43 protein-coding genes and 2 pseudogenes (2 of these 45 only partly in view) are annotated in these 57671 nt (G+C 57.3%); 20 read left to right on the top strand and 25 right to left on the bottom strand.

Features of this window, described 5'->3' with window-relative positions; genetic code table 11:
- Positions 1–2575: the 3' portion of an EAL domain-containing protein gene (locus KJF94_RS15005; RefSeq protein ID WP_214384655.1), read on the top strand. The gene continues 323 nt to the left of window position 1, outside the view; 2575 of the gene's 2898 nt are visible here — the last part of the coding sequence; the start codon falls outside the window, past its left edge; it ends in the stop codon at positions 2573–2575.
- 515 nt (positions 2576–3090) lie between these two features.
- On the opposite strand, the gene KJF94_RS15000 is transcribed toward KJF94_RS15005, so the two are convergent.
- The 5 genes from KJF94_RS15000 to KJF94_RS14980 all read right to left on the bottom strand — a co-directional run bounded on the left by KJF94_RS15000 (position 3091) and on the right by KJF94_RS14980 (position 7671).
- Complete coding sequence (locus tag KJF94_RS15000) at positions 3091–3363, bottom strand: hypothetical protein (RefSeq protein ID WP_214384653.1); 273 nt, start codon at positions 3361–3363, stop codon at positions 3091–3093.
- A 523-nt stretch (positions 3364–3886) separates the two neighbouring features.
- Positions 3887–5497 carry an AAA family ATPase gene (locus KJF94_RS14995; RefSeq protein ID WP_214384651.1) on the bottom strand — a complete coding sequence of 537 codons (1611 nt, stop codon included), beginning with the start codon at positions 5495–5497 and terminating at the stop codon, positions 3887–3889.
- Between the two features lie 27 nt (positions 5498–5524).
- The gene (locus KJF94_RS14990; RefSeq protein ID WP_214384650.1) at positions 5525–6046 is read right to left on the bottom strand and encodes a 4Fe-4S single cluster domain-containing protein; all 522 of its coding nucleotides are present in this window, start codon (positions 6044–6046) and stop codon (positions 5525–5527) included.
- Positions 6047–6679, bottom strand: a complete 633-nt coding sequence (locus KJF94_RS14985) for a DUF2997 domain-containing protein (protein WP_214384648.1) — start codon at positions 6677–6679, stop codon at positions 6047–6049. It lies immediately after the preceding gene.
- A gap of 2 nt (positions 6680–6681) precedes the next feature.
- On the bottom strand, positions 6682–7671 hold the full coding sequence (locus KJF94_RS14980) for a hypothetical protein (RefSeq protein ID WP_214384646.1): 990 nt from the start codon (positions 7669–7671) through the stop codon (positions 6682–6684).
- 852 nt (positions 7672–8523) lie between these two features.
- Between KJF94_RS14980 and KJF94_RS30575 the strand changes: the two genes are divergently transcribed.
- The gene (locus KJF94_RS30575; protein ID WP_214384644.1) at positions 8524–8961 is read left to right on the top strand and encodes a hypothetical protein; all 438 of its coding nucleotides are present in this window, start codon (positions 8524–8526) and stop codon (positions 8959–8961) included.
- A gap of 504 nt (positions 8962–9465) precedes the next feature.
- Here the strand turns inward: KJF94_RS30575 and KJF94_RS14970 are convergent.
- From KJF94_RS14970 to KJF94_RS14960, 3 genes are all read right to left on the bottom strand, one after another.
- Positions 9466–10599, bottom strand: coding sequence for an aminotransferase class V-fold PLP-dependent enzyme (locus KJF94_RS14970; RefSeq protein ID WP_214384642.1), 1134 nt, complete (start codon positions 10597–10599; stop codon positions 9466–9468).
- A 396-nt stretch (positions 10600–10995) separates the two neighbouring features.
- Positions 10996–11175 (bottom strand): hypothetical protein, encoded by a 180-nt coding sequence (locus KJF94_RS14965; RefSeq protein WP_214384640.1) that lies wholly within the window; start codon positions 11173–11175, stop codon positions 10996–10998.
- A 102-nt stretch (positions 11176–11277) separates the two neighbouring features.
- Positions 11278–12063 carry a CHAD domain-containing protein gene (locus tag KJF94_RS14960; RefSeq protein ID WP_250548290.1) on the bottom strand — a complete coding sequence of 262 codons (786 nt, stop codon included), beginning with the start codon at positions 12061–12063 and terminating at the stop codon, positions 11278–11280.
- A gap of 155 nt (positions 12064–12218) precedes the next feature.
- Between KJF94_RS14960 and KJF94_RS14955 the strand changes: the two genes are divergently transcribed.
- Both KJF94_RS14955 and KJF94_RS14950 read left to right on the top strand, forming a co-directional pair.
- Positions 12219–12992: a ParA family protein gene (locus KJF94_RS14955; protein WP_214384638.1), complete on the top strand. Its 774-nt coding sequence runs from the start codon at positions 12219–12221 to the stop codon at positions 12990–12992.
- Between the two features lie 176 nt (positions 12993–13168).
- Positions 13169–13582 (top strand): arsenate reductase ArsC, encoded by a 414-nt coding sequence (locus tag KJF94_RS14950; protein WP_214384636.1) that lies wholly within the window; start codon positions 13169–13171, stop codon positions 13580–13582.
- 72 nt (positions 13583–13654) lie between these two features.
- On the opposite strand, the pseudogene KJF94_RS14945 reads toward KJF94_RS14950, so the two are convergent.
- A pseudogene (locus KJF94_RS14945) lies at positions 13655–13774 on the bottom strand (IS30 family transposase); the annotation flags it as partial.
- Positions 13775–14086: 312 nt separating this feature from the next.
- Between KJF94_RS14945 and KJF94_RS14940 the strand changes: the two are divergent.
- On the top strand, positions 14087–14998 hold the full coding sequence (locus KJF94_RS14940) for a LysR family transcriptional regulator (RefSeq protein ID WP_214384634.1): 912 nt from the start codon (positions 14087–14089) through the stop codon (positions 14996–14998).
- A gap of 105 nt (positions 14999–15103) precedes the next feature.
- The gene (locus tag KJF94_RS14935) at positions 15104–16138 is read left to right on the top strand and encodes an LLM class oxidoreductase (RefSeq protein WP_250548289.1); all 1035 of its coding nucleotides are present in this window, start codon (positions 15104–15106) and stop codon (positions 16136–16138) included.
- Between the two features lie 118 nt (positions 16139–16256).
- Here the strand turns inward: KJF94_RS14935 and KJF94_RS14930 are convergent, their stop codons facing one another.
- The 5 genes and pseudogenes from KJF94_RS14930 to KJF94_RS14910 form a co-directional block, all read right to left on the bottom strand.
- Positions 16257–17531, bottom strand: a complete 1275-nt coding sequence (locus KJF94_RS14930; protein ID WP_214384630.1) for a peptidase MATCAP family protein — start codon at positions 17529–17531, stop codon at positions 16257–16259.
- 89 nt (positions 17532–17620) lie between these two features.
- On the bottom strand, positions 17621–18673 hold the full coding sequence (locus KJF94_RS14925; RefSeq protein ID WP_214384875.1) for an alpha/beta hydrolase family protein: 1053 nt from the start codon (positions 18671–18673) through the stop codon (positions 17621–17623).
- A 251-nt stretch (positions 18674–18924) separates the two neighbouring features.
- Entirely contained in the window at positions 18925–19344 is a 420-nt protein-coding gene (locus KJF94_RS14920; protein ID WP_214384628.1) for a hypothetical protein, read from the bottom strand.
- A 157-nt stretch (positions 19345–19501) separates the two neighbouring features.
- Positions 19502–20698 (bottom strand): annotated as a pseudogene (locus KJF94_RS14915) (patatin-like phospholipase family protein).
- A gap of 108 nt (positions 20699–20806) precedes the next feature.
- Positions 20807–20968, bottom strand: a complete 162-nt coding sequence (locus KJF94_RS14910) for a DUF2986 domain-containing protein (protein WP_214384626.1) — start codon at positions 20966–20968, stop codon at positions 20807–20809.
- A gap of 383 nt (positions 20969–21351) precedes the next feature.
- Here KJF94_RS14910 and KJF94_RS14905 point away from each other — a divergent pair, with 383 nt between their 5' ends.
- The 5 genes from KJF94_RS14905 to KJF94_RS14885 all read left to right on the top strand — a co-directional run bounded on the left by KJF94_RS14905 (position 21352) and on the right by KJF94_RS14885 (position 27627).
- On the top strand, positions 21352–22485 hold the full coding sequence (locus KJF94_RS14905; protein ID WP_214384624.1) for a C45 family autoproteolytic acyltransferase/hydrolase: 1134 nt from the start codon (positions 21352–21354) through the stop codon (positions 22483–22485).
- 81 nt (positions 22486–22566) lie between these two features.
- A complete protein-coding gene (locus KJF94_RS14900) occupies positions 22567–23508 on the top strand; it encodes an ABC transporter permease (protein ID WP_214384622.1) in 942 nt (313 codons plus the stop codon).
- A complete protein-coding gene (locus KJF94_RS14895) occupies positions 23505–24377 on the top strand; it encodes an ABC transporter permease (protein ID WP_214384620.1) in 873 nt (290 codons plus the stop codon). Before KJF94_RS14900 ends, KJF94_RS14895 begins: the two co-directional genes overlap by 4 nt.
- On the top strand, positions 24377–26008 hold the full coding sequence (locus tag KJF94_RS14890; RefSeq protein WP_214384618.1) for a dipeptide ABC transporter ATP-binding protein: 1632 nt from the start codon (positions 24377–24379) through the stop codon (positions 26006–26008). Before KJF94_RS14895 ends, KJF94_RS14890 begins: the two co-directional genes overlap by 1 nt.
- 65 nt (positions 26009–26073) lie before the next feature.
- Positions 26074–27627, top strand: a complete 1554-nt coding sequence (locus KJF94_RS14885) for an ABC transporter substrate-binding protein (protein WP_214384616.1) — start codon at positions 26074–26076, stop codon at positions 27625–27627.
- A 2-nt stretch (positions 27628–27629) separates the two neighbouring features.
- Here KJF94_RS14885 and KJF94_RS14880 read toward each other — a convergent pair whose 3' ends face one another.
- Positions 27630–28250, bottom strand: a complete 621-nt coding sequence (locus tag KJF94_RS14880; protein ID WP_250548288.1) for a GntR family transcriptional regulator — start codon at positions 28248–28250, stop codon at positions 27630–27632.
- A 108-nt stretch (positions 28251–28358) separates the two neighbouring features.
- Here KJF94_RS14880 and KJF94_RS14875 point away from each other — a divergent pair, with 108 nt between their 5' ends.
- The 4 genes from KJF94_RS14875 (at position 28359) to KJF94_RS14860 (ending at position 32237) form a co-directional block, all read left to right on the top strand.
- Positions 28359–29198: an alpha/beta fold hydrolase gene (locus KJF94_RS14875; RefSeq protein WP_214384612.1), complete on the top strand. Its 840-nt coding sequence runs from the start codon at positions 28359–28361 to the stop codon at positions 29196–29198.
- A gap of 85 nt (positions 29199–29283) precedes the next feature.
- Complete coding sequence (locus tag KJF94_RS14870; protein WP_214384610.1) at positions 29284–30573, top strand: NAD(P)/FAD-dependent oxidoreductase; 1290 nt, start codon at positions 29284–29286, stop codon at positions 30571–30573.
- 33 nt (positions 30574–30606) lie between these two features.
- Entirely contained in the window at positions 30607–31203 is a 597-nt protein-coding gene (locus KJF94_RS14865) for an eCIS core domain-containing protein (protein ID WP_214384608.1), read from the top strand.
- 107 nt (positions 31204–31310) lie between these two features.
- On the top strand, positions 31311–32237 hold the full coding sequence (locus KJF94_RS14860) for a Gfo/Idh/MocA family protein (protein ID WP_214384606.1): 927 nt from the start codon (positions 31311–31313) through the stop codon (positions 32235–32237).
- 51 nt (positions 32238–32288) lie between these two features.
- Here KJF94_RS14860 and KJF94_RS14855 read toward each other — a convergent pair whose 3' ends face one another.
- Positions 32289–32768: a hypothetical protein gene (locus KJF94_RS14855; RefSeq protein WP_214384604.1), complete on the bottom strand. Its 480-nt coding sequence runs from the start codon at positions 32766–32768 to the stop codon at positions 32289–32291.
- An 83-nt stretch (positions 32769–32851) separates the two neighbouring features.
- Between KJF94_RS14855 and KJF94_RS14850 the strand changes: the two genes are divergently transcribed.
- Positions 32852–33298, top strand: coding sequence for a hypothetical protein (locus KJF94_RS14850; RefSeq protein ID WP_250548287.1), 447 nt, complete (start codon positions 32852–32854; stop codon positions 33296–33298).
- 426 nt (positions 33299–33724) lie between these two features.
- Here the strand turns inward: KJF94_RS14850 and KJF94_RS14845 are convergent, their stop codons facing one another.
- Positions 33725–34642 (bottom strand): LysR family transcriptional regulator, encoded by a 918-nt coding sequence (locus KJF94_RS14845; RefSeq protein WP_214384602.1) that lies wholly within the window; start codon positions 34640–34642, stop codon positions 33725–33727.
- A gap of 59 nt (positions 34643–34701) precedes the next feature.
- Between KJF94_RS14845 and KJF94_RS14840 the strand changes: the two genes are divergently transcribed.
- A complete protein-coding gene (locus KJF94_RS14840; RefSeq protein WP_250548286.1) occupies positions 34702–35211 on the top strand; it encodes a DUF6196 family protein in 510 nt (169 codons plus the stop codon).
- 193 nt (positions 35212–35404) lie between these two features.
- Here the strand turns inward: KJF94_RS14840 and KJF94_RS14835 are convergent, their stop codons facing one another.
- The 4 genes from KJF94_RS14835 to KJF94_RS14820 form a co-directional block, all read right to left on the bottom strand.
- Positions 35405–36925, bottom strand: a complete 1521-nt coding sequence (locus KJF94_RS14835; protein WP_250548285.1) for a hypothetical protein — start codon at positions 36923–36925, stop codon at positions 35405–35407.
- Positions 36926–37179: 254 nt separating this feature from the next.
- Positions 37180–38508 (bottom strand): TolC family outer membrane protein, encoded by a 1329-nt coding sequence (locus KJF94_RS14830; protein ID WP_214384600.1) that lies wholly within the window; start codon positions 38506–38508, stop codon positions 37180–37182.
- 1 nt (position 38509) lies between these two features.
- On the bottom strand, positions 38510–39850 hold the full coding sequence (locus tag KJF94_RS14825) for an HlyD family type I secretion periplasmic adaptor subunit (protein ID WP_214384598.1): 1341 nt from the start codon (positions 39848–39850) through the stop codon (positions 38510–38512).
- A gap of 6 nt (positions 39851–39856) precedes the next feature.
- Positions 39857–41593: a type I secretion system permease/ATPase gene (locus KJF94_RS14820; RefSeq protein WP_214384595.1), complete on the bottom strand. Its 1737-nt coding sequence runs from the start codon at positions 41591–41593 to the stop codon at positions 39857–39859.
- A 676-nt stretch (positions 41594–42269) separates the two neighbouring features.
- Between KJF94_RS14820 and KJF94_RS14815 the strand changes: the two genes are divergently transcribed.
- Entirely contained in the window at positions 42270–53108 is a 10839-nt protein-coding gene (locus KJF94_RS14815; RefSeq protein ID WP_214384593.1) for a peroxidase family protein, read from the top strand.
- A 742-nt stretch (positions 53109–53850) separates the two neighbouring features.
- Here the strand turns inward: KJF94_RS14815 and KJF94_RS14810 are convergent.
- Positions 53851–54339, bottom strand: a complete 489-nt coding sequence (locus tag KJF94_RS14810) for an Lrp/AsnC family transcriptional regulator (protein WP_214384592.1) — start codon at positions 54337–54339, stop codon at positions 53851–53853.
- Between the two features lie 130 nt (positions 54340–54469).
- Here KJF94_RS14810 and KJF94_RS14805 point away from each other — a divergent pair, with 130 nt between their 5' ends.
- On the top strand, positions 54470–55930 hold the full coding sequence (locus tag KJF94_RS14805; RefSeq protein WP_214384590.1) for an L-lactate permease: 1461 nt from the start codon (positions 54470–54472) through the stop codon (positions 55928–55930).
- Between the two features lie 51 nt (positions 55931–55981).
- Here the strand turns inward: KJF94_RS14805 and KJF94_RS14800 are convergent, their stop codons facing one another.
- A complete protein-coding gene (locus tag KJF94_RS14800; protein WP_214384588.1) occupies positions 55982–56437 on the bottom strand; it encodes a VOC family protein in 456 nt (151 codons plus the stop codon).
- Positions 56438–56656: 219 nt separating this feature from the next.
- Between KJF94_RS14800 and KJF94_RS14795 the strand changes: the two genes are divergently transcribed.
- Positions 56657–57022 (top strand): avidin-fold protein, encoded by a 366-nt coding sequence (locus KJF94_RS14795; protein ID WP_214384586.1) that lies wholly within the window; start codon positions 56657–56659, stop codon positions 57020–57022.
- 156 nt (positions 57023–57178) lie between these two features.
- On the opposite strand, the gene KJF94_RS14790 is transcribed toward KJF94_RS14795, so the two are convergent.
- Entirely contained in the window at positions 57179–57361 is a 183-nt protein-coding gene (locus KJF94_RS14790; RefSeq protein WP_008033373.1) for a DUF1289 domain-containing protein, read from the bottom strand.
- Between the two features lie 2 nt (positions 57362–57363).
- On the bottom strand, positions 57364–57671 hold the 3' portion of the coding sequence (locus KJF94_RS14785; protein WP_214384584.1) for a hypothetical protein. 64 nt of this gene lie beyond the right edge of the window; only the last 308 of its 372 coding nucleotides appear in the window; its start codon lies beyond the right edge, outside the window — the gene reads right to left on this strand; it ends in the stop codon at positions 57364–57366.

Raw genomic sequence — 57671 nt, 5'->3', positions numbered from 1 at the left:
GGGTTGGCTACTCGCGCCAGTCGAGGCGGCCGCGGAACCGGCGCTCGCCGAATTTGCCCAGCGCCTGGGCATTCAGGTACAGACCAATACCCTTGCCCGTGCGCAGATTACTCAGCGTGTGCTGTATGAAATTACTTACCTGGCCAGTTCGACCCGCGACCGGTCAGTGTTCCTGGTGGGGGTTCACCAACTGTTGGCGAGCCTGATCGACGCCGAGAACTTCTATCTCGCGTTGTATGACCCGCACAGCGGCAAGATTGACTACCCGTATTACGTCGACATCATCGACGTTGATGCCGTGGAGTCCTCGCACTACGAATACCTTGACCCTTCGCACCTGTCGTTGACCGGCCAGGTATTGACCACTGGCCAGCCGTTGCTGATCGACGCCGCCGGCATTCTCGCGGCTCAGGCCGAGGACCGTTTTTACTGCGTGGGTGATCGTCCCGAGTTCTGGATGGGCGCACCGTTGAAAAATGCCTCGGATGAGGTGTTTGGCATGCTTGCGATGCAGGTCTACGAGGTTTCTCGTACCTACAGCGCTGAGGACCGCGCGCTGTTTCTGGTGGTGGCCCGCCACGTGGCCATGGCGCTGGACCGGATTCTGCACCGAGAGGATCTGGAAGCGACGGTGATGCGTCGCACCCTGGAGCTTTCGGCACTCAACGACGCATTGAGGCAGGAAGTGGCAGAACGAGAGCGCGCCGAACATCTGCAGAGCGCGCTGTTCCAGATCGCTGAACTGTCCAGCCAGCCTGGCGACATGGCTGAGTTGTTTCAAACCTTGCATGGCATCGTCGGTGATCTGCTGTTTGCGCGGAACTTCTACATTGCGCTGTTCGACGACGCGACCAGTGAAGTGACCTTTCCGTATTACGTTGATGAGCGGCAGACAACCTGCCCGGTGGCACGGCGTGGGAGCCGGGGCTTGACCGAGTACGTGATCCGTCAGCGCCGACCTTGCCTGATTGATGCCGACGAAGCTGAGCGATTGACTGCGCACGGTGAAATCGAAGTTGCCGATGCGTATTTCCAATCCTATTCCTGGCTGGGCATTCCCTTGTTCGATGGCGATGTGGTGCGTGGCGTGCTGGCGGTGCAAAGCTATACCTCGCAGGTGCGCTATACCCTGCGTGACCAGGAACTGCTGACATTCGTGTCGCGGCACATCGACACAGCGTTGTCGCGACGCACGGCCGCCGAAGCGATCCATGCCGCCAACCTCAAGCTGGAAGCCCGGGTACAGAACCGCACCCGCGAGCTCGATCACGCCAATGCCAAGTTGCAACACGAGAACTCCCACGATGCGCTGACCGGGCTGCCAAATCGTACCTACCTGCAGCAGCGCCTCAATCTGGCCTGGTCGCAGTTCGGCAGCGAAGGCGGGCACCTGGCGGTGATGTTCATCGACCTCGACCGTTTCAAACTGGTCAACGACAGCCTCGGCCACCATTTTGGCGATCTGTTGTTGATGCAGGCCGCCCACCGTTTGCGCGGTTGTCTGCGCGACTCCGACATGCTGGCGCGCCTGGGGGGCGATGAGTTTTCCGTGCTCGCTCCCGAGGCGCCGCTGGACGTGGTGATCGACATCGCCGAACGGATTCTGGTGGCGTTTGACCTACCGTTTTTAATCAATGGCTATGAAGTTTTTTCGTCCTGCAGTATCGGTATTGTCAGCGCCGACAGTCAGTTCCATCAGGAGCCAGCCGACTTGTTGCGCGATGCCGATGCGGCGATGTACCGGGTCAAAAGTGCCGGGCGCGACAGCTACGCGGTGTTCAATCAGGAAGTGCGTCGTGAAGTCTCGGACCAGGTCGAGCGGGAAGGGGCCTTGCGTAACGCGCTCAAGCGTAACGACGAATTGCTGCCGTATTTCCAGCCGATTGTCAGCGTCGAAAGCGGCGAACTGTTGGCCCTTGAAGCGCTGATTCGCTGGCATCAGCCAGGCGGCCGGGTGATCGCGCCGGGCGAGTTCTTGCCGGATGTCGAGGGCCTGCGCCTGATTGGTCGACTGGACCTGTACATGCTCAACAGCATTGCACTGATCCTCGCACAGCCTGAGCACGCCAACTGGCCTCCGGTGCACGTCAATTGCTCCAGCTACAGCATGACGCGTCCGGACTTCGCCAGTGATGTGCTTGCGCTGTTGGCGCGGTACCGGGTCGAGCCGTCGCGGATCTGCCTGGAGTTGACCGAAGGTGCGCTGGTCGCCGAGCCGGCGATTGCCCGACTGACCATGCAGCAACTGGCCGACAACGGCATGTCGGTGGTGCTCGATGACTTCGGTGCCGGGTTTTCATCCCTGAGCTATGTGCATCAATACCGTTTCAGCGGCTTGAAGATCGACAAGTCGTTCATCCTCGAACTGACCACCAGTCCTCGCAGTCGCGCGATCGTCCGGGCGATTGTGCGGATGGCCGAATCGCTGGACCTGAGTGTGGTGGCCGAAGGCGTCGAGGATCAAGCGACGCTGGACTTGCTGCGCGAAATGGGCGCGGGGCAGGCCCAGGGTTATTACTTTGCCAAGCCGATGGGATTGGAGGCTTTGTTGGCGAGTTCGTTGATGGGGCGTTAGGGGTTGTTGAGGTATCCAGGCAATGCCGGTTTAGCGAGTGACCACGCCCTCCGTAGGACGGAAGGTCGTGGAAGATTCGTCTCTGTTTCTCCAAAGCTCTTAGTATCAAGTCTTAAATGGAGTGGTGTATGGCCGAACAAGAAGCGTTATTGAAACAAAAAGGGAAGTGCCCGTTCTGCGGAGAAACCGTGGCTGCTACCGTGATAGAAGACAATACTGTTAGGCGAGATAAGTGTCAGTGCCCGAATTGCAACGAATTTATATTCTTATGCAGGTCCCCAGGGTGCCACGACTATGCGAAAGGGACTCAGGTATACGATCATGAGCTTTGCCCTTCGTGCACCGATACCGTTAGTGAGGGTTTTAAAGTGGTTGGTAAGTCAGTCCTTACACTAGCGACCACAGTGATCGGCGGACTGATACTGGCGGCAGCCAAGAAAAAGTAAGACTGAGCTAGTCGAGCCACCAAAATTTAACTCGAACAAAATACGGGCGCCTTCAGCGCCCGTTTTAATTTACGCCTTCGCCTGCGCCCGCAAACGTCGGCCAATCACATCCATCAAGTCACAGCCGTCGCGCAACGGGATGGCCAGCAGCTGAGAAAAATCCTTCAGCACCACGGTGCCGCAACCAAGCTCGGCGCGGAAGGCGATGTTTTCCAGTACCTGCGTAACCGTGCGAATTCGGTAGTCCGCTGCGGCCTGCAGTACGTCGAGCGGTGCTTCGGTGTCGATGAGCAGGGAAGCCGGAATCAGGTCGATTCCGGTGAGGGGCATATATCTAGTCATTTGAAGATCTCAGTTTGATTGGCTCAATGGCCGTCACTCAGTCTTCTCTGTGGTCAGGTCGCCAAACCCGAATCGCCATTTTGGGCGACGGGGCGGACTATAAGCTGCATCGCAACGGTGGGCAAGGTTAGGGATTCCGAGGTTTGTGTAGGACGTTTTAGGGTGGTCCTAGGATCGTTACGCCCCTTCTGCGGGCGACTGCTATCGGCCAGGAGCAACCGTTCGCCTACGCACGCTTTGAGCCGATAGCTACCCCGCTCACCAATATCCAAATCTAGCGGTTTGGAATTCTGTTTCGAGGGAATGAAATGTTGGCCACGGAGGTCATCCTTTCTTCCTTGGGCCCACTCGGTTCTGCTGATCCGAATGGGCGTGTCGCTAGGGTTTAAGCGGTTAGGCCGCCATCTAAGTTATTCGTTTCGTACTTGGCAGGTGCAGGCTTGCTCATGCAGTCATTTTACCGGCCTGACCATCAGCCGCGATTTGTGCAACTTAGCCTTACCCACTAAAAAACCACCGTAGATTAAAAATCAATTTGCCTGCCGCCGATTTGAGTTTCCGTATCATTCTGACCGGTAACCATAGCCGAAGCGCTAATTGCATTTTGATTCGCCCAATCACGAAGTTTTGTAAACTCGTCTTTACGCATTTTGCTCATTGGTACTAAACGCGAAATAGTCGTTTCAAAATCAGCCATAGTCAGGTCGCTTACATCACCAGAGCCATTCATCCGCCGTGAGAACGCTTCAATCAGCGAGTCCCCAACCCAAGCTTCGATTTCAGCACCAGAAAGCACAATGTCTTTACCAAAATTCGACTCGCCTCCTAGAGCAGCCAATCGATTCAAATCAAATTTTTCTGGGTCACGCTTCAATTTCTTCAGATGTATTTCAAGAATCTTCTTTCTTTCTAATGTCGACGGGAAGTCAACGAAAAATATTTCGTCGAATCGCCCCTTTCTCAACAACTCCGGAGGTAAGCTGTTGATGTTGTTAGCGGTAGCAAACACAAAAACAGGCGCCGTTTTTTCTTGCATCCAAGTCAACAGTGTGCCAAATACGCGTGTAGCCGTGCCACCATCAGATGCTCCTCCGGAGGAGCCGGAAAGTCCTTTTTCGATTTCATCGATCCATAGGATGCAGGGCGAAATAGCTTCGGCAGTACGTAGTGCGGAACGAATATTGGATTCTGAAGAGCCAACCACCCCCTGAAAGATTTTTCCCATGTCCAAACGCAATAAGGGCATGTTCCATGACGACGATACGCATTTCGCGGTTAGAGACTTACCGCAACCAGGAACTCCAGTTAAGAGCAAACCCTTCGGGGTTCCGACACCGAACTCCCGAGCAATCTGGCCAAAACACTGACTACGCAAATGAAGCCACTTCTTAAGAGTTGCCAGCCCTCCGACATCCTCAAGATTTACCTTTGAGTCGATATATTCCAAGATACCTGTTTTCCGTATAATTTGTTTTTTTTCGGAAAGCAGATCCTTTACGGTACTTTCATTTACACTCAGGCTGGATACCAATGAACGAGACAAGCTATTGTCAATTTCCAATCCCGTGAGGCCCAAAGCGGCATCAATGAGTTTATCTTCGGTTTCGCTAGAAAGATCAATCTCAACGCTGCTGTTGCCTTGCCAGGAATTAACAAAGTTATTTATCTGAGCCTTAACTTCATCTCTTGACGGCAAAGGAAAATCAATCAGCGTGATTTCCTTTTGAAGATCATTGGCAATTTCAAAGCTGGGTGCCACGATGATGCAATTGCTTCGATATCCACGTGAGCGGATATTTATGGCTAAATCTCGAAGTCGACGACGATAGACAGGATTTGAACTTGAGGTAAGGTAGTTATGAGCATCACAAAAAACAAAAATATTTTTGCTACCCTCGTCCTTCGCCTTTTCTTCGCAAAAGTCCAAGGCCAGTTTCAAATCAAAGGTTTTATCCCCAGCCACGACGCCATTTATCTGGACTCCTAGCGTCGAGTTCCAAACGAACAAACGATGGCTAAGCGCCTTGGCGATTTCAGAAATCTCATTGAGTGCACGCTCTTCCTCGAAAGTTTCAATGACCAAAATCGCATAACGCGCTTTGAGGTAATCTGTAATCTGCTTGGTACGGCTCATGCCTATTATCCTTGCGCTTGAACTAAGTTATACATGCATCGGAAGACCGGTTTTGGTAACGCCAGAATTTGAAACAACAAACTCGACAACTCTCTTAGCACGGAAAAATTCAATATCGACTCTGTCGCTGGTTTTGATAATCTGCTTGTGCTGATAGGGATGTTTTGCGTTATGCCGATACCGTCCAGCCAGCGTCAAGTCTACGGCTTTAACAACTCGAATCATGGCTTCATTCTGGAATATCTCTTTTGGCGTATAGCCTGTATAAAGTATCCAGTTTTTCTCGCCATTGACGGCATGTATTAATTGCTCCAAGGCTGGCGCCTGGTCGAGCGGCTCCCCCCCAGAGAGGGTAACCCCGGCGATGTCCAGTGCATTTATCTTCTGTGCCAATTCATAAATAGGCATCAGAGTACTCGCTTCGCGAGTATGGGTCGCCTGATTGAAGCACCCCTTACAATTCAGCGCACAACCTTGCACCCATAATGTCAAGCGCAACCCGGGGCCGTTAACGCTGCTCAACTCCATATGGTGTACATTGATTTTCATTTAGAAATTCGCGCTGAGAATTTGAAGGGTTTGCTCTTCATGGACTACGGTATATTCCGGCTTCCACTCAGTCACAAGCTCCGCAGTAGGGCTAGAAAGTAGAGATTCAATCTCTTCAGTAAGTTTTGTGCAAATGTCGCCTTTCACGCCATGCACTTCCTCCGTAATTTCATCGCCCGTAAAAGTGACATGAATGCTGTATTCGTAGTGAGGTCCAAATTCAAGCTCGAACCCTTTAAGAGCTTCTTTCACTCTTGCTGGAACACCTGATGCGTCTATGCGCTTGATGGTTTCATCGATGGCTACGCTGATGTACGCTTTCTGAAAGCTTAAAGCCAAATCAGCCATTATCGCTTCATCGTCGGCCGAAATAGTTCCCCGTTCGATCAGGAGCTTGTAGGAACCCTCCTCAATCTGGCAAACAAATAGATTGAATTTATCAACCGTTTGGCCACAAATAGCTCTAAATTGCTGCTTGCCCATATAGCCTATTTTACTCAACACCTTTTTACTGAAGTCGCTTGCAAATACGGAAACCAGACCAGTCGTTGGGCTAAGGCCCATCTTGCCGAAAGCTTTGGCAATGGCTTCTTCATTAACATAAGAAAATTCAAACTTTGTACAATGAGACATTGTTAAAGCTCCAGCCTGCGACCGGGAACAACTTCTTTGGCGTTCTGGATAGCAATTAATACGTCAGAGGCAACTTCAATGTTGCGCGTAGGCGCCATGGATGCAAGCGCAGTCTCAGGCGCAACAGTTTTTGAAATCGAGGTTGGAGTTTCAGAGTTGACAACCACCCGACGTCTTTGTGCTGTCTGTGATGCACCACCACAAAGAAGACTTGCATCAATCGTTTCCAACAGCCTTCTTATTACCAGAACGGGATTTGATGTGAGCTTTTCATATAGTCCAATGCGCAACAAAGCATCGGCTCCATCATTGAATTGCAATTTAACGAAGTAATTTTGATTTTCATCGCCAGCGATGCCAATGTGAGAGACCTGATTCAGATCCCGTGACAGCTTTCTCCAAAGATACCCATCAAACGACGCTACAATTAATTTTGTCGCTGTCGCGGCAAAAGCATTGCTACCAACTTCAACCTCGTCAGCATCAAAATTCTGGTAGCTGACCAGAATTTTCTCCCCTACAGGAAATCCCAGAGCGTTTGCCAAATATTCATTTGTCGAAAAATCGATGTCTGCGTGAAATTTTAAGCTTTTTGACAGAACAAAAAGGCTAAAGATGCCTACTAATCCATAGCCTATTGCTTTTAGCGCGTCTTCCGGTGCAATAACCGCAAAAACTGCGAAAATAAAAACAATGATCCCGTAACCGTAATTTATGGCCGTCTGTGTACTGAGTTTTTTATTTCTATAACCCTGAAATGTTTTGCCGGGAATATATTTTTTTGAAAGTGCAAATAGCAGGGTGCATGCACCAAAAAAAACCAGACAAATAAGCCCCATTGCAGCCTGACGCTTTTGCCCACTTTGCAACCCATCAAGAAACGCCCACGCACCGGTAACGATAAAAACAGGTAAGGATGCCAGTACTGCAAGTCCCGTTTTCGTACCTTTGGTGGCCATCATCATTTTCCACATCGGGATAGTCTTTATCATTCACAAACCTTCTAGAGTTGGTGCAGAAGCGCGTATTGAGGGGATGACTGTAGAACTATGGTCTATGCTACGTGACGATCTTTGGTTTATCACGCGCCAGGGATGGTCTGAAGTAGCCATACGTTTCGGGCTAACTTCGACCACTGCCGATTTTAAAGTGGCGAGTCGATCCAAAACGCTCAGATCACTCACTGATTTCTGGCTTTTCAGCCTTTGCGAGCACCTCGCAGCAACCATCCACAGATTTCCGATTTTGTAGTGGCCTGGGCTGTTGCAATTACACATTCAGCAAGCACGAACGATAAGTCCTAAGACTTCAAGGTAATTCCCTTACGTTCAATACCTAACGCTTTGGCATCATCAACAGAGAGCGTCATCGGTAGTTGTCTCCGCTACAGATCGTAGCTGCTGTGTACATTACACTCGAGCGGTAGCTCCGGCAAGGCACCAAGCACTCGTTTGCGAACGCCAAGATCGGACTTCAAAAACTCATCCAGTTATTGAAACTGAACGAGGAACACTATCGGCGTAGTTGTTGCGCACAAATCAGTCAACCCTGAAAAAGCCTATCAGTGCTAAAGCGCCGTGCGGGAATGATGATTCGGCAAAAGCCCCCATTTCAATTATTTTTTCAGGTCTTACCTCAGCCCGAAGTTACACTTCAGTTTAGCGATACGGGCCCACGATGCTGGTGGGCCTCCAGAGTGGTTGGCCGGCAACAAACGACCCAAGGCGTACAGGTGGTGAGGTGCATCTGAACTTCGGTATCGATTGGGCAGAGGTGGCCATGAGGATAAGAAATCGTCTGGCGCTTTAACAACTGACGAGTTCAAGTGCGCGGGTCCAGCGTCGATGAAGAGCGGCTGGTCCCGCGTGATTCGGAGATCAACGCTTTATGGCATCACACTCGTTACGCAAGTTGCTGTCTTTAATGTTGCCGCAGCTTTGACCGTTGACTTTGGCCTCGCAATAAGCGCGTTGATCGCTGTCACTGATGTTGCCGCAGCTTTGACCGTTCATTTGCGCCGAGCAACTGGCCCGAAGGTCGCTGTCCCGGATATTGCCGCAGCTTTGACCGTTGACTTTGGCATTGCAATAAGCGCGTTGATCGCTATCACTGATGTTACCGCAGCTTTGACCGTTCATTTCCGCCGAGCAACTGGCCCGAAGGTCGCTGTCCCGGATATTGCCGCAGCTTTGGCCATTGGTTTTGGCTTCGCAATAGGCGCGTTGATCGCTGTCACTGATGTTGCCGCAACCAGCATGGGCGTAGGTACTCAACATCAATAACATCGCAATGATAGCTCTCATCACGCTCTCCATAAGGTGTCAGGAAATAGCCTGACGCTGAATGATCCAAGATGATCTTGTTGCTGTAACGAGCTATCAAATTGACATCATTTTTTGGGAAAGTTCCATGGGGATGTGACTATCGGGCATACAGTTTTTATGTTTCGGCGGCACCTGAATCGCCCCTGACTTCGTAGGCATGCGGAGTGACCGCTCCTGGCCGTTAACTGCCCCTCGCGAGCGGCAGCTTTGGGTCGATCCAAGTCATACAACCGACAATCATCCGCCCCGTGAAAGGCTTCATTGGAAACCTTTTCTGATAGCGCTGAAGGGCGCACGTGTCAGTAAGACGCGTGCACGTGCTTTCCCTTATGGTTCTAACATGACGTCCGGGCGACCCGCGTCATATTCGTCGGAGATCAGCGCCATGGGCCGGCAGGGCCCAGGGCAGGATGCCTTCCTGGAATTCACAGGTTCGATATGTGCTGCCGGCAAGACGAGGGCTTAGTTAACCATCACCTCGTCCAGTGCCTGCTCGAGGGTGCTGACCGTGCGCTCGATATTGTGCAGCTTTTCGAGTCCGAACAGACCGATGCGAAAGGTCTGGAAGTCGGCCGGCTCGTCGCATTGCAACGGCACTCCGGCGGCGATCTGTAGACCGTGGGCGGCAAATTTCTTGCCGCTCTTGATGTCGGCATCATCGGTGTAGCTCACCACTACGCCAGGGGCCTGAAAGCCGACTGCGGCCACGCTTTTGATGCCTTTGGCAGTCAACATTGCGCGCACCCGATCGCCCAGAGCCTGTTGTTCGCCGCGGACCTTGTCGAAACCGTAGGCTTGCGTCTCTTTCATCACTTCGTTAAATCGCGCGAGGGAATCGCTGGGCATGGTCGCATGGTAGGCATGTCCGCCCTGTTCGTAGGCCTGCATGATCTGAAGCCATTTTTTCAGGTCGCAGGCGAAGCTGCTGCTCTGCGTCTGTTCGATGCGCTCGAGGGCCAAGGAACTGAGCATCACCAGGGCGCAGCAAGGGGAGGCGCTCCAGCCTTTCTGCGGTGCGCTGATCAGCAGGTCGACTGCGCATTTCTGCATATCGACCCAAAGCGTGCCCGAGGCGATGCAGTCCAGCACGAACAGGCCACCCACCGCATGCACGGCGTCACCGACGGCCCGCAGGTACTCGTCGGGCAGGATAATCCCTGATGAGGTTTCAACGTGGGGGGCGAAGACAATCTGCGGCTTCTGCGCCTGAATGGCTGCCAGCACTTCGTCCAGAGGGGGTGGGGCGTAGGCAGCCTGGCGACCCGTGTCGACCGGTCGGGCTTTCAGCACCGTGGTGGCCGCCGGGATGTTGCCCATCTCAAGGATCTGGCTCCAGCGATAACTGAACCAGCCGTTGCGTATCACCAGGCATTGCTGGTCGGTGGCAAACTGTCGCGCCACCGCTTCCATGCCGAATGTGCCGCTGCCCGGGACCACCGCAACAGCCTGGGCGTTGTAGACCTGTTTCAGGGTCCTGGAAATGTTCTTCATCACGCCTTGAAATGACTGCGACATGTGGTTGAGCGAGCGGTCGGTGTAGACCACCGAGTACTCAACCAGTCCTTCGGGATCGATACTGGGATATAGCTTTGACATGGGGCGACTCCTTGGCAGAGATCTCAGTGGTATCGACCCTGCCCTAAGCCTTGGCAAATGACAAGATTGCTCGGGATTGAATTGCGACTTCTGTCGAGCGGCTGGCATCATCAGGTCGATTACTGGACGTAACAATGCTCGCAGGTGGCTGCTGAGTTGTGGGAGCGTGGACCTAAAGGTTCCTACCTTGCGTTCGGTCGATAACGACCAGTTACGAAGGGCAGCGGCCGACCCAAAGCGGACGATGAAAAAAGAACTTGTCTCGATTCGTTCTCCTTCAGTGTCATCCGGACTTGAGCTGAGCCACATCTAATGCTTGTTAGGTTAATGCTCAGCCTCGTCGAGCAATCAGGTCGCGTATGCACACTGGTCTCATAGGCGACGCTGACAAGATGCTTACCTAACCTCCGGGTTTTCAGCATCCTGGGCAAAAGCATGAGAGGCCGCCTCTATCCGCTCTTCGAGTTGGGTAATGTAGGTTTTAGCGTCCTCTAGGCTGGGGAATGAAACTGCCGTCTCGCCAAGCCAGACGTTGCAACCGCTTCCTTGCTCATTTGTTTCAATAGTAATTTTCATCTGCAAACCCTTTGCTGTTGAGATAGCGGAGGGTAGCGCACTTTTTAGTTGATTCAAAATGTATCAGAGGCTCTATATCGGGGCTTTTGAGGCGATTTGATGTCAGTCTTTAGACTTCGCCAGGTCTTTCTCTAGGTGATCAAGCAGCGACGCCAATTTCAGCTCGGCATCAGCCAGCGCCTGTTCTGACGCGACTTCCCAGTAGGGGGCGATTTCGAGCAAATCAGGTTCCGCCTCGGCCCGCAGGCACCATTGATGATGATCGTGCCATGAGCCGAGCGACGCTTGTACCGACTTCAATTGAGCCCTGGATTTTGCCTTGAGCGGTGAAAGTGTTGGAAACGCCTCTGAGAGGTATCTCGCGTTTTTCACGATGATCCTCAGCTCGTGCCGATCAAAATGTTTGTCCCGAAGTCCGGCGATCAGTTGAGTGATTCTTTTCTTCAGGGCTTTCTCAATCTGTCTTTTTACATCAACCAGCTCGCCGGCTCGCTCGGCTGTCCTGAACATCTCTGGCCATCGATCCAGTTCGGCATATAGTTTGTCGAGCGCTGAGCTTGCAACGATCTTCCGATATTGCTCTGTCAGGGCGGCGCTTCGACTCATCGCCTGGTGCGAATACCCCATTTTTCGAAGTTCATCAACGATGACCTCCAGATCCCTCGTGGGAGTCGTCGCTCTGCCGACCTCAGCGGCAGCTTGATTCAATTCGATAACCTCCGACATGTTGCGCAGCGGTCGCAAAAGGCTGCGTATTTTCCGCACTGCAATCCTCAGATCATGCAGGGCTTCGCTGTCACTGTTGGCTTGCAGCCGAGCGCGCGAGTGATAGAGGGAGACTTCCAGGGAAATGATCTGAGCCACAAAATCATCGACAAAAGACATCATCGTCCTCGCTTGTGAGTGGGTTCGCAGAGCGTAGCAGAGCTACTGTTCGTTGCAGCCATTGCGCACGGGCACTGCAATATAAAATTCATCAAGTTGCCGCTGTGGATTCGCAGAAAGTCGATAGACTGGAATCTTTTGCCGCAGGAATGGTGTTGATGCGTCGTGTTGTTTTCAATCAAAAAGGTGGGGTAGGCAAGTCGAGTATTGTGTGCAACCTGGCTGCTGCAAGCGCGATGGAAGGCTACCGGACGCTCGTTGTCGACCTGGACGCCCAGGCCAACTCCACGTATTACCTCACCGGCCTGACCGGGGATGACATCCCGGTGGGTATTGCGGACTTTTTCAAGCAAACACTGTCTTCGGGGCCGGCAGCCAAAAAAAGCCGCGCTCAGATTGTTGAGACACCCTACGACAATCTTCACCTCATCACTGCCAGCGGCGAGCTTGCGGATTTGCAGCCCAAGCTGGAAGCGAAGTTCAAGATAAACAAGCTGCGCCGGCTGTTGGACGATATTTCCCAGGATTACGACCGGATTTACATCGATACGCCGCCGGCGATGAACTTCTTTGCATTTAGCGCACTAATTGCCGCCGACGCGGTTTTGATTCCTTTTGATTGCGATACCTTCGCTCGCCATGCGTTGTACCAGGTGCTGGCACAGGTCGCAGAACTTCAGGCTGACCATAATGAATCGCTGGTCGTTGAAGGAATTGTCATCAATCACTACGTCAGCACCACTGGCTTTCACCGCAATCTGGTCGAGGAACTCATCGCAGAGGGGCTGCCGATTCTCCCGGTGTATCTCGGCAGCTCGGTCAAGATGCGTGAGTCTCATGAGCGGTGCCTACCCTTGATTCACCTCGACCGGCATCACAAGCTGACAGGCCAGTTTGTTGATCTTTTGCACGTTCTGGAGGATGCAGACTGAATCAGCACTGCTCGATCTGACCTGACCTGACTACCATAGTGCCCATGAGTGATGCGGGCACTGAAAGATTTGGAAACAGTACAATCCATCGACGTGAAATCAGTCGATCAATTAACTCTGCTTAACTGAACAATGTCGTTTTCTCAGATCACTTTTAGAATAGAAGGGAGAAAGGAATGGCTGACAAAATGCGGGTCCTGTTTGTCTGCGCCAAAAACGATGTCCGCTCCTTGCTGGCCGAAGCGCTGCTTCGCCACACTGACTCATCAAACTTCGAAGCTTTCAGTGCTGGCCTTGAACCCGGCGAAGTTGATCCTCGAACCCTGGAGTCTCTCGAACACATCGGCATAGAGACCAACGGCCTGCGTAGCAAATCGATCAATGAATTTGAAGGGCAGGAGTTTCATTACGTGATCACACTGTGTGATAAGTCTTCCGAAGAAGCTTCACAGATGCCGTCCTCCGGTGAGGTGATCGTGTGGAGTTTTGAAGACCCGACAACCAGTGAGAAACATGAGCCTTTCCGCCATGCCCTCCAAGAAATTCACGACCGCATCAAAATGTTCATCACAGTGAAGACAAGGCAGTGAGCTTGGATTCCGTGATAACGACTACAAGCTGTTCTTAGACTTGCATTCCAATGACCGCTATTGGCTGTGGATTCAACCGGTCGACGCAACAGATTGGCTAAATCGTTCAGCGGGTGTTTCGTAGTCTAGTGTTTTCCTAGGGCGGCTATTTAGCTGCCTTGCGACTTCATTGAGCGTGGCTTGCGAGTGATCCGCAAGGCCGGTTCCGGTGGGGAGTTAAGGGGGGCCATGCGCACGGTGCCGGTGAAGAATTGTTCAGGGCCTTTTATCGATGGCTGCGAGCCTACGCGCTTGAGGATCATGGTCAGTCCTATTGATAAATGAACAGGGGCGCAAGGTAATGCAAGGCAACACACTCAAGAGCAACTTCCAGGCGCTTGCGTTTTTGTGACATGGCCTGCTGGACAGGCGATAATTTTCGCCCCCCCGCGTTAACGGCAAAGTCTAGACTCTGGGGCTCATGCCCCGCATACAACCTGTGCAGGTCCTGGAGTAAAGCTACCCATGGAAGCCAACCGATTTGGTGACATCGCTGCATTTGTCTGCGCCGTGAAGGCTGGAAGCTTTACCGCAGCGGCGGCCACACTCGGTCTGACCCGATCGGCAGTGGGAAAAAGTATAGTTCGCCTGGAAAGCCGAATGGGCGCACGTCTTCTCAATCGCACGACACGCAAACTGAGTCTGACTGACGAGGGGCAGGTTGCCTATGAGCGCTGGCGCCAGATCCTCGAAGATCTGGACGAAGTGGAAGCGACCATGGCCTTGCGCCGTGGGCGACCAACCGGCACTTTTAAACTCACTGCACCACTGTCCTTTGGTCAGCGCCACATTCTGCCGATTCTGGATGCTTATCTGAAACAATGGCCTGAATTACGGGCGGATGTCTGGTTTACCGATCGCTTTGTTGATCTGGTCGAAGAGGGCGTCGACATCGCCATACGAATCGGTACGCCAAAAGATGACTCACAATTATTGACCCGTACCGTGGGTTGGCAGCAGTTCGCAACGTGTGCATCGCCTACTTATCTGGCCCGTAGCGGTGTACCGCAAACGCCGGCTGAACTTGTCGGACATGACACCATCGCTTTATTCAGTGGCGAGCGGCCTATCGCATGGCGTTACCAGACACCTGCCGGCCTTCATTTATTCGAACAGCCCGGGCGGCTGAACATCGACAGTTCAGAAGCCATGCGTGAAGCGGCGCTGGCAGGCATCGGCCTGATTCACCTGCCGACCTACATTACGGGTAACGACCTGCGCGAAGGCAAGTTAGTGGAAGTACTGAAACCCTACCGCGCACCTCCCGACCCCATCAGAGTCGTCTACACAAGCAAGCGTCACCTGTCCCCCCGCGTTCGAAGGTTTATTGATCTGTTGATTGAGCGTTGGGAAACGGGAGTGCCTTGGGAAACATAACGACATTGGGGACTCAATGGACCGTGTAATGGGCGCGAGCAGCTGTTTATCCAGCCCGAGGATTCAATAAACATGTCAGTCATCGTCACTCACGGGACTGCCATCATGACTATCGCCACACACCTCACGCCGCAGGCGCAACCTGTCACCTTACCGACCGCCCATCCTTCGCTTGAACGTCACCCCGGGTTTCAACGCTTGTTTCAGCCAGAGGCGCTCACGATTGGCCTGATCTTGCCACTCGAAACCCACGCGGGCCGACCGGCCCCGACCATGCGTGGCCACCTGGAGATGGCGCAGCGCGCCGAAGCACTTGGTTTTGGTGCCTTATGGATGCGCGACATCCCGTTCTACGACCCGGATTATGGTGATGTGGCGCAGATCTTTGAACCACTGGTCTACATTGGGTACCTGGCCGCTGCCACCCGCAGCATCGTCCTGGGTACCACGGGTATTGTGTTGCCTACCCGGGACCCCATGTATCTGGCCAAGCAAGCGACGTCCCTCGATCAACTCAGTGAAGGTCGCCTGGTGTTGGGACTTTCCTCGGGCGATCGATTCAGCGATTACCCGATGTTGGGTATCGATTATGAATCCCGTGGCGATCGCTACCGAGATGCCTTTTCGGTGTTTCGAACCCTGATCGAGCAGAGCTTTCCTCGTTTCCGCTCCGAGCGATTCGGTGGGTCACCCGGAAGCCTGGATCTGGTGCCAAAAGCGCCGTATGGCCGCGTCCCCTCAATTGCTGTCGGCCAGGCGCAACAGAGCATTGAATGGTTGGCTCAGCACCTTGATGGCTATCTTGCCGGTGTTCAAAGTCCAGAGCGGCTGGCATCGTTGGGCGAGAGCTGGCACGCCACCGTGCGTGAGGCAGAGAATCGCGACGCCTTCAAACCGTTGGGGCTGGGGGGCTATTTCGATCTCAGCGACAACCCGGACCAGCCATTCCAGCGCATCCAGGGTGGCTTCCGGGCGGGGCGCAACGGCCTGCGCATTTACCTTGAGCAAGCGCAATCTGCCGGTGTCTCGCATATCGCGCTCAATCCCAAGGTCAGCCGTCAACCCTATGGCGAAATTCTCGACGAACTCGGCGAGTACGTTCTGCCGCACTTCCCGTCACATCCAAAACGCACTCTGTAAGGTCCCCAGCCGACGTCAATAGTCTCAGGGGACCGTTTTCCTGTTGTTTGCGTATGTCCGCTCCTTACCGGACAGCGACGGCTGCGCGGTGAAGTCGGTACCCCGCTCCAGATTCAGGCTAGGCGCTGGCATCGGCTTCATGCTCGTCGGCGAACGCCATGAGCACCTCCAGATCGAGTACGTCCAGCTTGATCCTGGCGATAAAAGCGGAGAAGGCCAGGTTGGCGGCGAGCAGACGCAGATCGGAGGCCCAGGCCGGGAGGTGGACCGGCCCTTGGAGCCAGCCGGACTCAAAGAGCGGCGCCAGGCGTACGGTATCACCCAGGCTGAGGCGCCCTGCGAACAGATGGCCCACCAGTTCTGGTCGGTTGTCGCGGATCGCGATGCGCAGCAGGGTATGAACGCCGAGCAAACCGGTCAGGTAGGCGGCATCCTTGGTGAACGCCGAACCGCCGCGCAGGTCGGCGCCGCGGAAAACCCGCTGGGTCGAGCGGAATGACTCCTCTTGCGATTGACCGGCGGCGAGAAAACCTTCGAACACCTGGATGAAATCGGCGCCATCCAGCGCCTGCTGGACCGCGAGCACGCGCAGGGCAAGGCGGCGCAAACGGTTGATGTCCATGCTGCCAGTGAACAGCTCGGCCAAGGTGGCGATGCCTTCCTGAGTCTGGGTCGTGCGTGGCGCCCCCAGGCCCAGGCTTTTCAGGTTGGGTTGGAGTGCGCCGTTTTGTGCCGTGGCGACATGCACGAAGGCCTCGTGCTGCAATAGCTGATTCTTGTCCAGTTCCGAGAACAAGGCGCTGGCACGCAGGCGGATGCGGCTCGCCCCGGCAATGGCCTTAGAGGCCAGGGTCGGGTCGAGTACCACCGTGATCCGGCCCGGTCCGAAGAAACGGTCCAGTTCCGGCTGCATCCAGGCGGCGAACGCCTCGGCCGGTATCTCTGCCGGGCTCGGTGGAATCCGGGCACCGCCCAGCAGGGCGTCGGTGGTCTTGAGGAAAAATTGTGCCGCATCCAGCATGCTCAGCTTTTGGCTCGGGTAGTAGAAGTCCGGGCGCCGGTACAGCGCGGACGAATACTGAGTAAAGGCGGGGGTGCCAATGGCTCCAAGCATACGTCCGGCCGTGGCATAGCTGCGTGCAGTCATGGCGAGGTAGTTCCCGGCCGGATGCCCCTCATCGCAACGGCCAATAAAGGCTTCCAGAGCGGCGACGTCAGCGCTGTGGTCGCGCGGGCGCAGCTCGACTCTGGGCAACTCTGCTTTCCCGCCACGCCAATGTGCCAGGAAGACTTCCTCGACGCCATCAGGCCAAGCCAGGGCATCCAGTACGCGGATCTTGCGAGCCAAACCGGGAAGAGCGGCATCGAGTTCAGACAGGGGCGCGGCGCTCATGGAGATCACCTTGAAAGTCGAGGTTCATTCAAAAAAGCTTAGCCGTTGCCGATGTATTGCGTTTCTGCCGCAGTTCTCGTACCACGAGTTTACAAACTGCCTACTTTGTAGATAGATGACTGAAGAAACTCTTCTATCAGCGATGTGATCTGCCGTTGAATCACCTCACGCGGGCGGCCGTTGTCGCCATCCCGGCAAATGATGCCATCGCCTGGTACGTCTTCTTCGAGCAGTACCTCCGCGCCAGGTTTGCACACCGACAAGAAGCTGAAATGACTCGCGTCGCTGATTTCGACGTAACGGCTTGACGCCGGAGGCAGGCGTTTGGCCAGGTTGGCAGACTCCAACTCAGCCGGAAGGTCGTGCGACGGTACGCCGGCAGCGATCACCAGCGTGGGTACCGGCAGCGCGGCCAGGCTTTCATCGGTCAGGCCCCGTGAAAGGCCCAAGTCCAGTGTCACCACAGCAGTGACGCGTTTATCGCGCCAATCGGCGGCCAACGCAGCCTTTGAGTCTGAGGTGCTTGCAGGGTCTATCTTTCCATAGACGGTGCAACTGGCTAACTGCGGGTGGGCTTTGCATTCCTGGGCGAAACGGTCTGCATCGGAACGAGCACCGGCGATCTCCAGGGCGGTCCAGCCGCCGAGTGAATGGCCCGCTACTGCAATTCGATCATTGGCGACCACGCCGAATTTTTCAGGTTGAGTCGTGACGCTATCAATGGCTCGGCGCACATCAACGGGCCGCTGCCATAACTGCGCCGCTGCTTGAGGGCTACGGTCATGAGTGGTGGTGCCAGGGTGATTGATTGCGGCGACGATGTAACCCCTATGAGCCAGCGCACTGGCAAGCCAGATCTGGTTGCTCCAGTTACCTCGGTACCCGTGGGAGAGCACCAACAATGGATGCTTGCCAGCAGCGGGCGGCGCGTCACGAACGGCAGAAGCCCCGACGAACACCACATCATCGCCGATCAATTGCGTGGCGGCGGTAGTTGCGCTGGGGTACCAGACGACCATCTCCAGTGAGCGGTCATTGTGCGAGTCCACCAGTGTGGAAGAGTGGAAGCCGACAGGGTTCTCGTCAGCGAGTGCGATAGTAGTCAGCCCAGTCAACAACAGGGCGCAGAAAGCTATTTTCAATGTCGTTCTTCCTTGATTAGACAAGTACATGGCAACCTGAACCCGCCGTTAGGCGCATCCATCTTCGTAGGGAGTCGAAGCTAATGTGGCTGCATGTAAGCATGAACATTAAAGCCCACGTTCGAACCGCCGCGCAGAACTTTCATCGTTAACTCTTTTCGCGGTTAGTGAGAAAACTGAACATCCGCTTCTCACCGGCCGATCGATAAATGTCTTATGGGCAATCGACAGGCTTGCTTCGCACAATTTGCCTACACCGATACATCAACGCTCCCACGAGCCAGCAGCCACTCCTGATAGACCGCAGCGCTGGTAATCGATAAGGCGCCATTGTCAGCGTTGATGGTTTTCTCGTCAGGGCTTCCGATCTCGATCAGCGGCTGGAGGTCTTCCGGAACAGGCGAAGCGGGGCTTTTGCTGAGGGACTGCACATCGGGCAGTTCGACAGAGTTGCCTTTCGCGTCGTACGTTGCCGAGTCTGGATCAGATTTAAAGCGGGCTTTCAGCTGTTCCAGATCGCGTTCTGTCTCGCGAAAACCTTTATCGATCTGTGCCTGGACTTCCGCTGTCGCATTGGCGACCTCGATCCTGCCGGCGGTCACCTTGCCACTCTCCAAAGATTTTCTGAGTCCCTCTACGTAGGGCAGCGGAGGTAAGTTGCTTCCGATCATTTTGACGCTCCTTGGTTGGTAACCGAGTAGCAGAGCAAAAGTCAGGCCATTCGTTGAATACCTTGTTTTTCAGGGCGTTGGCGAGTCGCTGAGGTGAGTCGGTGGCACACGCTTGCCGAGAGCGGCAACGCATTGCCTCGATCTTTCAGCGGTTGTTTCATCGTTTGGTGTTTTCCGGGTACGGCGATTTATGCCACGGATAGCCCTTCGCGCTGAGTTGGAAGGCGTAATCGAATAAACGCTTCATGTACTCGCTATCGAATTTGCGATTGTGCGCAAAGTTAAAGTCGGAGCCAATGTACGCAAGATTGAAATCCGCTCCATCCTGTTGCGCCATCCGGTAAATACGCTCCAGGTCGCTGATCCCCTGAGTTTGAATCAAGGCACTGATGGCTCGACCGCCGATGCTCAATGTACGCCGCTTGGTCCCGGACCACTGCGGCTCCAGTGTCCCATTACGAATAACGTAGAAATGACGGTCGAGTCGCAAAGGAGCTCCGGTGGATTTGCTCAACGCCATCACGGTGCTGGGTGGGTAAAGAAACACTTGAGTGATGACCCCTCCGTCCACGTGCATTTCCTGAAACTGTTTGCCGTCCACGTCCACATCGATCATGACGGGGGAGACTGCACCGGGAATACTCATGGACGCGAGCATGATGTTGCGAAAGAGGTCGAGCGCTCCTGGTGCCTGGCTGGAGGCAATGGCGCCCATGTTCCAGGTGACGGGTCGCCCCGAATCAAGGTCAGTGGTGCCGATCAGCAGAATTCGTCCTTTGGCGTATTCTGAGGCGATCGCCGCAAGAATCTCCGTGGTGACGTACTTTGTAATGAGCCGCGACAGTGGCTTGCTGTCCGCTATACCGTCGCTGGCAAAACGGGTTAACACGTTTCGCGAATGAAAAATGTCTTTTGGACCGATTGCGTTGGAAACGTAACGAATCACGCCGTCGTACTCAGACCCCAAGTAAGCGAACGGGGCGACCAGGGCTCCGGCGCTAATGCCTGTGACGACCTTGAACTGGGGGCGGGTCCCATGTGTCGTCCACCCCGCAATCAGCCCCGCTGCGAATGCGCCCGCATCGCCGCCGCCGGAAACCGCCAGCATATTGGCCAGCGGAAGGATATTGTTCGGCTTCCCGGCCTTGGCGAGCATCTCGCTCTCACGTTTGTTGGACTGAACCGCATCCTCAATGAAAGGCGTCAGGTCGTGGTCCAGCCTTTAGCGAGCATCGGGAATGCCTGGGATGACCGCTTTTTCCGTCAAGGTTTGCGGAACAGCGTCACGGCGTGGCAGACACGCTTGAAGAAACATGTCCAGTGAGGCGCCAGGTCTGAGCGGGAATGGTTTCAAAACGCCTCCTCCAGCCCCTGCCGCAGGGCGCGATTGGCCGACATCCTTCGTGAGAGGCCGTTTGCGACCCGAAGCTGACCTTCAGCAACGGGTGCTTAAAACAATAGATTAGCTCTCAGGGGAAATGATTGGGTCTGGATTGGCTTCAGCGGCCAGTTTCAATCGGTCGGCTTTACTCACGTATTTAGCCTTGTTTTGCGGTGCCAATTTGGCACTGGCCTTTTTGGCGTGAGCCTTTAACAACTGCTTTATTTTTTTCTGACGATTCATGTTTTTCTACTCGGCACGGGTGTACATCAGCTTCCATTTCTTTTCCGGCTTGAATTTCAGCGGACCAACCGCTTTGTCATTGCCGCGTTACGGGCCCCGCGGTAATGCGAGTTGGAAGCATGGTAAGCGTGAATCGCCACTCATCCAAACGCTTCCATTGGCCACCACGCGAATGCCCGTTACTGATCCCGGTCCTCAGCCCAATCACGAATGCCACTTTTTGACACGTTTGTGAATTTACTACCCGCCGTAGCGAGCGAAAACCGTGCGTTTTTAAGCTGTTGGGTTATTGGAAACACAATTGGCGCCAATATTGATTGGGTTTTTGTGAAATTGGTCTGATCCTTGCTCTAGGTCTTGCTCAAACTATTTGAGGGCAGGGCATGAGTGATTTATTTCCGTGTATCGAACTGAGTGGAGGGCCATTTGCCCGAGGCGTGCAGTACGGCAAAGCCTGCCCACAGATCATTGCTCGCAGCATTGAAATCTACGGTCAGCAACTGCTGGACATGGGTTATGACTGGGCCGGTATCAAGCGATTGGTCAATCAATTCATTCCCAATATCGAAGCGTTCGAGCCGCAGTACCTGGAAGAGATGCGGGGCATCGCGCAAGGCTCCGGTCACGACTTCGAGGCCATTGTGATGATCAATGCCCGTACCGAGATCATTCATCTGGGGCGGCGTTCGATGCAGGACAAACCGGAACTGGATGGCTGCACCGGCGCCATCATCCTTCCAGGCGCCACCGCGAACAATGAAGTGCTGCACGGCCAGAACTGGGACTGGCGCATGGAGTGCGCGGAGACTGGCGTGGTCCTGCATATTCGTCGTGACGACGGCCCGGATGTGCTGACATTCACCGAAGCAGGTGGGTTGGCCCGCGCAGGCATGAACTCCATCGGCACGGCGATCACGGGCAACAACCTGGAATCGGATCGTGACTATCAAGTGCTAGGCGTGCCATTGCCGCTTATCCGCCGCAAGGCACTGGAAGCCAATCATTTCGCCCTGTCGATGAAAGCTGTGGCGGTGACGCCAAAGTCGGGTTCGAACAACATGATGCTCAGTCATGCCGCCGGCTTTGGCATCAATTACGAATGTGCACCTGATGAAGTGTTCCCGCTGTACGAGGTCGACGATCTATTGGTGCACGCCAACCATTGGCGCAGCGCGGTGGCGCAGATCAAACTGAAGAACACCGGCATCGGTGGTGCACCCGAAAGCTTTTATCGCGATATTCGTGTCGAGAAACTGCTCAAGCAATTTCATGGCAGCCTGACGCTGGAACACCTGAAAAGCGCGTTTTTCGATGATTTCGGCAAGCCATTTGCCGTCTGCCGACCACCACGTCCGAGCTCGAGCGGCGAGGACAATCTGTCCGCTACGGTGGCAATGATTTTGATGCGCCCGGCCAGTGGGTTCATGGAAATTGCCTCCTTGCCGGCCATTAACCGCACCTTTGGGCAGTACCGTCTCGAGATGGAATCCGATTACGCGCGGTATGCCACCTGGTAAGCATTGACCTGTTGCCAGCCTGAGCCCTGTCCGATTGAGCCCTGCCCGATTGAGGGCTGTAATCAACATCGAGGAACCCACATGTTTCGTTTGATCATTCAGCGTCTGGCCATGGCGGTCCCGACGTTATTGCTGATCTCTATTGCGGTCTTCGCAATGATCCGGTTGATACCCGGTGACCCGGCGCTCTTGATGCTGGGCGACATGGCCGATCCGGCCAGTCTGGTCAAGATGCGGCAGTCCCTTGGGCTGGATCAACCGGTGGTCGCGCAGTACCTGATCTGGCTAAAGGCCGTGTTCCATGGGGATCTGGGCTTTTCGATCACCAGCCATGAGGCCGTTTTGCCGCTGGTGCTTGAAAGGTTCAGCGTCAGCGTGACCATCGTTCTGACGTCGGTCGCGCTGGCGGCGATGATTGCGGTTCCTCTGGGCATGCTGGCGGCGTGGAAACAGGACACGCTGGTTGATTTGGGATTGGTGACGACGGCGACGTTGTTGCTGTCGATCCCCGGTTTCTGGATGGGCCTGTTGCTGCTGTATGTGTTTGGCCTGGAACTGGGCTGGTTGCCGGTGGTGGGGTATGTGCCGTTTTCGGCTGATTTTGGCAAAGCGCTGGCCTACATCATCTTGCCCGTGACAACGCTGGTGCTGCATGAAAGCGGTGTGATTATCCGGATGCAGCGGGCCAGCTCGATCGAAGTCTTGCGCCTGGACTACATCGCTCATGCACGAGCCAAAGGGTTGTCGGAGCGCGCGGTGCTTTGGCGCCATACGTTGCGCAACGCCTTTGCACCCACCTGGACACTGATCGGCCTGATCCTCGGCAACCTGCTGGGCGGGATCGCTGTCATCGAAACGGTGTTCACCATTCCCGGCATCGGGCGCCTGATGGTCGACTCCATTTATGCGCGTGATTACCCCGTACTGCAGGGCTGCCTGTTGCTCATTACGTTCGTCTACGTGCTGGTCAACCTGCTCGTAGATTTGATGTATCCGCTGTTCGATCCTCGGGTGAAAGCATGAAGATTTTAAGCGAAATTGCCGCGCCGCCGACCGCTGTGCCGAAGACCTCGGGGCACAAGCGTCCGCTCCCGTTCAACGCGCTGATCGGTGGCAGCCTGCTGGTGGTGCTGGTGCTGCTCGCGGTGGCCGGTATCGTCTGGACACCGTATGACCCGCTGCGGCTGGATCTGGCCAACCGATTCATGGCGCCGTCCTGGCCACACATTCTGGGGACGGATGAGTTCGGCCGCGATGTCTTCAGCCGCATCATCATCGGTGCCCGCACCAGCCTGTGGATCAGCCTGCTGACGGTGATCCTGGCCATCAGCATCGGCACGCTGTTCGGCTTGCTCGCCGGTTACCTGCGTGGCTGGACGGACCGCCTGTTGATGATGGTCAACGATGCGTTGCTGGCATTCCCCGGCATGTTGCTGGCGCTGGGGCTGCTCGCCATTGTGGGCGCGAGTCAGTACGGCATCGTGCTGGCGCTGGGCCTGGCCTATATCCCCACCGTGGTTCGGGTGGTGCGCAGCACGGTGTTGTCGTTGCGTGAGCGCGAGTTCATCGAAGCCTCCAGGGTCATTGGCAATGGCGAGCTGTACACGATGTGGCGGCATATCGCGCCGAACTGCGTGGCACCGTTGATTGTCCTCGCCACCAGCATGTTTGGCTGGGCGATTCTCTCGGAGAGCGCCTTGAGCTTTCTCGGGTTGGGCGTTCCACCGCCTGCGGCCACGTGGGGAAACATGCTGGCCTCCAGCCGGCCGCATCTGGTCACGGCACCGTGGCTGGGTTTCTTCCCTGGCCTGATGATTTCCATTGCCCTGATCGGCATCAATCTTTTCGGTGACGCCCTGCGTGATCGCCTTGACCCCCGGATGAGTCGCTAATGGATACCGTAAAGCCTTTGCTTCGCGTCAGTAATCTTTGCATTCAGGTGGGAACCGAGGGTTCGCTGGCGGTTGACCACCTCAGTTTCGACATGGCACCCGGCGAGATCGTCGCGCTGGTGGGTGAGTCCGGCAGCGGAAAGACCATGGCGGCGCGTGCTGTCATCGGACTGTTGCCGCCGCCGATGCGCGTCGCGTCCGGTCGAATCGAGTTTGCCGATACCGACCTGTGCACCTTGCCTTACGATCAGTTGCGTGATGTTCGCGGCTCGAAGATCGGGATGGTGTTTCAGGAGCCGATGGTCTCGCTCAACCCGACCATGACGATCGGCCAGCAGATGGCGGAAGGGTTGCGCCTGCACACCGACCTGGATGAAAAAACCATTCTCGCCCGGTCGCTGGAGATGCTGCGCCGGATCGGCATGGATGATCCGCAACGCTGTTTGAATGCCTTTCCCCATGAGTTCTCCGGTGGCATGCGACAACGCATCATGCTGGCTTCGGTCATGTTGTTGCGCCCGGCGCTGTTGATCGCCGACGAGCCGACCACGGCCCTCGACACCCTGGCCCAGGCTGACGTCATCGAACTGATGCTCGAACTGACACGGGAGGAGGGCACGGCGATCCTGTTCATCAGTCATGACTTGTCGCTGGTGGTGCGCCATGCCCACAAAGTCGTGGTGATGCGCAACGGCAAAGCGATCGAAAGCGGCCCGACCGAACAGATCCTGCTGGGCCCCAAGGCCGATTACACCCGGCAATTGCTCGAAGCGCTGCCCACCCGAGGCAACCTTGACAGCGCATCACTGGCCGCGCCGTTGGTCGACATGCGTAACGTCACCATCGAGCACCCGGGGCGCCAGGGTTTCCTGTGGCGTGGCAAGGCAAAACGCGCGGTGGATGGGGTCAGTCTGCAAATCGCTGCGGGTGAAACGCTGGCGCTGGTCGGCGGCAGCGGTTCGGGTAAAACCACCCTTGGCCGTTCGGTCGTCGGGCTGGTCAGTCCGATTGCTGGCGAGATCTTTTTCGATGGCGTCGACATCCTCAAAAGCGCCAATCTTGAGCATCGATTGCAATGCCAGATGATTTTTCAGGACCCGGTATCGTCCCTCGATCCGCGCGCCAGAATTTCTGACATTCTCGCTGAACCGTTGCGCCATGTGCCGGGCCTCAGTCGCGAGCAACGTGCCGAGCGCGTGCGCACCATTCTGCAGGATGTCGGCCTGGACCCGCTCTTCGCCGACCGCTTCCCCCACCAGCTTTCAGGTGGTCAACGGCAACGCGTGGCGATTGGTCGGGCGCTGATTCGTCACCCCAAACTGGTCATCGCCGACGAACCGATTTCCGCGCTCGACATGACCATTCAAAAGCAAATCCTGGCGTTGTTCGAGCGGCTGCAAAAGCAGTACGGCTTCGCTTGTCTGTTCATCTCCCATGACCTTGCGGCGGTGGAACGCATTGCCCATCGCGTGGCCGTCATGCAGCAAGGTCGACTGGTTGAAATTGGCACCACCGCACAAGTGTTCGACAACCCGCAACACGCCTTCACTCATCGACTGCTGGCTGCCGCCAATCCGTTGGTGCGGCTGGCCGACGGGAGTTATCAATTGCGCAGCAGTGCTGCTGTGTGAAGGACTTCAAGGCCGTCATACCTGTGGCGGCGCGAACCTGTTTGATCTTTATCAAGGACTCGCTTATGAATCGCTTTTTAGTAAACGCTCTGACGCTGAGCATGATGACCATGATCGGTTGCGGTATCGCCCAGGCGCAAACCTTGCGTCTGGCGATGAACTCCGACATTCGCAGCCTGGACCCGGGGGTCAATCGTGACGACCGCTCCGATGCGGTCGTGCTGCACATGACCGAAGGGTTGGTGGCCTATGGGGAAAAGGGCGAAGTCAAACCGTTGCTGGCACAGAAGATCGATGTCTCTGCTGATGGTCTGACCTACACCTTCGCCTTGCGCCAGGGTGTGAAGTTCCATAACGGCGAATCGTTGACCGCCGCCGACGTGCTATGGAGCTGGAACCGGGACATGGACCCCAAGACTCAGTGGCGCTGCTTTCCGGAGTTCGATGGCAGCGGCTCGACCAAGGTCACCAAGGTCACCGCACCGGATGACCATACCGTGGTGATGGAGCTGGAAAAACCCAGCGGTATGTTCCTCGCCACGCTGGCGCGTACCGACTGCGGCGGCACCGCGGTACTGAACAAAGCCTCGGTCAACGCTCAAGGTGAGTTCGTCGCGCCGATAGGCACTGGCCCTTATCAGTTAAGCGAGTGGAAGCGCGGGCAGTACGTCACGCTGACAAAATTCGCCGGCTATCAGTCCTTGCCCGGCCCGCGCGACGGTTATACCGGAGGCAAGAACGCGCTGACCCCTGAAGTACGGTTTGTGATTATTCCCGATCAGGCGACGGTCAAGGCGGCGCTCTTTTCGGGCGACCTGGACTTGGCTGAAGTCACCGAAACCGACCTGCCCGAAATCAAGACCCACCCAACGCTCAAGGTCTCGACTGACCCCAGCGCGACCATGAATGTGCTGATGTTCCAAACCCGGGATCCGTTGCTAAAGGACAAGCGGATCCGTCAAGCCATTGCCGCCGCCATCGATGTCAAGCAACTGGTCGCGACCACGAGCAATGGCTTCGGCGTGCCCAATAATTCAATCGTCAGCGTGGCCTCCAACTACTACGGCCCAAGCGAGCAACGCGGCTTCACCTACGATCCACAGAAGGCTGCGCAACTACTCCAGGAGGCAGGCTATCGCGGCCAACCATTGACGATCGTCGCCAACAAACGCTCGATGGTTCCCAGTTACGACCTGGCCATTATTGCCCAGGCGATGCTTCAAGCGGTCGGCATCAACGCGCAGGTTGAAGTCATGGAATGGGGCACTCAGCTTGAGCGTTACCAGGCAGGGCGTTATCAGGCGATGTCCTTCACCTATTCGGCACGCTTCGATCCGGCGCTGAGTTTCGAGCAGGTGACGGGTAACAAGGACAAAGAGTCGCGCAAGGTCTGGGAGGATCCTGAGGCGATCGAGTTGCTGAGCCAGGCACTGAAGGAAGGTGATGTCGCCAAGCGTCAGTCAATCTTCGATCAACTGCATGAGCGCTTCATCGATCAAGTGCCGATGATCGTCATGTACAACGGCCTGGACATCGTTGCGCTGAATCAGAACGTAGAGGGCTACGACGCCTGGATCGGGCAGAAGCCGCGCCTGTGGGGCGTCAGCATCAAGCCTTGAACTCATGGCTCCAGTGGGGTTTGACGGATGTGCGCCGCGATCAGTCGCTTGAGTTGTTCGCGGTCACCGTTACGCAGGAGGTCAAGGATCTGGAAGTGTTCGCGGCTCGACTGCTCGGCGCGCAGATGCGTACGCCAGGTGCCACCTGGAGACGATGGGGGACGGCTGCGAATTTCTTCGATGAACTCGATCATTACCCGGTTGGTGCACATGTCATAGATCCCGCGATGAAACTCGAGATTCGCGATGTAGCACTCTTGCATCGTGCCTTCGTTGACCAGGCGGCTGAAGCGTTGCGCGATGACGTCCAGCGCTTGCAAACGTTCTTCGGTAACGACCATTTGATCGACCGCTGCACATTCGAGTGCGATGCGAACTTCGCGGGTATCCGACACCTGGGTCAGGTCGGGCGTGTGCACGTAATAACCGCGATTGGGAATGTGTTCGACGAGGTTTTTGAGGACCAGTTGGTCCAGTGCGCGACGGATGTCCAGCCGTGTACAGCCGTAACGGTGTTCGAGATCGATCTGCTTGAGCCAACTGCCGGTCGGAAGAACACCGACATTGATGTCGTTTGTAATCAGCAGCACCAGTTGGCTGCGATCAGTCGTTTTTTTGTTCAAAGGTGACTTCCACAAAACTTGGAAAGTGGGTGTGTGAGTCGTCCACCGTGCATGACCCTGACCCGCTGTAGTTTTCAATAATGGCACAATTATCAACGAGGTTTCACAATGTTGAGCAACCCTCAAGACACCCCTGAAGCGCGGCATCGTCAGATGTACTACCGAGGTAGCACGACCATTTTTTCGTGCCGTAAGGATCCGCGTTTTGTTTATTGTCTTTATGTTCCGCAAACCTTCGATCAAGCACCTGAGGGCCATCGTCTGCTGGTTGCGGTCCATGGTACCGGGCGCACGATGGTAGAGTATCGGGACGCGTTTGCCGAGTTCGGCCGCTTCAATCGCTACATCATTCTTGCGCCGCTGTTTCCGGTAGGTCCACTGGGCGATGGCAACCCGCATGGTTTCAAATACCTCAAGGAAGGGGACATTCGTTATGACGAAGTCCTGCTGGCAATGGTGGATGAAGTCTGCGAGGCGCTCAGCACTTCGTTCGAGAAGTTTTCATTGTTTGGTTATTCGGGCGGCGGGCATTTTGCCAACCGTTTTTACTACCTGCACCCCGAGCGTCTACGCTCTGTTTCTATCGGTGCACCGGGGTCGGTGACCTTGATCGATGAGGGGCGCGATTGGTGGGTGGGTACCGGAGGCATTGAGGCGATTTTCGGCAAACGCCTGAATCTCGATGCGCTGCGTGAAGTCGATGTTCAATTGTTAGTGGGTGCCGCAGACCTGGAAACCTGGGAGATTCACTATGCGCCCGGTTCAGTGCAATACATGGACGGTATCAACGACGCCGGGCGCACGAGGGTGGAGCGCAATGCAACGCTGGCTCGCAACCTTGAGGCCCATGACATTCGTGTTCAACAAGACATTGTTCCCAACACCGCTCACGCCGGAATATCGGTTGTGCCCTATGTTCAGGACTTTCTATTGCAATTAGGCGATTGAATCAAAACGCCGTCGAGGCCACCTCGGCGGCGTTTTGTCCGGATTGACGAGGCAAGCGACTATTGGTTTCGCCCAGGATGAACTCATGAGCACGGATTTCCAGCAAACCTTTTATGAAACCACGGCCGACATCACCACCTATCCCGCCCAATCGGGTCGTGTAGAGACTAAAGTGTGCATTCTCGGTGGTGGCCTGGCAGGCCTGTCGACCGCACTCGGGTTGGCGGAGCGTGGTGTCACTGACGTCGTTGTTCTGGAATCCCATCGCCTCGGTCATGGTGCTTCGGGTCGTAATGGTGGCTTCGTCTTCGGCGGCTACAGCCTGGGAAACGCTGATCTTCTCGCCTCCCTTGGCGTTCAAGAGGCGCAACGCCTTTACCGGCTAACGCTTGATGCCGTTGAGTTGATTCGTCATCGTGTCAAACAATACGGTATCGATTGTGACTTGGTTGACAAGGGTGTGATTCTCGCCAATTGGTTCAACGACCCGTCACGACTTGAAACACCGCGAAAACTTATGCGTGATGTTTATGGGGTTGAGTGGGAATACCTGCCGCCAGGCCAGTTGAAAGAGATACTCAAGACTGAGCGCTATTTCGGCGGCCTGCTGGAGCGTAATGCCTTCCACTTTCACCCTCTCAAGTACGTGTACGGCATTGCTCGCACCGTGGCTGAATTCGGTGTGCGCATCCATGAGCAATCATCCGCCCTGATCATCGAGAAGCGTGGAAAGAAATTTGTGGTGAAAACCGAAGGCGGCGAAGTGCATGCCGAGCATGTCATCTTTTCCTGTGGCGGATATGCGCGCGGCGTCTATCGCCCGGTTGAACGTGCGGTGCTACCCATTGCCACCTATGTCGTTGCAACCGAACCGCTCGGGGCCCGTTTGAAGGACGCTATTGACTGTGAATCAGCCGTCTACGACACGCGGTTCGCTTTCGATTACTACCGGCCGCTTCGCGACAGCAGGATGCTGTGGGGTGGGCGGATTTCGGTGCTCAATCGGAACCCGGAAGCGATCGCCAGTCTGCTCAAAACAGATCTTTTATCCGTATATCCCCAGCTGGAAGGTGTAGAAGTCCAATATGCCTGGGGCGGGTTGATGAGTTATGGCCGGCATCAAATGGCCCAGATCGGCCAGGATGAAGCAGGCGTCTGGCATGCCGTTGGTTTCGGTGGTCATGGCATGGCACCGACGACGGTGGCGGGCGAGGTTCTGGCTGACGCTATCGCCCGGTCCATTCCGATTCCCGATGGATTCCGCAAGTTCGGGTTGACCCGTACGTTTGGTCTGGCCGGTCTGGTCGCCGCGCAGATGACCTATAGCGCCTGCCAGGCGCGAGATGCTTTCGACGCCCTGCGCCTTAACAGGTAACGGCAACGACAGTAACGCTAGCTGGAGCGCCCAATGCCGCCCATCACCACGCGCCTGGTGGCGCTGTTTGTTCTTTGCCTGACGCTTGAAGTGCCAGCCCAGGACAGCGCCTGCCCACCTGGCGAGAAACAAGTGTGCCTGGACGGCTGCATCTGCCTGCCAGACCTGGGGCAGGTGCTTGGTCCCGTGCCTGATGGCCTCTATCAGATCGCGGCACCTGCCCTGGCGTTGTGGTTGACTCAAGCCCGCGCTGAAGCAGCCAACGCCGGCCTTCAACCCATTCCACCGCACATCCGGGAGCAACTGCTGCGCTGGTACGACCCCGGCGTCCTTGATACCGCCCACTACAAAGTCAGCGACAACGGCCAGTTCAGCGCCGCCACGGCCATGCTGCAAAACCCCGATGTCGGTGCCGTGACGCTGATCGACATCATCCTTTTTCGGGACGCTCAAACCGCCGAACAGAACGTCGCGCTCTGGGCTCACGAACTCAAGCATGTGCAGCAGTTTCAGGAATGGGGGGTAGAAGGATTTGCCCAGCGCTATACACAGGATTTCAATGCGGTGGAGGCGCCGGCGTATGCCATACAGGCTGAGGTCAGACGGTTTGTGCGCGAAGGGACTGACTGAAGGGTAGAGCCCGCGAAACGTCCGCACGTCATCAATGACTTCCCCGCCAGACAAACGTAGTCTTGTTGATTCGCTTCTCAAGACAAGAACAAAACCAGGAGTCATTGATGCAACCGATCCGTCTCGGTCTGGTGGGCTACGGCAAGATTGCCCAGGATCAGCACGTCCCCGCTATCAACGCCAACCCCGCCTTCCAGTTGGTCGCTGTCGCCACGCAAGGGCAGCCCTGTGCCGGGGTAGAGAACTTTCAGTCCCTGAGCGAGCTTCTCGAAAACGGCCCGCCGGTGGATGCGATTGCGTTTTGCACACCGCCGCAAGGGCGATTCGCTCTGGTGCAACAAGCGCTGGCCGCAGGTAAACACGTGCTGGTTGAAAAACCGCCGTGCGCCACGTTGGGCGAAGCGATGGCGTTGGTGAGTCAGGTCGGTGAGCAAGGCGTCAGCGGTCTGTTCGCCTGGCATTCACGCTACGCGCCCGGCATCGAAGCCGCCCGTGACTGGCTGGCCACCCGCACCCTGCAAAGCGTACAGATCGACTGGAAGGAAGACGTGCGCAAGTGGCACCCCGGCCAGGCATGGATCTGGCAACCCGGAGGCCTTGGCGTCTTCGATCCCGGCATCAATGCCTTGTCGATTGCAACCCATCTGCTGGCGCTGCCGCTGTTTGTCGAGTCTGCCGACCTGCGAGTCCCGAGCAACTGCCAGTCGCCTATCGCCGCCTCCATCAAAATGTCTGACGCGCGCCACCTCGATGTCCGTGCGGAGTTCGATTTCGACCACGGTCATGACGAACTCTGGAGCATCGAGATTCACTGCACCGAAGGCATCCTGCGACTGGACAACGGCGGCGCACTGTTGAGTATCGACGGTGTGCGCCAGGTCGTATCGGAGGAGGGCGAGTACGCCGCGGTCTATCGACATTTTCAGCAGCTGATCGGCGACAAGGCCAGTGACCTGGATCTCCAGCCGCTGCGATTGGTTGCAGATAGCTTTTTTGTCGGCAGTCGGGCGTTGGTTGAGCCGTTCTACGATTAGTGGCGGCTCGGGTGAGTGCTTCGGGAGCTCAACTCGACTGTCCACTCTGGGTCACGCTCTACCCATTTTTTCGTACGAAGCATCGATGACCGTGACGCGCTCATCCCAAGCAGCTTCAGCGACATCCCGGATAATTTCCGCGAGCGTCTCAACATTCACACCCTGTGCCCTGATGCAGGCCAGGCGTCCGAGTGACCAATCGATAACGGTGCATTGTGGGTACTTCGCTAGCAGTGCGGACAGGGCTTCCTGAGGCGGCTCTTTGTGGGTGTACATGAAGTCAAAGTATGGGGCGCTGTCGTTCTGAAGTGAGTACACCAGAGCCCAAGCATTCGATGGGCCGGGAAAGCACATGGCGACGTTACGATGCGCCCATTCTGGCCCACCATGTTTGATGTGGCGAAGTACTTCGATGATCGAATGACAATCGGGTATTCGGATCATGCGATCAGGGTCAAACGTCCAGCCAGGCACGGGCTGGGCGGCTGCTTTACTGGCCAGAAGTGCAGTCATTCTTGCTTTTCGCTTCATCGCATTACCTTGGGGTCGACTGTCCGCTTTTGGCTGTGGATTCAACCGGTCACGCTCAAGAACGCGCCAGAGTTGCCGACGTAATGATTCAACTATCACCGTTCTTTGTGATGGGAAATCTTCAAGGAGGCTCTGTGCCGCACTCTCTACCGTTCACCTGTCTGGCAGCTGTTCTGATCACGACCCTGACAGGTTGCTCGACCCCGACGGCTCCGGCGACTCCTACGACTGCCGTATCTGCCAACATCGATTATTCACAGCGGCGTTATGGAGACACTCGCTTCGACAAACCGGGAATTTCCCTGCCGGCACAAACCATCAGCTTTAAAGCGGATATCGATGGTTGCGAAATGCTAGCTCAAAAGCGCTATGAAGAAGCGCTGGCGAACAGTGCAAAACTTGGGGCCATCTACGGGCAGAGCATTACACCTCAAACGCTGCAAAGCATGAAACGTATGCAGGTTCTGAGCTGTATGACCGGAAAGGAAGCGAATGCTCAAAACGGCAAAGGCTGGGCGATAATCAAATAAGTTGTCTATAACGGCCGATTGCTGCCTCTGGCCAAGGGCTGCAATCGACCCAAAGCGGTCAGTCGTATCTGGTAAAAAGCGACCGAGTGAAGTCGTTCCCTTCGCGCCACGCTCGACTGGCTGCCACACGCCGTCTGCCCTTCTGCACAAGAAAACCTCATCAAGCGACTAATTCGACCTCTGATAAAACATCGCTGATGTATGCCTTAGTCGTCTTCATGCTCTTTTCCCTCATCAATCCATTTTTTGTTCAGGCCTATTTTTTGGCCTCTTCCAGGGCCGCTTTGTATCCGTCGTAGTGATAAAGATGAGCAGCTCATTTATCTGCGCGTGGGTTGCAAGGTCAGCTTGGACCCAAAGCGGACAGCACTCTGTCATCCGGACTGGCTCACCCGAACAACATTGATTGCAATGGACTGCGGCGATTCAGCTGCCGAAGCTTGTGGGTGCACCTAACGTCTGGATAACCTCGTCAATAAAGAGTCTAAGTTTTGCAGAAGGACGACGGTCGGCGGAGTAAATCAGGTTAACGGGATAGGAAGGCCCCTCAAAATCGTCGAACAGGACAACCAACTCCCCTCGCTGAACATAGGGCATCAGTACATCCTCCACGCAAAGCGTGATACCGAAATCAGAAAGTGCAGCGTTGAGTTTGGCAATCGTGTTATTGACCTTCAAGCGACTCACAATCGGCACGCTGAACGTTTTCTTATCCTTGGTGAATTGCCAGGTCTTGTCCGTCATTCGATCCGAAAACAGGTAACCCAGACAATCATGATCCACGAGCTGTTGAGGATGTGTCGGGAAGCCTCTACGTGAAAGATAAGCGGGGGAGGCGCAGGCAAGCATTCTGAAGGATTTTAAGCCACGCTGAACCAACGCTGCGCTATCCGCCAATTGTGTCTTGCCTAGGCGGAAGACGACTTCAAATCCTTCTTCGACGATATTCACAAATCGATCCGTCAGTTCTAGCTCGATTTCAGTTTCGGGGTAGCGTGTCAGGTATTGGGTCAGGAAGGGGATTAAGCGATGAGAACCGTAGTTATACGGAGCGCTGATCCTGATTTTGCCGCGCGGCGTGGAGGTAGCGGCCAACGCCAAAGCATCGGCGGCGTCGATGTCGCTCAGGATGGCCTTACAGCGAGAATAGTATTCAGTACCCACGGCCGTGAGGCTTTGGCGGCGAGTGGTTCTGGTAATCAACTTGAGGCCTAACTGAGACTCTAGGTTGCTCACATGTTTTGCTATCAGTTGAGGGGTGACACCCAACGTGACAGCAGCTGCGGAAAAAGAGTCTGATTCTGCCGCCGCGACGAAAGCGGCCATGCTTTTCAGTTTGTCCATATCTACAACCAATAGTTGTCAATGTTCTTCTATTTGTATCATTTATCTTGAAGATACGCATGTTTAATATCGCTTGTGTCAATCAAGTGAGCGCGTTGCGCCTACATGAAACTGGAGAGCATGAAATGGTAAACGTCTCGCATGAAACTGCTGGAGATACGGAGCGTCGACTCTTGCGCGTGACCACTCAGGCGCGCGTCAGATTCTATCCGGGCACATTCGCTTTTCTAGAGTTTCCGTTGTCATCGTTTCCAGAAGCGGCGAACTCTGACGCACTGGCGCTAATCCGAGATGATGTCGTTTGGAGTCAGTTGGTTCCCTGTGATGACGTGACACAGGAACTGTTTGGGGTGTTCCGTTTCCACTTTCCTCTCGGCGCGGATAACAGCGGATTCGTAGGCTGGTTGGCCACGCGCCTGAAACAGCGATATGGAACGGGTGTTTTCGTGACCTGCGGCCAGCATCGAGAAGATGGCGGGATATTTGATTATTGGGGAGTTCCTGCCGACTTGACTCCAGAAGTCTTTGCGGAAATCCAAGCGTTGGTAGATGGGAGCATTACCGGATAGACGAACATCCAAAGCGGGCATGTGCGAACCTCGGTTTGGGCCCGGTGTTGCAACCGGCTGCTTATGGCCGAAAGCAGCTTGTGCGGACACGACCGACTGCTCAATCCAACGGCCACTTCAGCTCCGAAATTTAAAAGATTTCAGAGCGGTGCCGATGAGGCGGATCACAAAAGTGTCCGCCCGCAATTGCGCGCTACTCTGCCGCCCTGAGTGTGTTGACCTGAACCATGAGCGTTGAGGAGTCGGTGGTTTCCACGAACAGGTCATAGGCCTCCAGATAGAGGTACACATTACTGGTCTTCAGCGCGCTATTGGTGGCGCATGTCACCTTGCGCGCCATCCCCTGCAGCGAGGCAACTGTTTGTGTGGCCGGCAAGGATTCACCCACCGAACACTCAAATTTCTGCACGAAAGGTTTGCCAGTGCTTTCAGTAAAGTTTTTGCTGTAGGCGATAGCACTCCCGGGTTTCACGTTTTGCCAATCGCCCTCCAGGTCGATGCGGGTGAGCAAGCTTCGCTGGTCGGTTTTGCCGGCGAGCTGAGTGCGGCTTGTCGCGGCCAGTTCGATCAGCCCGCGCCAGCGCAAGGTCACACGTTCGTTGCCCAGCACCCCCGTCGCCTGCTCGCGCCAGATTCCATGGGCCGGGCCCGGTTGCAGATACACGTCCATTGGACGGTCGTAGACTACAGCGCTCGGCACCAGCGGGGAGGCGGCGTTGTAGGTGAATTGCAAGTGGCTGAGCGTGTGGGCCGGTCGTCCCTGAGGCAGTGCGCTGAGCTGTGCCAGCAGTGGTGCCGGAAGCTCTGGCGTCAGCAAGTTCGGCGGTAGTTTTTTCCGGATAACCAGCGTGGTGAGTTGCGCCAGGTTGGCGGGTTCTGCGCACACAGTGCCAATCAGCCGGGCGCGTTGTTCTTTGTCCAATGCACTGTCAAGCGGCTGAAGGGGCGGCGGTAGCAGACCCTTATCGCCGATACGATAAACCAGGCGGGTGCTGGCCTGGCGAGTAGAACAGTCGAACTCGACACGCTCAAACTGGCTGTCATAGGACTCGCCTTCGCTTTCATCCACGCGGGTGCGGCCATAGTCGATGCCCGCCCATATCGAGCGTCGGGAGTTCTCCATGCCCAGGGTGCCCGGGTCCAGTAACACAACGTCTTCGCTGTCGCCGGGCAACTGCTTCCAGGCGCTGTCCCGGACCGCTTGGCACATCTGCCGGGGCATGTTCCGCGCTGGATCTTCTGGCAGGACATAAGGATCGCTCCAGTCCTTGCCGCTTCGATAATCCATGGATACTTTCGAAGAGTCGCAGCTAGCGAAAAGCCGGGCCTGGGTGGCTGGCTCGGTGCCTTCAGCCGGTAGATCAATCGTCAACAGGAGCGTTTTGCCCAGTTTGATCGTGGTATCCAACGGCAGCGGCCGGGCTTGTACACGGGTCGCCATGGCTTGATTCTGTACCTGGCGCTCGGCAGCCTTACGCTTATAGTAATCGGCCATCCCGTTGCCTTGCAGGGCACAACCCGTCAGGGCCACAGTGAAAACAGCACCCGTCAGGCGAAATAAAATACTCACAGCAAACAGCTCCTTGGTGCGACCGGTATCCAGGCCATTTGAATCGGCTGGACAGTCAATACCTTTAGGGGCTGCGAGTGGCTGCGTCTGTGTTCGCGGCCGGCGCACCGAACCGGAGCTGCTACGGACTGCATTGACGGGCATTGCGCAAGTTGTCGACAACTACCTGATCAAGGACTTGAACGAGTGAGCACGGGACAGTCGTGCTCCAACGCGCTGTAAAAACACCGCCAACCCCTGTGGGAGCGAGCTTTTGTGGCGAGGGAGCTTGCTCCCGCCGGCCGATCCGCGTCCGGGCGAAGCAGTCGCAAAACTTTTAGGGCCGCTTCGCGACCCAGCGGGAGCAAGCTCCCTCGCCACAAAGGGTCGCTCTCACAGTGGTTTTGCGCAGGTGAACGTCAGTTGGTGACCAACAGTTCCGGGCCGAGGTAGTTGTTGATGTGGTCGATGTCGTCGTCGCCCAGACTGCCTACCGAAGAGGCCAGGCGCAGGCGCGACATCAAGTACCGCAGCTTCGCCTCGAACAGGTCGTGGCGCGCAACAAAGAGCAGCTCTTCGGCATTGAGGACGTCCGAGTTGGTGCTGGTGCCTCCTTCCTTGAAACCCTTGCGTGTCGAAGTCAGTGAGCGTTCGTTGGACTCCACGGCCCGCTCCAGTGCGTGAATACGTTTGGCGCCGCTCTGTACGCCGGCATACTCGCGGGTGGTTCCGGAGATGACTTCCTGTCGCGTGGCGTCGAGTTCGTCCAGGGCCTTGGAACTATTGGCACTGGCCTGGCGTGTCAGTGCGCTGGTACCGCCACCGTTGTACAGCGGGAAATTGACCTCCAGCCCGATTGAGGCGTAGTGGTTGCGTTGATTCAGCTCGGAGATTGATTGGCTCTCGCCCGCGGTGTAGCCGGCAACGAAATCCAGTGTCGGCCAGTGACCCGCCCTGGCGCGCTTCACTTCTTCTTCAGCGAGGTCGCTGCTGTGACGGCGCGCATGGATCAGCGGGCTATCGGTCTGAGCCTTGACCAACCAGTCTTGCAGGTTGCTCGGTAGCAACGGTGGCGTATCGAAGCTCGGACGCAACGTGGTCAGCGATTCGGGGGTTTCTCCGATGTATTCCTCAAGCTTGCGGCGCGCATTGATCAGGTTGTCCTGCGCTTCGATCAGTTCGGCTTCGGAGAGGTCGCGGCGAGCGACCGACTCGTCGATGTCGGTGACGGTGCCGGCCCCCAGCTCCATGCGCCGTTTCGCCGAGGCGAGCTGTTCATCAAAGGCGCTCAGCTTGGACTTGGCCAGGACGATGGTTTCACTGGCCAACAGCACGTCGAAATAGCTTTCGGCGAGGCGCACCGCGGCGTCCTGACTCTTGGCATCGAACACTGCGACGCTGTAGTCGGCACGCTGTTTGCCCTGGCGGTACTCGGCCATTTTCTGTTTGTTGAACAGCGGCTGGCGCAAGCGCACGTTAGCGCCCTTGGAGTCGTAGTCGAGATCTCTTTCGACACCGCTCTGGCGCTGGCTGCCATTGACCTTGTTGTCGTAGGCCGAGGCACTGATCTGCGGTAGCAGACCGGCCTGGCCGATGGCGCGGTTTTCCAGGCCGGCCTCTTTTTCATGCACGGCGGCGCGGTAGACGGGGCCTTGGTATTGCAACAGATCCCAGGCTTGTTTGAGGTCCATGGCGCCGGCCGGGAGGGATAGCGCTAACAGGCAGAAGCACAGGCAATGACGATCCATTTCATTGTTCCTTGAAGGAGCTGTCGACACGTTCGAGCATTGGTTTGAGAAGATAGCTCATCATGTTGCGCTCGCCAGTCTTGATGGTGACGCTGGCGGGCATGCCGGGACGAATGTGATTGCTGCCAAGAAGGCTCATGCCATCGGGCGTGACTTCTACCTGAGCCAGATAGAACGGTTGCTTGCTTTCCTCGTCGAGCAGGCGGTCGGCGGAGACGGTCTTCACGCGGCCGGGGATGTTGGGCGTCTTGGCATGGTTGAAGGCCGGGAAGGCAATGTCCACGGCCAGGCCGGGGACCATCTTGTCGATGGCCTGCACGGGAATCATCGCGTCGACCTGCAGCGGTTCGTTGTCCGGCACGATTTCCATGATCTTGAAGCCGGGCTGAATGATCCCGCCAACGGTAGCAATGGCCAGGGACTGGACCATGCCATCGATGGGCGATCGAATCACCGTGTGGGTCACTTCATAGTCCAGCGCACGCAAGCGGTCGGCCAGGGTGGTGTTTTCCTTGGCGGTGTCGGTGAGCTGCGATTCGACTTCCTTCAGGTAATCGTGCTGGCGCTGCAGGATGCGCAGCTTGATTTCGGTAGTCTGGCTGCGCACGCGAGCGATGTTATTGAGGTTCTCGGCCTGGCCGGCGGAGAGGTCGGCATTGCTGCGCTCCAGCTCAAGCAGGCGGTTGCGCGGCACATAGCCTTCGGCCGCCAGCACGCGGGTGCCTTTAAGTTCCTGGTTGAGGAAGTTGATCTGCGAGGCGCGGGCGCCATAGACCTGTTGCAGGCCCTTGAGTTGCACCGCCGACGCCGCGAGGTTTTCCTGCAGGATGCTGATTTCGCCCGCGAGGCCGGCGCGCCGGGTGTCCAGCAGGCGTTGTTGCAGATCCATGGCGGCCAACAGGCGCTGGTCATTGCCGAAGCGCTTGAACAATTCGGGATCGTAGTTCACCACATCGCGGTCGTCACGTTCCGCTTCCAGGCGGTTTTCCACCGTCTTGCTGACGATGTATTGGGCGCTGACTGCACCCTGTTCGGCAACGGCACGCAGCGAGTCAAGGCGGACGACCTCCTGGCCTTTTTTCACTGCATCGCCTTCGCGAACAAGAATGGCCTCCACGGTGCCGCCGCTAAGATGCTGCACAGCTTTGCGATTGCTGGTGACTTTTACCGTGCCTGTCGCTACCACGCCGGCATCCAGCGGCGCCAGCCAGGACCACAGGAGGAAGCCGCCGAAACCGGCGAGCACCAGCCACATGCCCCAGCGCATGGGTTTGCCGACGTCCAGATCCACCACGTGCCGGGGGTCGGTGAGAATCATGTCGGTGTGTTGGCTCATTTGCATGATCGGTCACTCCCGTGCTTTGACGGAGGCCAGCGGAGTCGACGCGCCTGTCGGCATCACCCTGGCCTTGCGCAGCTCTGCGAATACTTCATCGCGAGTGCCGAGCATCTGCACACCGCCGTCGCGCAGCATCAGCACCTTATCGACGGCGCAGAGCACATTGGGGCGGTGGGAAATCAGAATGACGGTGGCGCCGCGGGTTTTTAATTGAGCCAGCGCATCGACCAAGGCCTTTTCACCGACGTCGTCGAGGTTGGCGTTCGGCTCATCCAGCACAATCAGATTGGGGTCTCCATACAGCGCGCGGGCCAAGGCGATGCGTTGCTTCTGGCCACCGGAAAGCGGGCTGCCATCGGTGCCCAGACGGGTCTCGTAACCCTGCGGGAAACGCAGGATCATCTCGTGCACTCCAGTCGTCCTGGCGGCGCGGATGACCGCGTCGCTGTCGACCTCGCCAAAGCGCGCAATGTTGTCGGCGATGGTGCCCTCGAACAGCTCCACGTCCTGTGGCAGATAACCGAGCCAGGGGCCAAGTTCGCCCTTGTTCCAGGTGAATATGTCCGCGCCGTCCAGGCGCACCTTGCCAGCCTGTGCCGGCCAGACGCCGACCAACAGGCGGGCGAGGGTGGATTTGCCCGAGGCGGATGGACCGATAATGCCAAGGCTTTCGCCGGGGGAAAGGTTGAAGCTCACCCCGCGTAGAATCGTGTTGCTGGTGCCGGGGGCACCGGCATACACATTTTCCACCGCCAGCATGCCCAACGGCCGCTGCAGCGACATGCTCGGTGGCCGGCGCGGATAGTCGTTCAGCATTTCGTTCAACCGGCCCCAGGCCGAACGGCAACCGAGCAGTTGCTTCCACGACGCGATGACTTGTTCCACCGGGGCCAGCGCGCGGCCGGTGAGGATCGAGCAAGCAATCATCATCCCGGGGGTGATCTTGCCTTCGATCGCCAGCAGCGCACCGGCGCCGAGGATCAGCGACTGCAAAGTGATACGCACGAAGCGCCCGATGCTGCTGATCAGGGCGGCACGGTCGGAGGCCAGGGTCTGCATTTCCAGAATGCGCAAATGGCTTTGGTACCAGCGCTTGCCGATCGACGGCAGCATGCCCATGGCTTCGATGACCTCGGCGTTGCGCAGGTTGTTGTTGGCATAGGTGGCGGAGGAGAGGGCGGCTTGATTGGCTTCGGCTAGCGGCTTTTGCGTCGCCTTCTCGGTGAGATAAGCCAGACCCACCAGAATCATCGAGCCGATCAGCGTGAGCAGTCCGAGCAGCGGATGGATCAGATAGGCGACCAGCAGGTAGATCGGCGTCCAAGGCGCATCAAAGAAAGCGAACAGGCTATTGCCGGTAAGAAATTGACGCACCTGCGCGAGATCCTGCAGGGCCTGGGCCGGATTACCGCCGGCGCGGCTCAGGTTGCGCTCGAATGCCGCGGTGAAAATACGTCGATTGAGGTCCATGTCCAGGCAGTTGCCGACCCGGATCAGCACGCGGGTGCGGAACATTTCCAGCGTGGCCATCAGCAGGAACAGGCCTATCACCAGAAAGGTCAACATCGTCAACGTCGTGACGTTTCGACTGACCAGGGCGCGATCATAAACCTGCAACATATAAACGGCTGGCGTCAACATCATGACGTTGATGACGCCACTGAAACCTGCCAGCGAGTAGAAACTGCGACGAAGGCGAAAGAGTGCGTCGGCCAGTTCGGATCGAGTACTCGATTGTTTGTACATTTGGCTGACCCCTCTCGAAAAGCCGTTAGCCCTTGCGGCGCAACAGCTAACACGTGTAATTCGCAGGTAGCCGTCGATATGCAGGGGTTCGCTCTCGGGCGAATCTCCTGCCATTTCTGCGTTGCTCCCATAGCCAGCAGCGTAGGTGGCGATGAAACAATCTGAAATAACATTTCGCTCTAATGGTGCGTCGAACTTTCTATAAGTCTTTTAAAAACAGCTAGTTGTGAGGTCAATTGCCGGTCGTCAGGTTTGTGCGTCGTAAAATTGACAATTATTTGCTATGCACCTTTAGTCTTAATCATTGACGGCACCGTCCGCCTGAAGCCTGTCAACTCTTTGGCAATGCCAGGCGCAGAGATTTTCCCGAGGGAGCACAGCATGTTGATCATTTCGTTCTTCAGCAGAGGGAAGGTGTTGTTCAGGAAGTTCGCCTTGACTGCAAGTTTCCATGGCCCGCCCAGGGCTCGGGTTCGCTCTGCCTGATCGCAGAGCGAGTCATTCTTTCGCGAATTTCAGGCGCGCACCCCGGGGGGCCGTTTAACGGCTTTGTCTTCCCGCGTCAGCGCTCGCCAAAAAAAATGAACCAACACACTGCGCAAGCCAGCACCTGACTGGGCGTGGGCGGATTCTTATCGGCCTGTGTCCTTCCCCAAAGAGATCGAGGGCAAGCAAAATGGCCAATTTCAACAAGTCCGACCTGGAGTTCATCCTTAAGCAAATTTTCATCGCAGAAGCGCATGCCGACGGCGCCAGCCTCAGTGATTTGCTACCCAACAGTCAGGTGCCATTCGGCCTGCGTACCGTCGATGGCAGCGACAACAACCTGGTCGCCGGGCAAAGTGAGTTTGGCGCTGCGGACAATGCTTTTCCGCGCCTGCTGGATCCCTCGTTTCTGGCGTCATACTCCGGGACTGGGACGGTGATCGACCCGCAGCCACGGATTATCAGTAACCTGATCGTTGATCAGACCACCAACAACCCGGCCGCGGTTGCGGCGAACGGCGGTGCCGACCCGGTCATCAGCCCGGGTCCCGACGGTGTCTTCGGCACGGATGACGACACGCAAGTGTTCTTCATCCCCAATCAGTCGGCGGACGCCGGCCTGACCGCCGGCTTCAACTCGTGGATGACCTTCTTTGGCCAGTTCTTCGATCACGGCCTCGACCTGGTCAGCAAGAGCAGTACCGACTTCGTGTTTATTCCGTTGCAGCCGGATGATCCGTTGTATGTGCCGGGCAGCCCGACCAACTTCATGGTGCTGCCACGGGCCGTGCGTACAGCCGGCGCGGACGGAATTCTCGGCACTACCGATGATAGCCAGCCCAACACCACCTCACCGTTCGTGGACCAGAGCCAGACTTACAGCTCGCACCCCTCGCATCAGGTGTTCCTGCGCGAGTACATCATCAACGCGGCAGGCGACCCTGTTGCAACGGGGCGCTTGATTACCAACCGCGATCTGGGCGCCGATGGCAAGTTCGGCACTGCCGATGATGGCGGCGCGGAAAATGGCGGCATGGCGACCTGGGCGGTGGTCAAGGCCCAGGCCCGTGACATTCTCGGCATCGACCTGACCGACGCCGATGTGCACAACGTGCCGCTGCTGGCGACCGATGCTTACGGCAACTTCATCCGGGGCCCGAACGGTATGCCGCAAGTGGTGATACGCATCAGTAACGGCGATGACGGTATCGCCGGCACGGCTGATGACGTCACGCAACTGGTCGAAGGCAACCGGGATGCTCCGATCAGTCTGGCCAGCGCCGTGAGTACCGGTCATGGCTTCCTCGACGACATCGCCCACAATGCCGCGCCGGTCGTCATCGGCGGGGCTCTGCAGGCGGATACTGACACCGATATCGGCAATGCGCAGCTCGTTGGCGCAGGCGGCAATAACCTGACCTACGACAACGAACTGCTCGACGCTCACTACATTGCCGGCGATGGCCGGGCGAACGAAAACATCGGCCTGACCACTGTGCACCATGTGTTCCATTCCGAGCACAACCGCCTGGTCCAGCAATCCAAGGAAACCATCCTTGCCTCTGGCGATCTGGCGTTCCTCAATGAGTGGCTGGCCGACGACGTCGCGGCGATACCGACTGCACCCGCCGATATCGCGGCGTTGGTGTGGGACGGCGAACGGCTGTTTCAGGCCGCCAAGTTCGGCACCGAAATGCAGTACCAGCACCTGGTGTTTGAGGAGTTCGCGCGGACCGTTCAACCGCAGGTCGACGAATTCCTTGCCCCCAACGGGTATGACACCTCGATCAACCCGGCCATCCTCGCCGAGTTCGCCCACGTGGTGTATCGCTTCGGTCACTCGATGTTGACCGAGACTGTCGATCGCTTCGACCCCGAGTTCAATCCGCTGCTCACTGACCCGAACAACCCTGACTCGCAACTCGGCCTGATTGCAGCCTTCCTCAACCCGCTGGCCTTTGCCGGCAGTGGCGCTACCGCGGACGAAGCGGCAGGGGCGATCATTCGCGGTGTGACCCGCCAGCTCGGCAACGAGATCGACGAGTTCGTCACTGAAGCGTTGCGCAACAATCTGCTCGGTCTGCCCCTCGATTTGCCGGCCCTGAACCTGGCGCGTGGTCGCGACACGGGCATCCCCACGTTGAATGAGGCGCGGCGTGAGTTCTACCAAACAACCGGCGACAGCCAACTCAAGCCTTACATCAGTTGGGCTGACTGGGCGGACAGCCTCAAACACCCCGAGTCGTTGGTCAACTTTATCGCGGCCTACGGCACCCACGGGGCATTGACTGCGGCCGATGTGGATACGCTGGTCGAGATGCGTGCGGTCGCCGCTGCCCTGGTGTTTGGCGGCAGCGCGGTGATCAACGCCGGCACTACCAGTGAGCGTACTTTTACCGCCACTGAAGCGGATCGCCTGGCATTCCTTAACAGTTCGGGCGACTACGCCATGGTCAATGGCGTCACCACCACCGGCGTCGACGACATCGACTTCTGGGTCGGTGGTCTCGCCGAAGAGAAGATGCCGTTCGGCGGTATGCTCGGCTCGTCATTCAATTTCGTATTTGAAACCCAGATGGAGGCGTTGCAGAACGGCGACCGCTTCTACTATCTGTCGCGCGTCGCGGGACTGAACTTCGGCACCGAACTGGAGAACAACTCCTTCGCCAAGCTGATCATGCTCAACACCGATGTCACTCACCTGTCGAACACCGTGTTCCTGACGCCGACGTTCACCCTCGAGGTGAACCAGGCCAATCAGTACACTGGCCTGGGCGTCGGCGGTCGCGCCGATCCAACCGGCGGCCTCATGATCAACGGCGTGGAAATCGTGTCGCTGGTGATCCGCGACAACCCCGACACCGTCGGTCCGGACAGTAATTTTCTGCATTACACCGGTGAAGATCATGTCGTCCTCGGCGGCACCGCGGGCAATGACATCATCATCTCCGGTGAGGGCGATGACACCGTTTACGGCGACGGCGGCAACGATGTCCTCGAAGGCGGCGCCGGGAACGATGCGGTTCTGGGCGGCGCGGGCGATGACATCATCACCGACTCGTTCGGCGACAACCGTCTGGAAGGCAATGCCGGTAACGATGTGATCGTGGCCGGCAGCATGCTGGTTGCAGGCAACCTGATCCTTGGGGGCGATGGTCAGGACTTCATCATCACCACCGAAGACATCAGCATCACCTTCGGCGGTCAGGGTGACGACTTCATCCTCGGCGCCAAGACCAACCTGCCAGCTACCGGCAACGAAGGTGATGACTGGATCGAGAAAGGAACCCAGGACGGCGCGCCTGGCGATAACGCCTCGCCGTTGCTCAATGACGATGTGATCGGCAACGACATCTTTGTCGGTGGTGGTGGCTTCGACGAAATGATCGGCGAGGGTGGTGATGACATCTTTGTCGGCAGCGATGCCCAGGACAATATGGACGGCATGTCCGGTTTCGACTGGGTGACCTACAAAAATGACAGGGTCGGCGTGACCGCTGACCTGACCATGGCCGCGCTGGCGCAGCCACACGGCAACGCGCCCAACCAGAATAACGGGCCGTTCAATCCGGTCGGCGCGTCGCCGGCCTCGATCCTCGACCGTTTTGCCGAGGTTGAAGGTTTGTCCGGTTCGAAGTTCGGTGACGTACTCAAAGGTGATGATGTCGATGCCGACACCATCATCAACCATGGTGGGGCCACGGGCAGTGCGTTGACCAACGTGGCGTTGATCCGCGGACTGGAGCAGTTCCTGTCCGATGCCGGCTTGCCGACCACCGGCTTTGCCACGGGCAACATCATCCTCGGTGGCAATGGCAGTGACCTGATCGAGGGCCGCGGTGGCGATGATCTGATCGATGGCGACAAATGGATCAACGTCAGAATTGCCGTTTATGCCCCTGGTGACGTCAACCATACCGGCCCCGAGATCGCCAGCTTCGACAGCATGGTCGATATGATCCCGTTCATGCTGGACCGCACCTACAACCCGGGTCAGCTCAAGGCCGTGCGGGAAATCCTGCCCGGTACCTCGACGGGCGGGGCGGCCTTTGACACCGCGATTTTCTCCGGGCTTCAGTCCGAGTATGTGGTGACGCGTGACACTCGCGGCACGGCCAATGTGGCGGACGATGTCTGGACGGTGACCGATACCGAAGTGGGTCGCGACGGCACCGATACCTTGCTGCATATCGAACGCCTGCAGTTCGCCGATACCCAGCAAGTACTGGTGCCGGGGCTGAATGCACAACCGACGGGCAGGCCAGCCGTCGCGGATGGAAACGGCGGTGCGATCACCGTGGGCGACACACTGACGGTGAGCATGGCCGGTGTGCGCGATGCCAACAACATCGCGGTGGGTAACCTGCAGGGTTTCGTCAACAACACCTCGGTGTCCTTCTATTGGCAGTTCGAAGCCGACCCTGGCACTGGCGTGTTCGAAGACATCATCCTGCTGCCTGCGGGTGACCTGGCGTTCCAGAGTGCCGACGGCACTTCGTTCAAGGTCTCGCCGGATCTTGCCGGGTTGTCACTGCGGGTCAAGGCGATCTATCAGGATGGTCATGGCACGACAGAAGTGGTGTTCTCGCAACCGACTGCCGTGGTGGAAGCCGGCGCGCCGGTCGTGCCGACGGCGCAGGTACCGGTCGTCAATGCCTCCGAGGGTGGCGCGGGCCTTAACATGGTCCGCTCCGACCTCAACTTCATCCTTGATCAGATCAAGATTGCCGAGGCTGACGCGGCCGGTCAGGACATTCTCTCGCTGATCCCGAATATCCGCGCGCCGTTGGGCCTGCGTGCGGTCGATGGCTCGAACAACAACCTGATGAACCTCAACGGCATCAACAACACCGAGTTTGGTGCCGCCGATAACATCTTCCCGCGCGTGTCCGATCCGGTCTTCAATCCGGCGGAAGGTGCGCCTGCCGACTTCTTCGGCCCCGGCTCGCCGGCCACGGGGGGATCGTCGTATCAGCAGACCAGCGGCTCAGTGTTTGACTCGCAGCCGCGCACCATCAGTAACCTGATCGTCGACCAGACGTCGAACAACCCGGCGGCTTATGCCACGGCTTACGACGTGGGTGCGGACGGTGTACTCAACTACGGCGTAGTGGGTAGCGGTAACGACGACGTGCTCAAGGATGGCGTACGGATCGTCGCCAGCCCCGGCATGGATGGTGAGTTCGGTACTGCCGACGACCACGATGTGTATATGTTCGAGAACACCGCGCCGGATGCGGGGTTGTCCGCGCCGTTCAACTCTTGGATGACGTTCTTCGGACAGTTCTTCGATCACGGTCTGGACCTGGTGACCAAAGGCGGTTCGGGCACCATCTTCATCCCGCTGCAACCGGATGATCCGCTGTATGTGCCAGGCGGCAACGCCAACTTCATGGTGCTGACCCGCGCGACCAACCAGCCAGGGGCAGACGGCGTTCTTGGCACGGCCGACGACATCCATGAGCACACCAACACCACCTCGCCGTTCGTGGACCAAAACCAGACCTACAGCTCGCACCCATCGCACCAGGTGTTCCTGCGCAGTTATCTGCTGACCGACGACGGCCCCATCGCGACCGGCAAGCTGATCACTAACCGTGACCTGGGGGACGATGGTAAGTACGGCACCGGAGACGACACCGAAATCGGTGGTATGGCGACCTGGAAAGTGGTCAAGGCGCAAGCCAACGACATTCTGGGTATCCACCTGACCGATGCCGACGTCGGTAACGCCCCGCTGTTGGCGACCGACGCCTATGGCAATTTCATCAAAGGGCCGAATGGCTTCCCGATGGTCGTGATGAAGGGGGTTGACGGTCTTGGTGGCACGGCGGATGACGTCCTCGTCGAAGGCAATCCGCTTTCACCCATCAGCCTGACCAATGCTGTGCGCACCGGTCACCAGTTCCTCGCCGACATTGCCCACAATGCAGCGCCGGTGTTCAGTGGTGGCGTGCTCGCGCCTGACGCGGATTCCGATATTGGCAACGCCGTGCCGGTCAATCAGCAGACCGGGGCCAATCTGGCCTACGACAACGAGTTGCTGGACGCGCATTACATCGCTGGCGACGGCCGGGTCAACGAGAACATCGGCCTGACGGCGGTGCATGCGATCTTCCACTCCGAGCACAATCGGCTGGTGGCGCAAACGAAGGACACCGTGCTCGATTCGGGTGACGTGGCTTTCCTGAACGAGTGGCTGCTCACGCCAGTGAGCGCGTTGCCAGCCAATCAGGCGGAAATCGATGCGCTGGTATGGAATGGCGAGCGCCTGTTCCAGGCGGCCAAGTTCGGCACCGAGATGCAGTATCAGCATCTGGTGTTCGAGGAGTTTGCCCGGGCCATCCAGCCTAACGTCGACCTGTTCTTCGCACCGACCCAAGTCTATGACGTTGACCTCGATGCCTCGATCGTCGCCGAGTTCGCCCACACCGTGTACCGGTTTGGCCACTCGATGCTGACCGAGACCGTCGATCGCTTCGACGTCGATTTCAACGTGGTCGGCGATCCGAACAGTGTTGATCCTGATCAGCAACTCGGCCTGATCGCGGCGTTCCTCAACCCGTTGGCGTACGTCGCCAGTGGCGTGACACCCGAGGACGCAACCAGTGCGATCGTGCGTGGGTTGACTCGGCAAGCCGGTAACGAAATCGACGAGTTCGTCACCGAGGCGCTGCGCAACAACCTGCTCGGCCTGCCGCTCGACCTGCCGGCGCTGAACATCGCCCGTGGCCGCGATGTCGGGATTCCCTCGCTCAATGCGATCCGCCGCGACATCTACAGCCAGACCGGTGATACCCAACTCAAGCCGTACACCAGCTGGGTTGACCTGGTGCAGCACCTCAAGCATCCGGAGTCGTTGATCAACTTCATTGCCGCCTATGGCACCCATGAGTCGATCACGGCGGCGACCACGATGGAAGACAAGCGCGCTGCAGCCATGGCGCTGGTATTTGGTGGCACGGGGGCGCCGGCTGATCGCCTGGACTTCCTCAACGGCACCGGTACCTGGGCCAACGTAACGCGGGCCGGCAAGGATGGCTTGCTAGGTACTGCCGACGATCTGAAGGGGGTGACTATCACCGGGGTCGATGCCATCGACCTGTGGATCGGCGGCCTCGCCGAAGCGAAAACGCCGTTCGGCGGCATGCTCGGCTCGACCTTCAACTTCGTGTTCGAGAACCAGCTGGAAAAACTGCAGGACGGCGACCGCTTCTACTACCTGGAACGTACCGCTGGCCTGTCGATGAATGCCGAGCTGGAAAGCAACTCGTTCGCCAAGCTGATCATGGCCAACACCTCGGCCACGCACTTGCCGGGCCTGGTGTTCTCGGATCCTGGGTATTATCTGGAAAGGGACCAGACCAAGCAGTACAACGATGGCCTGGGCAACGCCGATCCGCTTGGCGAGAACGGCGAGCAGGTGGTGTTCCGCGACAACCCGCTGACCGCAGGGCCGGACACGAACTACATCCGGTATTCGGGTGCAGAGCACATCGTGTTGGGCGGTACCAACGGCGCAGACATCCTCATTTCGAGTGAGGGTGATGACACGGTCTGGGGCGACGGTGGCAACGATCGCATCGAAGGCGGTGACGGCAACGACCAACTGCGCGGTGGCTCCGGCGATGACATCATCACCGACAAGGGCGGTGACGATAACATCCAGGGTGGCGACGGCAACGACGTGCTGCACGGCGGCAACGGCGTTAACCTGATCATCGGCGGGTTCGGCAATGACTTCATCGTGACCGGTGAGGATGCTTCCGAAGCCATTGGTGGCCAGGGCAACGACTTTATCCTGGGCAGCAAAGCCAACGAACAGGACATGGGTAACGAAGGCGACGACTGGATCGAGAAGGGCACTTCGGACGGTGCACCTGGCGACAACTTCGACCCGGCTGGCAACGACCCGGTGATCGGTCACGATGTGTTCATCGGCGGTAACGAGAACGATAAGTTCAACGGCGAAGGCGGCGACGACATTATGGTCGGCAGTCTCGGCCTGGGTGACCGCTATATCGGCGGCTCCGGCTTTGACTGGGCAACCTTCAAGGGGCTCGCCCAGGGCGTGACCATCGATTACACGGACCGCTTTTTCGATGTTCCGCCGGTGCCGGGTTCGGGTGCCTCGGCGCTGGTGCGCTTCGACATCATGGAAGGTCTGTCGGGTTCGTCGCACGGTGACTTCCTGCGCGGTGACAACGAAGATGCCACGTCGCTGCCTACTGCGGGTGCAACCGGCAGTGTGCTGACCAACATTGACCTGATCGACGGCCTGGCGGATCTACTGCCCGACGGAGCGACGTTCTTCGATGGCGGCAACATCATCCTCGGCGGTAGCGGCAGCGACCTGATCGAAGGTCGCGGTGGTGACGACATCATCGACGGTGACAAGTGGCTGAACGTACGCATCAGCGTACGGGCGAACGCTGATGGCACTGGCGCGGAAATCGCCACGTTCGACAGCATGGAGCCGCTGGTGCCGTTCATGTTGAACGGTACTTACAACCCGGGCCAGTTGGTCATTGTGCGGGAGATTCTGACCGGTAATGACAAATTCGACACGGCGCTGTTCTCCGGTACTTTGGGGGAATACGGCATCGAGATCGATGGCGACACGGTCATTGTGACCGACTCGGTGGCAGGGCGTGATGGCGTCGATCGCCTGACGGGCATCGAGCGTCTGCAGTTCGCTGACGTTGCGGTATCGTCCGGAGTCGGCACCGCGCAAAACAACGACCCATCGGGTCATCTGGCCATCCTCGATGCGGCTACCGGCGTGCGTGAAGATACGCCTGTCGCCGGCCAGTTGCTGCGCGTCAGTGGTTCGGCGGTACACGATGCGGACAACCAGAGCGCGGCCAATCCGACCGGTGCGGTCACCGGTGGGGTGGCTTACTACTGGCAGGTCGAAACCATTCCCGGTACGGGCGTCTATGACGACATCACCTTGATCGCCGCCGGCGAGGCAATGCGGGCGACTGGCCCCACCTTCCTGGTGGGGCCCGATGAGGCGGGTCTGAACATCCGCGTCCGGGCGGTGTACCAGGATGCCAAGGGCACGTTGGAGATCGTCGATTCGTCCGGGAACAGTGCACCGACCGAAGGGGCGACCGTTACCGGGCTTGCCGTGCAGAACCAGGTGTTGACCGCTGACCCGTCGAGCATCATCGACGCCGATGGTCTGAGCAGCAATCCGCAGTTCACCTACCAGTGGCAGGCGAACGACGGGCTTGGCTTCGTCAACATCGCCGGCGCTACCGGTAGCACGTTCGCGCTTGGCCAGAATCAGGTCGACAAGGAAGTGCGCGTGGTGATCGGCTACGTGGATAACTTCGGTGTGGTCGAAAGCGTTTCGTCCAACATCGTAGGGCCGGTGGAAAACGTTAACGACGCACCGACAGGCGCGTTGCTGATCAGCGACACGACACCGGATCAAGGGCAGGTACTGACCGCGCTGACCGGCGGGATTGCCGATGCGGACGGGCTGGGTACCTTCAGCTACCAATGGCAGCAAGGTGTCGGTACTTCCTTCACCAACATCAACGGAGCGACGGCCGCGACCTTCACCCCTGGTGCGGCGCAGGGCAACCTGCAATTGCGGGTGATCGTGCGCTACACCGATGGCTTCGGCACGCTGGAGTCGCTGACCTCTGCGGCAACGGCGGCGGTTGCGGTACTGAGCGGCGTGGTGCTGCAGGGCAACAATCAGGCGAACACCCTCACCGGCGGTGCCGGTAACGATGTGCTGCTTGGCCTGGGCGGGAACGATACGCTGAATGGCCTGGCCGGTCTCGACCAGTTGTTTGGCGGCACAGGCAACGACATCCTCAACGGCGGAGACGACAACGACGTCCTCAATGGCGAGGACGGCAACGACACCCTCAACGGTGGGCTCGGCGCGGATGCCATGAACGGCGGTGCCGGCAACGACACGTTTGTGGTCGACAACGTCGGTGACCTGGTCACCGAGGCGCTGGGTGGCGGTACCGATCTGGTGCAAACCGGCTTCACGAGCTACCAGCTCGGTGCCAACGTCGAGAACCTGACCTATACCGGCGCCGGTAACTTCACCGGTACCGGCAACGCACTGGCCAACACTATCACCGGCGGGGTGGGTAACGACCTCCTCGATGGCGGTGCGGGTGCTGACCGGATGGTGGGGGGCGCCGGCAACGACACCTACATCGTCGATGCGGCCGCAGATGTGGTGGTCGAGGTGGCGGGTGGCGGTACGGACACCGTGCAGACGTCGTTGGCCAGCTACACGCTGGGCGGTAATGTCGAGAACCTGACCTACACCGGCGTCGGCAACTTCGCCGGTAGCGGCAACGGGTTGAACAACGTCATCACCGCCGGGGTGGGTAACGACACCCTCAATGGTGGTGGCGGCAACGACATCCTCAACGGCAACGGCGGTAACGACACACTGAATGGCGACGCCGGTAACGACCAGCTGTTCGGTGGCATTGGCACCGATACCCTGAACGGCGGCAATGGCGATGACAGCCTCGACGGCGGTGACGGGGCGGATGTATTGAATGGTGGAGCAGGCAACGACACGCTGCTCGGCGGACTGGGTAATGACAGTCTGGATGGCGGTACCGGCAGCGATCTGCTCCAGGGCGGCGATGGCGACGACACCCTGCTGGGTGGGGACGCTAACGACACCTTGCTGGGTGGCATCGGCAATGACTTTATCGATGGCGGTAACGGCAACGATACGGTCACGGGCGGTGCCGGCAACGACATGATGGTTGCCAGCAGTGGCAACGATATCTTCATGTTCGCAGCGGGCTTCGGGACCGATCAGATCATCGGCTTCGATGCCATCGCGGGAGGAGGCCAGGACCGGCTCGATATCTCCGCGTTCAACATCACGGCTGCGACCTTTGCCGGCAGCGTCACCATCGCCGATGTCGGTGCGGATACCCTGGTCAGCTTCGCAGGAGCTGACTCCATCCGCCTGGTCGGTGTGGCCGATGCAACAACCGTCAATGCTACAGACTTCATTCTCGCCACTTGAGGTCCTGAACAGTACTGTCGCAAAAAGCGTGGAAAACGGAGGGGAGGGCAGGAATGCCCTCCCTTTCTTTTAATTAAAAAAAGAGCCTGGTTGTCAGTTCGGCTGACAATGCCTGAACCCACCGGGCAAGTCGGTATGTCGAACCGTGAGAAACGCTCGATCAACAGTTGATAAGGGAATGGAAAAAGGGGGGGACTCTGCCTTGAACACTTCGGCTACCTGAGTCATGAGTAGCCTGTTGGTTTCGCACGCCGCTACTGCTACCGGGGTTATTCCGGTCTTCGACCTGGACTTCATCCTGTCCGCAACAGAAACAACGCTTAGTTGCTGAAAAAGATGAACAGACTCCAGGCTACCCCTATCCAAAAGATGAAAAGCATGAGTATCAACGTGAGGACTAGCGGCTGACTTCTCATGAAGGTAACTCCTCAGAAGGGCTGGCAATGCGCGGCTGATCTGCGGCGCAGGTGTTTTGGCAAGGCTGTTTTGCCCGTGCGGACAACTTCAAATTTTCAGTTAATGCACTAGTGAACGCCCAGCATTCTCTATGCCAAAAAGTTCAACAGCCTATAACTCCCCGCTGGCAGCGCAATCTGATTCGCTGGCCAATAAAAGTTGACACAGGATGCGGGTAATACAGCCCGTTTATGGGGGAATTCTCTCATCGTGGGGGGATATCGCAGGGAACTTTAAGTGGGTATAGAGCGGGACGATTCTGGGCAAGACGCTCTTGAACCAGCGGTTACCCAGGCACGCTCGGTACATCAAGCCCGACTTTCACACGGTCCAGCGCCACGATGGTCTTGAACCAGGTCACGTTGGCATTTTCGGCAAACAATCGCCGCGCCAACGCCTGGTATTCCTGCATGCTGGCAACGGTTAACACCAGGACGAAATCCACTTCGCCGGTGACGTAGTAGCACTGCTGAACTTCGGGCACTGCGAAGTGTGCCTTCATCGCCTCCAGCGCTTCAATGCTCGTGCGCTCGGCCATCACTTCCACAATGATTGTGATCGGCCGTCCTACGGCGGTCGGGTCAACGATGGCGACATTGCCCGTGATGACGCCCCTTTCTTCCATCCGCTTGATGCGGCGCTGCACGGCGGCCGTGGAGAGATTGACCTGCTCGGCCATCAGGCGCAGCGGTGTAGTGTTGTCGCGCTGGACGAGGTCCAGGATGGCACGGTCGAATTTGTCCAGCGATTCAGGGGCAGCGTCGTTTTTTGCCATGTCAGGTCCGCGAGAAATTTTCTCGAAAACTACCAGAAAACTGCGGCCCTTTATCTAGCCACGCGAAATATTATCTTGCCTGCAGACGGCTCTCGCAGCCTTGATCGGGAATTCACACAGGATAATTGGCATGCTCGCACTGTTTCATCTTTCCCCCGTCCTGTTGGTGACAGCCATGCTCGTCGTGCTGCGCCGGCCCCCCGTTCACGCGGCCATCGCCGGCACGCTGCTCGTTGTGGTGCTCTGGCTCGCCGGCGCCGCCGACGCGTGGCACCTCGGCAGTCTGGTGGCCGCCGCTCAAGATACCGCCGTGCTGTTTGCAAGTACGGCCTTCGTGATCGTGCCGGGTCTGGCCTTCGTGATTTTTATCGAGCGCCTGGGCGTCAACCTGGCGCTTAGCCAATGGGTGCGTTCACTGGGTTTGCGACGCGGCGATCAAGTGGCGTTCATCGTCCTCGGGCTGGCACCGTTGCTGGAAGCGATGACCGGCTTCGGCGTGTCATTGATCGCAACGGTGCCCCTGATGCTCAGCCTCTTCGAGCGCCGGGTCGCGCTGCGCATAGCGCTGACCGGCATGGCAATCATGCCGTGGGGAACGCTGGGCCTGGCATCGGTCATCGGCGCCTCGCTGGCTCACCTGGACGCCGCCGCGCTGGCGTCGACCTCGGCACTGACCAGCGCACCGGTTTTTTTCGCCCTCAGTGCGATGGCGTTATACCTGGCAGGCGTTCGTGAGTCGCGGGAGTGGAGGGCGCTGGGCGTTTTCTGGCTGCTGTTTGTGGGGGTGCTTTACAGTGCCAGTCGGTGGTTGGGGCCGGAAGTGGCCGGTGTTGCCGCGGGCCTGGTGACGGCCGTTGCAGTGCTATCTGCCGGGCTATGGCGCCTGCGCCGCAGCGATAGCGAGCGCGGTGCGGTGCAATGGCCGCGTCAGGCCTGGCCGTATCTGTTGCTGATTGTCTTTATCGTCGCGTTGAAAATGCTGTGGACGATCACCGCTTGGCAGGACAGCTGGATCGTACAGGGTGCCCAAGTCACCTGGAAGCCGCTGGCTTCACCGGGCGTGGCACTGGTTCTGGTGCTGATCGGGCTAGGGTTTCACACGCGCAACGCGCCACGCCAGACAGTGCCCGACGTCCGCATGCCTGCTGCGTTGGCGGCGCGCGCGAAACGGCCATTGCTGACCATTTTCTTCTTTCTCGCGATGTCGCAGATGATGGTAAAGGCCGGCTTCCTGGCGGGTTTGATGCAACTGCTGGCGGGCCTGTCGCCCACCGCCGCGACGTCGCTGGTGGCCCTGTTTGGTGCGCTGTCAGGCTACATGACGGGCTCGAATGTTGGCGGCAACGCGATCTTCATGCCGGCCATCGCGATGTTGCCAGAACCCTCTCGCCTATTGCTCGCAGCGGTACAGAACAGCGCGGCAGGGCATGCTGCACTGGGCTCGTTGTCGATCGTCATGCTGATCCTGGGACTTGCCAAAACCCAGGCCACGGAAGAGGGTGACCTGGTAAGGTTTGGCTTCGCGCTGGTCTGCCTCAATACGGCGTTGGTCGCGCTGGGCGCAGGGTTGCTGAGTGGATGGTTTGGATAGCATTACCTGGTGAGCTGGCCGGTGTGAGCACGGCAATGAGTTTTAACGTGCTCAGGCAAATGCAGCCTCGACAAATGCCTCCAGCGCCTTGGCTTCCAGGATCTCGATAGAGAAGTGCCCGAAGCGCTTGGGCAACCAGATGATGCGTGTCCCGGACGGGGATTGCAGGTGCGCACGGGCCAATGGCTTGCCGTTTTCGTCTTCCGGTTGAACACCGGCAGCCATCAATTCGTCATAGGCCTTCTCGATGTCCGGTGTCGAGTAGCAATGGCGATAAATCATCCCCTCGCCCGAGGCGTCCAACAGCTCCCTCAGATTTCCCGCCAGCGGTTGTACCAGCATGAAACGCTCCTGACCGATCAGCGCAATCGCATAGCGCACATGCAGGCCACCTCGTTCCCAGACGAGCGTTTTGGAGATCCTGGCTTTCAGTATCTGTGCGTAGTAATCACAGGCTTCTTCGAGATTCTCGACCAGTACATCGACGTGGCTGAACTTCAGATCCATTGCATGCCTCCTTCCGAATTGAAATCCATGGTAACTAACGCACCCTCGGAATTCGACGGGGGTCATGAAAAGTTGTCCGAGTGATGCCTATTCACCCATGGATGAGAAATGGGCGACCCGTGACGAAAGTGTCTGCTTTATTGCGGTTGCTGCCTGTCGAAATGACTTAGGATCATCGAAGGCTGGAATGGAACATCTCGACTAAAGGACGCGACATTTATGGAAATACCGTTTTCTCAAGTCAGCGAGCGTTTGAACAATCGCCGATTTACCGTAGCGGACAATGCCCAAGGGGTATCCGGTGCCGGCACAGTATTTCATTACCATGTCGAGGAAGATGCCATTTCGGGCACTTACCAAGGCGGCCGGATTCGCATGGGCCATCAAGTCGGGCGCGTCACGGGCCCCGATACCATTGAGCTTCTTTATCAGTGCTTGACGACGGAGGGCGAGATGCTTGCCGGCTGGTCTCGTGGCACGGTAGGCGTCGATCACGCAGGACGTACGACTCTGAGTTTCGTATGGGGTTGGTTGTCGGGCGCGACTGGCGGTGGGGAGTCGAGCTATGTCGAGCTTGTTGCGTAGCGCTTAGAAAAACTGCTTAAGCATGTCGATCGCACCGATATTTTCCAATGACTGCCTTGGCCGGTGGCCGCCCCAGGGTGAACGCCCGATTTTGGCTGGGTATCCAGCTGATCGAAGGGCACTTCCCGACCCATAGCGATCATCCAGAACAAGTGACTATCCCTGTGCTTTCTTCAGCCCTTTCAAGCGCACATTCGCCCTTTGCACCGCGGCCATTTTTTCAGGCCGCTTCATGCGTTTCCACTTTCTGATGTCTTCCTTGCTTCGCCCGCAGCTCACACACAGATCACCACTGAGCTGGCAAACTGAGATGCAGGGATTCTCGATTTCTTTAGCCATTGTCAGCCACCTTTGGCCACACGTGATTGAGTCAGGCGGATTTTCCAGTCGCCTCCGTGAGTTCGCTGACACTCCTCCTCAGAGTCGAAGCGGACGCTGTGGTCTGAAGGGATCAGGTAGATGTTGGCGTCATTCAACGCGATGGACGTCAACTCAAAGATGCGCGCCTTAGCGTCAACCAGGGCGAGCTTTCTGTCAGCCAGGGTCTCGAATACCCAGATTACCGTCAGGGTTTCAGCCAACGCGTTCAGGTCAGCGATGTGGGTGAGCCAAGCAAAGCCTATGATTTCACCCTTTGCTGTCTCGCATG

The organism is Pseudomonas hormoni, from assembly GCF_018502625.1.
GTDB lineage: Bacteria > Pseudomonadota > Gammaproteobacteria > Pseudomonadales > Pseudomonadaceae > Aquipseudomonas > Aquipseudomonas hormoni.
This window is presented reverse-complemented; position numbering and strand designations above follow the sequence as displayed.

Bases quoted from the DNA above. Each gene is read 5' to 3' on its own strand.
- KJF94_RS14995 (WP_214384651.1), bottom strand. From the start codon at position 5,497: ATGAGCCGTACCAAGCAGATTACAGATTACCTCAAAGCGCGTTATGCG.
- KJF94_RS14850 (WP_250548287.1), top strand. From the start codon at position 32,852: ATGATTCAACTATCACCGTTCTTTGTGATGGGAAATCTTCAAGGAGGC.
- KJF94_RS14800 (WP_214384588.1), bottom strand. From the start codon at position 56,437: ATGGATCTGAAGTTCAGCCACGTCGATGTACTGGTCGAGAATCTCGAA.
- KJF94_RS14885 (WP_214384616.1), top strand. From the start codon at position 26,074: ATGAATCGCTTTTTAGTAAACGCTCTGACGCTGAGCATGATGACCATG.
- KJF94_RS14860 (WP_214384606.1), top strand. From the start codon at position 31,311: ATGCAACCGATCCGTCTCGGTCTGGTGGGCTACGGCAAGATTGCCCAG.
- KJF94_RS14890 (WP_214384618.1), top strand. From the start codon at position 24,377: ATGGATACCGTAAAGCCTTTGCTTCGCGTCAGTAATCTTTGCATTCAG.
- KJF94_RS14845 (WP_214384602.1), bottom strand. From the start codon at position 34,642: ATGGACAAACTGAAAAGCATGGCCGCTTTCGTCGCGGCGGCAGAATCA.
- KJF94_RS14835 (WP_250548285.1), bottom strand. From the start codon at position 36,925: ATGCCCGTCAATGCAGTCCGTAGCAGCTCCGGTTCGGTGCGCCGGCCG.
- KJF94_RS14980 (WP_214384646.1), bottom strand. From the start codon at position 7,671: ATGATAAAGACTATCCCGATGTGGAAAATGATGATGGCCACCAAAGGT.
- KJF94_RS14825 (WP_214384598.1), bottom strand. From the start codon at position 39,850: ATGCAAATGAGCCAACACACCGACATGATTCTCACCGACCCCCGGCAC.
- KJF94_RS14990 (WP_214384650.1), bottom strand. From the start codon at position 6,046: ATGAAAATCAATGTACACCATATGGAGTTGAGCAGCGTTAACGGCCCC.
- KJF94_RS14900 (WP_214384622.1), top strand. From the start codon at position 22,567: ATGTTTCGTTTGATCATTCAGCGTCTGGCCATGGCGGTCCCGACGTTA.
- KJF94_RS14905 (WP_214384624.1), top strand. From the start codon at position 21,352: ATGAGTGATTTATTTCCGTGTATCGAACTGAGTGGAGGGCCATTTGCC.
- KJF94_RS15000 (WP_214384653.1), bottom strand. From the start codon at position 3,363: ATGACTAGATATATGCCCCTCACCGGAATCGACCTGATTCCGGCTTCC.
- KJF94_RS14865 (WP_214384608.1), top strand. From the start codon at position 30,607: ATGCCGCCCATCACCACGCGCCTGGTGGCGCTGTTTGTTCTTTGCCTG.
- KJF94_RS14895 (WP_214384620.1), top strand. From the start codon at position 23,505: ATGAAGATTTTAAGCGAAATTGCCGCGCCGCCGACCGCTGTGCCGAAG.
- KJF94_RS14955 (WP_214384638.1), top strand. From the start codon at position 12,219: ATGCGTCGTGTTGTTTTCAATCAAAAAGGTGGGGTAGGCAAGTCGAGT.
- KJF94_RS14930 (WP_214384630.1), bottom strand. From the start codon at position 17,531: ATGAGCGCCGCGCCCCTGTCTGAACTCGATGCCGCTCTTCCCGGTTTG.
- KJF94_RS14965 (WP_214384640.1), bottom strand. From the start codon at position 11,175: ATGAAAATTACTATTGAAACAAATGAGCAAGGAAGCGGTTGCAACGTC.
- KJF94_RS14820 (WP_214384595.1), bottom strand. From the start codon at position 41,593: ATGTACAAACAATCGAGTACTCGATCCGAACTGGCCGACGCACTCTTT.
- KJF94_RS14870 (WP_214384610.1), top strand. From the start codon at position 29,284: ATGAGCACGGATTTCCAGCAAACCTTTTATGAAACCACGGCCGACATC.
- KJF94_RS14960 (WP_250548290.1), bottom strand. From the start codon at position 12,063: ATGATGTCTTTTGTCGATGATTTTGTGGCTCAGATCATTTCCCTGGAA.
- KJF94_RS14790 (WP_008033373.1), bottom strand. From the start codon at position 57,361: ATGGCTAAAGAAATCGAGAATCCCTGCATCTCAGTTTGCCAGCTCAGT.
- KJF94_RS14840 (WP_250548286.1), top strand. From the start codon at position 34,702: ATGTTTAATATCGCTTGTGTCAATCAAGTGAGCGCGTTGCGCCTACAT.
- KJF94_RS14910 (WP_214384626.1), bottom strand. From the start codon at position 20,968: ATGAATCGTCAGAAAAAAATAAAGCAGTTGTTAAAGGCTCACGCCAAA.
- KJF94_RS14985 (WP_214384648.1), bottom strand. From the start codon at position 6,679: ATGTCTCATTGTACAAAGTTTGAATTTTCTTATGTTAATGAAGAAGCC.
- KJF94_RS14940 (WP_214384634.1), top strand. From the start codon at position 14,087: ATGGAAGCCAACCGATTTGGTGACATCGCTGCATTTGTCTGCGCCGTG.
- KJF94_RS14970 (WP_214384642.1), bottom strand. From the start codon at position 10,599: ATGTCAAAGCTATATCCCAGTATCGATCCCGAAGGACTGGTTGAGTAC.
- KJF94_RS14810 (WP_214384592.1), bottom strand. From the start codon at position 54,339: ATGGCAAAAAACGACGCTGCCCCTGAATCGCTGGACAAATTCGACCGT.
- KJF94_RS14855 (WP_214384604.1), bottom strand. From the start codon at position 32,768: ATGAAGCGAAAAGCAAGAATGACTGCACTTCTGGCCAGTAAAGCAGCC.
- KJF94_RS14795 (WP_214384586.1), top strand. From the start codon at position 56,657: ATGGAAATACCGTTTTCTCAAGTCAGCGAGCGTTTGAACAATCGCCGA.
- KJF94_RS14815 (WP_214384593.1), top strand. From the start codon at position 42,270: ATGGCCAATTTCAACAAGTCCGACCTGGAGTTCATCCTTAAGCAAATT.
- KJF94_RS30575 (WP_214384644.1), top strand. From the start codon at position 8,524: ATGAAGAGCGGCTGGTCCCGCGTGATTCGGAGATCAACGCTTTATGGC.
- KJF94_RS14935 (WP_250548289.1), top strand. From the start codon at position 15,104: ATGACTATCGCCACACACCTCACGCCGCAGGCGCAACCTGTCACCTTA.
- KJF94_RS14805 (WP_214384590.1), top strand. From the start codon at position 54,470: ATGCTCGCACTGTTTCATCTTTCCCCCGTCCTGTTGGTGACAGCCATG.
- KJF94_RS14920 (WP_214384628.1), bottom strand. From the start codon at position 19,344: ATGATCGGAAGCAACTTACCTCCGCTGCCCTACGTAGAGGGACTCAGA.
- KJF94_RS14830 (WP_214384600.1), bottom strand. From the start codon at position 38,508: ATGGATCGTCATTGCCTGTGCTTCTGCCTGTTAGCGCTATCCCTCCCG.
- KJF94_RS14950 (WP_214384636.1), top strand. From the start codon at position 13,169: ATGGCTGACAAAATGCGGGTCCTGTTTGTCTGCGCCAAAAACGATGTC.
- KJF94_RS14875 (WP_214384612.1), top strand. From the start codon at position 28,359: ATGTTGAGCAACCCTCAAGACACCCCTGAAGCGCGGCATCGTCAGATG.